This is a genomic window from Deltaproteobacteria bacterium HGW-Deltaproteobacteria-18 (assembly GCA_002841885.1).
Taxonomy (GTDB): domain Bacteria; phylum Desulfobacterota; class Desulfovibrionia; order Desulfovibrionales; family Desulfomicrobiaceae; genus Desulfomicrobium.
Genome location: PHBE01000007.1, coordinates 1 through 57,396, shown reverse-complemented (window position 1 = coordinate 57,396; position 57,396 = coordinate 1). Strand labels below are relative to the sequence as shown.

Here is a 57,396-nt window from a genome sequence, read left to right as displayed (position 1 = left end):
CCAGGCGGCGCGCTCTTCCTCAGTCAGAGTAATGATTTCGCTGCGTTTGGAATCGACAATCCTCTGCCTGTCGTTCATGTCCTTCCTCGCGGCAGCTTCATTGCCGACGGCGATGGATTCTTTCAGGCACTCTTCAAGCACGGGCTTCACATCAGCCGGCAGCCCATCCCAAAACTCCGTTGAACTGATGACGAGGTAGTCCAGGATGCCGTGGTTGGTCTCGGTGATATAGGGCTGCACTTCGTAAAACTTCTGGGAATAAATATTGGACCAGGAATTTTCCTGCCCGTCTATGGCGCGGGTCTGAAGCAGGGTGAAGACTTCGGCGAAGGGCTTCTTGAGCGGCATGGCGCCGACAGCTTCAAACTGGGCGGCCAGAACGTCGGAGGTCATGATCCGGAACTTCTTGTTCTTGGCGTCGCCGGGACCATGAATGGGATCGTTGGCGGAAATCTGCTTCATTCCATTGTGCAGATAATCCAGCCCGACGATGCCCTTGTCCTTCATGGAAGCAAGTAGAGCGCGACCGTTGGGCCCCTGCTGGAACCTGTCGATGGCGTCCATGTCCTTGAACAGGAAGGGCAGGTCGTAAATCTGCAGCAAGGGCGTGTACTTCTGGAATTTGGACAGTGCCGGGGCCAGCAGGTGCACGTCGCCCAGAAGAAGGGCTTCGAGTTCCTTGCCGTCACCGAAGAGTTGGGAGTTGGGATAGACTTCGACCACAACCTTGTCGCCGAGGCGTTCGGCTACAAGATCGCGAAATTTGTTGGCCATGATCCCCTTGGGAGTATCTTCGGCAACAACGTGAGAAAATTTGATGACGATGGGAGCAGCGATGGCGGACGCAGCACAAAGTAAAACCGCACCCACCGCAAACGCAAGAATGGTCTTCAGTTTCAACATTCCAAGTACCCTCCAACGGTTAAATTAGTTTGGATCGGAGTACTCTTAGAGACGCTTTACTGCAAGAATTTATAAAAAAAACAGTCTTTTTTTTCATAAATGAACAAAAAAAACAGTTCACCAAACTGTTCACACAACCAATTTTATTCGTGATAAGTTTATCAGAACGTATAGTTATTACGATTATAAGATATTCAAGTATAAATTATAAAAATTATGTTAAAAAAAATGATAAACATACCATTTTAAATAAAATACGTATGCGTAATACTGTGAAAAGGTCAATATCGCATAAAAAAGAGACTTTTATCTGCCACCGTTTATGTCCTATTTTTCAGACACGAACCATTCCAAAAACAAAATATTATCTTTCAAATGAACATTAATCGCCAGTGCACTGTATTTTTCAAATAAAAGTGAAAATAATTCGGCTCCGAGACCCTTCGTTTGCCGCCTGCGGCGAGAGGACACCGTCCCATTCCCAAGAAAGAGCTCTCAGCTTGAAGAAAGACCCACAACGCCACAATGCAGCGAAGCCGGAGAAGGAGTTTTAGCGCGGGATGAGGGGCGGGAATTGAAAAAGAACTGCCCCCGGCGGGCATCCACAAAGCGAAAACAATCGCCGTGGCACCTGCCGGGGGCAGTTCTTCGATACTTAAAGGACCGTCTTCCTAAAGCATGAAAGTCTACCAGCCCCAGGTCAGATATTCGTGGATCGAGTCCGCGGCCTTCCTTCCCGCGCCCATGGCCAGGATGACGGTTGCCGCTCCGGTGACGATGTCACCCCCGGCCCAGACCGCCTTCTTGCCGGTCTTGCCGGTGTCGGGGTTGGCCAGGATGTATCCTGATCTACCCAGGGGCAGATCAGGGGTCGAGCGGGTCAGCAGCGGATTAGCCCCGGAACCGATGGCCACGATGGCCAGGTCGCACTCGATGACGAACTCCGAGCCGGCCACGGCCACCGGACGTCTGCGTCCCGACGAATCAGGCTCGCCCAGCTCCATGCGCACGCATTCGATGCCCTTCAGACGTCCTTTCTCATCTCCCAGATAGCGCACCGGATTGGACAGCAGCTCAAAATTGAGGCCTTCCTCCTCGGCGTGGTGAATCTCGGCGCTCCGGGCCGGCATCTCCGCCCTTGAGCGGCGATAGACGATACTGACCTTCTCCGCACCCAGACGCATGGCCGTACGGGCGCTGTCCATGGCCACGTTGCCGGCGCCCAGCACCACCACGTGGCGCCCCGGCGGGATGGGTGTGTCCACTTTCGGAAAGAGGTAGGCCTTCATCAGGTTGGCCCGGGTCAGGTATTCATTGGCCGAAAGCACCCCGACCAGATTCTCGCCGGGGATATCCATGAACCGGGGCAGGCCCGCACCCACGCCCAGATACACGGCGTCAAAACCCAGCTCGAAGAGTTCGTCCACCGTCTCGGTACGCCCCACGACCACGTCGCACTCGATTTTCACGCCCTGGGCCTGAAGGCAGGACACCTCCGAGGCGACGATGTCCTTGGGCAGCCGGAACTCGGGGATGCCGTAAACCAGCACTCCGCCGGGCTTGTGGAAAGCCTCGAAAATGGTGACTTCATGACCTTTGAGGATCAGGTCCCCGGCCACGGTCAGCCCGGAAGGGCCGGAGCCGACCACGGCAACCTTCTTGCCCGTGGCCTTTTCGCGGGACGGCAGCTCGCATACCTGCTGGGCCCGTTCCCAGTCAGCAGCAAAACGTTCCAGGTTGCCAATGGCCACGGCCTCGCCCTTGCGGCCAAGGATGCAGTTGCCCTCGCACTGGATTTCCTGCGGACAGACCCGGCCGCAGACTGCCGGGAGGCTGTTGCGTTCCCAGATCTTGCCGATGGCCAGATCGAATTTCCCGTCAGCGACGTGTTTTATGAAAGCGGGAATGTCGACACCCACGGGGCATCCCTGCACACAGAGCGGATTCTTGCACTGCAGGCAGCGGCCCGCTTCGGCGATGGCCATTTCAGGGGTGTAGCCCTGAGGCACTTCCTCAAAATTTCTGGCCCGGACCTTGGGGTCCTGCTCCGGCATGGCCTGGCGTGATTTCTTGTTCGTCCCCTCCATCTACCGGCCTCCTTCGCATTTGCACTGGTGCCGACTGAACTGCTCCTGTTCCGAGTAGGCCTGCAGTCGCAGAATCAGTTGATCGAAATCCACCTTGTGCCCGTCGAACTCGGGCCCGTCCACGCAACCGAATTTTGTCTCGCCGCCAACGGAAACCCGGCATCCGCCGCACATGCCCGTCCCGTCGACCATGATCGGGTTGAGGCTGACCAGAGTCGGAACATCAAATTCCTTGGTCAGCAGCGACACGAACTTCATCATCGGCACGGGCCCGATGGCCACAACCTGATCGATCCCGCCCTGATCCAGAAGTTCCCGCAGCACCTCGGTCACAAAACCCTTGCGGCCGTGGCTGCCGTCGTCGGTGCAGACATGCAGTTCATGGGAGGCCAGGCGCATCTTGTCTTCCAGGATAAGCAGATCCTTGTTGCGAGCCCCGATGATGGAGGTCACCTTGCAGCCTGCGTCCTTCATGCCGCGCGCAATGGGATGCAGCACCGCCACCCCAGTCCCGCCGCCAACGCAGACGACGTTCTTGCCGCCCTCGATGTGAGTCGGCTGCCCAAGGGGGCCGATGACGTTCTGGTAGGCATCCCCGACCTGCAGCCGCGAAAACAGCTCGGTGCTCTTGCCGACCACCATGTAGATGACCGTAACGGTGCCCTTGACCGGATCGGTCTCGGCCATGGTCAGCGGAATTCGCTCGCCGTCCTCGTTGGCCTTCAGTATGAGAAACTGGCCCGGTCGAGCCTTGGCGGCGATGCGCGGCGCGTCTATCTCATTGAGGATGACCGTGCCCCCGGCCATTTCCTCGCGCTTGACTATTTTGAACATACCATTCTCCCGTTACATACGTGATAATGCGGACCGGGACGATGGATACGTCACAGTCGCCTCGATCATCGGATGGATCAACCTTCCGGCTGGCAAGCCCTTGCCTGAATATGCGTCAGAGTTGCACCATACCCGGTTGCGCCCGTCATGAGAAGTCCAATTTGAGTGCGCGGGAACCCTGGATTCTTAAGGGGTTGCATCTTTGGAATGGGGCCATGATGGCTCAAATCGACACACGGTGGTCACTAAAAAACCCTCCGTCTCAAAAGAGAGGGAGGGTTCATGTTCAATGTTCAAATTGAAAGCCAGGCGCGCATGCCCGCCCTTCATTGCCGTTGCGCGACCCCTGCTTCATCCGCCGAGATAGGCCTGGATAACGCGCTCGTCAGTGAGCAGTTCCTCGCCGGGCCCCTGCAGGACGATGGTCCCGGTTTCGAGAACATAGGCGTAATGGGCCACCTTGAGGGCCGCAAAAGCGTTCTGCTCGACCAGAACGACGGTCTTGCCCTGGGCGTTGATGACCTTGATGATCTCGAAGACATCCTTGACCAGCAGCGGAGCCAGGCCCAGGGATGGCTCATCGAGCATGACCACGTCGGGAGCGCTCATCAGCGCCCTGCCCACGGCCAGCATCTGCTGCTCTCCGCCGGACAGGGTGCCGCCTTTCTGGTTCTGGCGCTCGCGCATGCGCGGGAAGAGATCGAAGACCCATTCCTTGTCCCGCTCGATGCCTTCCTTGTCACTGCGGCTGAAAGCCCCCAGATACAGGTTCTCGGTCACCGAAAGGTGCGGAAATATGCGCCGGCCCTCGGGCGACATGACGATCCCGCCCTTGACGATCTCCACCGGATCAAGAGTGGTGATGTCGCGATCGTTGTAGGTAATGGTGCCCTTCTTGTTCTTGATCAGACCCGATATGGCCCGAAGCGTGCTGCTCTTGCCCGCGCCGTTGGCTCCGATGAGGGTCACGATCTTGCCCGTGGGCACATCAAGCGAGATCCCCTTGAGGGCGTGAATGCCCCCATAATATACATGCAGGTCGGTAATCTTAAGCATATTTCACGTACTCCTCACCCAGATAGGCTTCAATGACCTTGGGATTGGACTGGATGGATTCCGGGCCGCCCTCGGCGATGGTCACACCGTAATCCAGAACCCACATGTGCTCGCACACGCCCATGACCACTTTCATGTCGTGTTCGATGAGCAGGATGGTCAGATCGAAGCGGGTCCGGATGGTGCGGATAAAATCCATGAGTTCCATGGACTCCTGAGGGTTCATGCCCGCAGCTGGCTCGTCGAGCAGCAGGAAGCGGGGGCCGGTGGCCAGGGCGCGGGCGATCTCAAGACGCCGCTGCGCACCGTAAGGAAGACTGTTGGCCTTCTCCCCGGCAATATCCCCCAGACCGACGACTTCGAGGAGTTCCATGGATTTTTTGCGGATCTCCTTCTCTTCCCGCAGGGACGCAGGAGTCATGAGCACGGACTGAATCCAGCCTGTGCGCTGGCGCACGAAGCTGCCGATCATGACGTTTTCCAGAGCCGTCTCGTTGCCGAAAAGGCGGATGTTCTGAAAGGTGCGGGCGATGCCCGCCCGGCAGACCTGATGCGGATTCTTACCGGTGAGCTCCTTGCCTTCGAAGAACACCTGGCCCTCGGAGGGACGGTAAAAACCGGTGACCATGTTAAAGCAAGTCGTCTTACCGGCGCCGTTCGGGCCGATCAGACCCGTGATGCTGCCCTGGGGCACGCTCGCGGAGAAATCGGAGACGGCGACCAGGCCACCGAAGCGCATGGTCAGATTTCTTGTTTCGAGAATCATGCTCATGCCTTACCTCGCTTCATGTACCGGGCCACGCCGTCCCAGGTGATTTCACGCATGCCCATGATGCCCTCGCGCCTGAAGAGGATGACCAGGATAAGCACCAGGGAAAAGACCACCATGCGCATGCCGGGGATGCCGTCCATGCTCCAATCGCCGATGGTGATGGGATTTTCCACGAACCTGAGCCATTCAAGCACCACGGTGATGCCCACTCCGGCGATGATGGAACCGGTGATGGAGCCGAGTCCGCCGGTGACAACGATCATGAGCACGTTGAAGGTCAGGGTGAAAAGAAACATCTTGGGATCGATGGTGGTCAGCAGGCTGCCCAGGAGCGCTCCGCCGACACCTGCGAAGAATGCGCCAAAGACAAAGGACAGGAGCTTCACCCGAAAGACATCGACGCCCATGGCCTTGGCTGCCGTCTCGTCGTCGCGGATGGCCTTGAAGACGTTGCCGGTGTTGCTGCCCAGAATGCGGATAACGAAATAGAGGGTCAGCAGGCACCAGCCATAGTTCCACCACAGGTTTGCGTGATCCGGGATGCCCTTGAAGCCCAGGGCTCCGTTGGTCACGCGGGGGATGTTGTTGGCGATGACGCGCACGATCTCCGCGAAACCGAGCGTGGCGATGCCCAGATAGTCATCACCCAGGCGCAGGAGAGGTGTGCCTATGACGAGACCGAAGAGGGCCGCCACCAGACCGCCCGCGATCACGGCCACCAGGAATGGCGCATGCGAATTCTGCACCCAGGGATACGCTTCCTCCAGGATGAAAAGCGTGATCTTCTGATCGGGAGTCATGATCAGAATGGAGCAGACATAGGCGCCGATGGCCATGAAGCCCGCGTGTCCAAGGCTGAACATGCCGGTGAAACCGTAGATGAGGTTGAGCGACAGGGCCAGGATGATGTTCACGGCGATGAGGTTCAGGATCTGAATCTTGTAACCATCGAGGTTGGCTTCGGCCCACCACAGGAAAAGGCCCAGACAGGCCACCAGAACGAAATTGAGAAAAATGGTTGTGCTGCGGTTCATCAGACCTTGTCCTCCGTCTTGACGCCCATGATACCGGTCGGTTTGACCAGCAGGATGCCGATCAACAGAATGAAGGCGAATGCATCGCGGTATCCTGCCAGATCCGGAAAAAATGCCACGGTCATGATTTCAATGAAACCCAGGGCCAGGCCGCCGATGACGGCGCCCTGGATGGAGCCGATGCCGCCGAAAACGGCCGCGATGAAGGCCTTGAAGCCGGGAATGGTGCCCATGATGGGCTGCAGCTGTGGATAGCGCAGGGCCCACATGATGCCGCTGGCCGCAGCCAGGGCCGAACCGATGCCGAACGTCAGCGCAATGACCTTGTTTACGGGCACGCCCATTAGATAACTGGTTTCGATATCCTTGCTGATGGCCCGCATGCCGAGGCCGGCCTTGGTGTGATAGACGATGTAGACCAGGCCCATCATGAGAAAGAACGACAGCACCGGCACAAAGAGAGTCAGGGGCAGAACGCGCACGTCACCCCAGAGCATGGGGGTTTCCAGCCACAGCGGGCGGTACACCTGGCGCGGGATGGCCTGAAAGAAGACGATGGCCACGTTCTGCAGGAAAAAGGAGACGCCGATGGCGCTGATCAGAGCCGAAATGCGGGGCGCGTCTCGCAGGGGGCGGTAGGCGATGCGGTCGACCAGAATGCCTATGCCTGCGACGAAAATTATGGACGCAACCATGGCCACGCCCCAGGGCATGTGAAAAAGCGTGATGCCCCAGAAAACAAAGTAGGCGCCGAGCATGAAAATTTCGCTGTGCGCGAAGTTGATCAAACGCAAAATGCCGTAGACCATGGTATAGCCGATGGCGATAAGCGCGTAGAGGCTGCCCAGGGTCAGGCTGTTCAGGAAGTGCTGGATGAATGTTGCCAGATTCATGGACGATCCTTGTCTGAATACGGCGGCAGGGGTTCCCCCCTGCCGCTCACGCCAAAAAAGCGCTCATTCAGAGAATTAGAGTTCGGGAGTGATGGCACCGATGTATGTCTTCTTGCCGTCCTTGATCATGACCAGGCCAACGGGCTTTTCAGCGTCGTGGGTCTCGTTGATGGTCGTGGTGCCCGTCACGCCGACAAAGCCCTTTGTAGCGGCCAGAGCGTCGGTGATGGCCTGGGGTTCGGCGGAACCGGCGCGGGTGATGGCGTCCATGATGATCATGTAGGCGTCATAGCCCAGGGCGGCGTTGACGTTGGGGTCACTGTCGGGATTGATCTTCTTCCACTCGTCGGTGAACTTCTGAGCCACGGGATTCATGTCGGGCATGGAAGGATCGTAGGGGAAGGTGGTGTGCATGAAACCTTCCACGGCAGAGCCGCCGATGGCGGTGATCTCCGGGTTGTCCATGGCGTCGCCGCCCATGATCTTGAAGGTTCCGCCCAGTTCCTGGACCTGCTTCATGATGATGGCGCCTTCGGAAAAGTAGGAAGGAATGAACAGGACGTCAGGCTGCTTGCTCATGATTTCCTGCAGCTGCGCAGTGAAATCCTGGTCGCCGGACTGGTAGTTCAGGGTGGCGACAACTTCGCCGCCAAGCTTGGTGAAGGACTTTTTGAAGAAACTTGCCAGGCCGACGGAATAGTCGTTGGCCACGTCGATCAAGAGAGCGGCCTTTTTCAGGCCCAGATCGCGGTAGGCGTAGGTGGCCGCACCGGCGCCCTGGAAGGGATCGATGAAGCACACGCGGAAGATGTACTTCTTGCCCTGGGTGACGAGCGGATTGGTGCAGCTGGTGCCGACCTGCGGGATACCGGCCTTTTCGGAAACTTCACCACCGGCCATGGCCAGGGAAGAACCGTAGGTGCCGATGATGGCCTGGACTTTTTCCTTTTCGATCAAGCGCTTGACCGCGTTGGCGGACTCGACCTTGTCGGACTTGTTGTCAACCACGAACAGCTCGACTTTCTTGCCGAGAACCTCGCCCATTTCCTTGTGGGCCATCTGCACGCCTTCCAATTCCAGTTGGCCACCAAAGGCATTCTGGCCGGTCAGGGGCAGAAACACGCCAACGCGTACGGTGTCGTCGGCTGCCACGGACATGCCGGCGAAGCCGCAAACCATGGCCAAAACCATGCACAGGACTCCTAGTCGTTTCATCAAAAACTCCTCCAAGGTGAACGTTGAATTCCGGAGACGACGACGCGCGAAGCGCCCCGTATCACCGGCTGCCGTTTGGCTTCGCGTAAACACGTCAAAGCCTGCCATGAACCCGGAAACCCAACGTTTCCGGCTTCCCTTTTCTCCTCGTCCAGGGTGGAGCCAGCAAAGGCTCCGGGCAGCGATGTTCCCGGATTTACCAGGACACCACCGCGGAAATTTTCTTGGCCAGCTCCACCAGATAACCGGCAAAGCGACTTTCAAACTCCTCCATGGAAAAGCGGTCCGTGGAGGAATCAAAACTCACCCCGCCAATGACCTTGCCCGTGCGCAGGCTGTACAGCGGCGCACCGATGGCGATGAGCCCGGGTACGAATTCCTCGCGATTGCGGGTATAGCCGCGCTCCACGGACTGGCGCAGGTCCGCCAGCAATTCAGGTCCGGAAATGATGGTCTTGTCGGTTTTGGGAGTCAAGTCCAGGCGCGAGACAAAGGCTTCAAGCTCTTCATCACCCATGAAGGCCATGGCCGCCTTGCCGGCGGCCAGGTAATACGGCTCGGAGCCATAGCTGAACGAACGGAAGGCCTTGGTGTCCTGGGACTCGCGGCGATAAATCAGGTAGATGGAGTCCCCGGACAAGAGGCCGACGTCGACATGCACGTCGTGGCGCTCGTGGGCTGCGTCAACCTGAGTCTTGACGGCGCGCTCCAGTTCACTTTTTTCGAGCATGGCGTGGGCCAGGGCCAGCATGCGCACCCCCAGCCTGTACAGGCCGGTGCGATCGTCACGCTTCAAAAAGCCGAGATCGCAAAAGGTGTTGACGTATCTGTATATGGAGGTCTTGTTGATGCCTGTGCGGCGGGAAATCTGGGCGAGAGTGTAACCGACGTCGTCGTCGCCGAAAATATCAAGAATCCAGAGGCCTTTGGCCAATGTTTCGGAACTGTTGTCCTTGCCTGCCATGGATGATTCCGGTTGACGATGAAAATTCGCTGATCGATTGGAAATGCTGAAATAATGAACAACTCGTTCCGCTGAGAGAACCTATTCGTGAAGCTGCGAAACGGCTATGCGAAAAGACCGCTGATTGTCAATACAACGCAGACCCACTGGAGCGCCATTTCACAAACAAGTGACGTGGAGAATCGGAAGCGGCGGGAATATATTCAAAAACCGATCTGAAAAAAAACGGCAAATCTTCAAGGACAGGTCCACGAAGCGACCCCCTCAAGGTGGGTAGCACGGGACTTTTTCACGCTTCGGGCAAAGCTGCCCGGATATCGTTGACCAGACATCATCCGCCCGCTTCGACCCCTGTGCCAGCCGCCAAGGACCTGGATGCGGCCGAATCGGCCCTGCTCGCACGCAGCCTTGCCTCTGCCGTTTTCGCCTCGATGCTGGCCTGGTTGGCTTTAATCAGACCCAGACGGGCATCCCGGCCGAAATGCAGCACTCCCTGGAACAGGGTAATGGCTGCGGCGCTGCCTCCCGCGACCACGGCCGAAGTGATCAGCACTCCGATCTCGGTCGCGGGGGAAGCGCCCGGCGCCGGGGAAAACAAACGAGCCAGGATGTCAAACTGGATATGCTGGCAGGTGAACCAGGACGCCAGCAGCGCCATGGGAGTCTTGAGTCCGGGGACCCTGGCGGAAAGCCTTCGAAACCAGTGGTACTCAAAGACAAGGGCCAGGGCCCGCTCCAGCAGCATGGCCAGCACGGCCAGCAGGAGCAGGGCCCCCAGAACATCAAGCAATCGCTCATAAGCGGCGTCGGGACTCGGTATCATCCGTGCTCACCTCACGGTTGAAGTACATGTCACATCACCACGCCATAGGCTTCGGTAAACGCCGCCTCGGCGTAGGCGTTTCGGGCATGGGCGAACCCGGCATCGCCCCACTCTTCCCCCCAGCTGTTGCGCACGATGAAGCCGGCATTGTCGTATCCCACCAATGCTACCGCATGGCCTCCTCTTGCGCTCTCCTTGTTGTAGGATTCAAGCACGCCTGCGTTGACCGAGGCCTGATACCACGTGTCATCGACGTCAAGACGCGTGAGAATGGGGCCGTTAAACGCCAGCCATTCCCGCCACCGGGCCAAATCGACGCCCAGGGAAAAATACCCTGATATCTTGAACCGGGCGGCCAGGGCATAAAAGGAATTGGGCCTGCCGGAATACATGCCGCCATGACGGAACGGCAATACGGACTCCGGCACCACGCCAAATTTCCTGGCGACATCAAGAGCCACCTTGATGCTGGTCCCTGCGTTCTCGATGAAGGTCGTGGGATAGGAGGTGAACATGTCCGTCTCCTTGGAAGCCATCCAGACATACCTTGCCGACAGCCTCTCAAACGCCGGCAGCAGTCCCGACTTGACGTAATGCCACCGCAGCACCGAATTGGCCGCGGCCCATCCCACGCAGGAACCCGTCTCTCCCTGATCATCGATTTCCCACCAAAGCTCCCGCAGATCCTTTGCTTTCGGAACAGTGGGAGCCGTATCGAGAAGGGCCGCGTCCGTCGCGTCTTCGAACGTCCAGTCGGACCCGGTATTCCGGGATGGAATACAGTTGAGAATCCGCGTCGTGAAATCCATCATCACATCCTCCTCGGGTCTGATTTTAATTTCAGCATATGAGAAGGAGTCCGAGCATTAAATACACTGAGAAGTTTAAATTTATTTAATGAAAGATAGGTATTTTAAGGGGACAATGGTCTCCAATATCTACTAACTTCACAGGCCGGAGATGGACCGTCCACACGCAGCGACCCAGGCAAGACCTTCGTGGCGACAGCCGGGAGAGAAGTCGTGTGTCGAGGCCCTGCGGCTCCCGGTGAGCCTCGCCGCCGCCCGCCCGAACCCTGCGCTGGCTTTACGGACAGGACCCTGCTAGCAATGGGCAGCGCCAAAACGAACCACTTTTCCGGGAGCACTCATGGAACTTCAATATTGGCACTGGCTTGTATTCGGCATGATCCTCATCATCGCCGAGGTGTTCATTCCAAGTTTCACCATTTTCTGGTTCGGTCTGGGTGCACTGGCCGTGGGTGGTCTGATCTGGATCGTCCCGGCCATGAGCCTGACCTTGCAACTGTTGCTTTGGGCCGTATTCTCGGCACTTTTGACCGCCTTCTGGTTTCTGGTCATGAAACCGCGAATGGTGGACAAGACCCGCGCAGGCATGTCCCGCGAGGCACTCCTGGGCGAAACCGGCCAGGTCATCAGCACGCCCGAAGGCGACAGGCGCGGCGTCGTGCGCTTCTCCAAACCCCTGCTCGGCTCCGACGAGTGGTCCTTCATCTGTGACGAACCCGTGCAACTGGGCGACCGGGTCCAGATCCGCGACGTATCGGGCAACACGCTTGTGGTTGCCCCGAAAAACAACCAACAAGCCCCTTAGGAGATCATCATGCCCAATCCAGGACTTATCGTAGTCGCTTTCCTACTTCTCTTGGTCATCATCACCATCAGCATGGGCGTGCGCATCGTGCCGCAGGGCTTCAAGTTCGTGATCCAGCGTCTGGGCAAGTACCACAGCACGCTGGGCCCGGGCCTGAACATCATCATCCCGTACATGGACACCGTGGCCTACAAGGTGACGACAAAGGACATCGTCATGGACATCCCCTCCCAGGAGGTCATCACCCGCGACAACGCGGTGATCATCACCAATGCCGTGGCCTACATCAACATCGTTTCCCCGGAAAAGGCCGTATACGGTGTCGAGGACTACCGCATGGCCATCCAGACCCTGGTCCAGACCTCGCTCAGATCCATTGTCGGCGAAATGGACCTTGACGACGCCCTGTCCTCCCGGGACAGGATCAAGGCCAGACTCAAGGAGACCATCTCCGATGACATTTCGGACTGGGGCATCATGCTCAAGACCGTGGAAATCCAGGACATCAACCCCTCCGACACCATGCAGCACGCCATGGAAGAACAGGCTGCGGCAGAGCGCGCCAGACGCGCCACCGTCACCAGGGCTGAGGGCGACAAATCGGCGGCCATCCTGCAGGCCGACGGACGCCTGGAAGCATCCCGCCGCGACGCCGAAGCCAAGGTCGTATTGGCCGAAGCGGACCGGGAGGCCATCGCCAAGGTCGCCGAGGCGACCAAGGGAGGTGAGCTGCCGCTGGTCTTCCTGCTGGGCCAACGCTACGTGGACGCCATGCGCAAGATGGCCGAAAACAACAATTCCAAGGTCGTCGTTCTGCCTGCCGACCTGCCTGCTGCAGTGCGCGGCATCATGGGCACGCTTGGAAAGTAGCGCAGGCAGCGCTCCCGCCCCTGACGGACTGGCACGGCTGGAAGGAATGGAACGGGAATTGTCCGAAATCCGGGAACTCCTGCGCAGGGGCGTCCCCCTGCCAAGCATCTTCTGAGCTGGCCAGGGGGAGGTGACAACTCTTTCTCTCCTCGCTATGGCAAATTCGGCCTCAGACACGTGGCCTCCCAATAACCCTCAACCCCGGAGTCTGGATGTTCAGCGCATCATTGGATTTTGTCGGCACGCTCCGCAGGGGCGACGCCCGGTGAGCTAGCCGGGTCCGTGGCCCCTGCCCCGTCCTCAATTGATTCATCACGAGGAGGAGCATCATGGGCTACACCAACGCCACGGAAGTCTTGCCGAAAACCGTTCTGGAGGCAGTGCAGAAGTATGTCGATGGCGATTATCTGTACATCCCGCGCCGGGATGACCGCAGAAAAGCCTGGGGGGAGCGCACGCAGACGCGCGCGAACATAAGGGCCAGAAACCGCGAGATCCATGCCCGGCACGCCCGGGGCACGGGAGTGCGGGAACTGGCGGACCAATTCTACCTTTCCCCCAAGACCATCGCCAAAATTCTCCGCGCACCAACCGCCGGAAGGTAAACACAGCGCCACGGGCCCGTCCCGTGGCGCTTTTTTGTTTCATAGCCGTCCAGGGGCGGGACGAATGCCGCGAATCGGTGTATTTCCGCTCAAACAAAACACGGAGAAACAGATATGACCTTTGACTCGACCACACTCTTTTCCCGCGAATACCAGCTTCAGACCATGATGGGACCAAACTGCCTGCGCATCCTGGACGAACTGCTCTCCCGCATCGACCTGCCAGCCAATGCCCGCGTGCTCGACCTTGGCTGCGGCATGGGCCTGACCTCCATGGCTCTGGCCAAGGGTTACGGGTGCACAGTGACCGCCGCCGACCTGTGGATACCAGCCGAGGAAAACGCCCGGCGCTTTTCCGAGGCAGGCCTCCCGGACCGCATCACGGCCGTGCACTGCGAGGCCCGCGCCCTGCCCTTCGAGCCGGAGTCCTTCGATGCCGTGATCAGCGTCGACGCCTGGCACTACTTCGCTGCGGACTCGGCCTATCTGAGCACGCACCTGCTCCCGACAATAAAGCCGGGCGGCCTGCTCGCAGTCGGCATTCCCGGCCTTCAAAGGCCGCTTGACCGCATTCCCGACGACCTGCGCCCCTACTGGGTGGACGGCATGAACTTCTGTACCCTGTCCTGGTGGCGGGAGATGTGGCTGCAATGCACGGATCTGACCATCCGGCACGCCTTCGACATGCGGCGCCACAACCAGGCCTGGGACGAATGGCTGCAAAGCGACAACGAATACGCCAAAACCGACGTAACCATGATGGAAATGGAGGGCGGCAGGTATTTCGCCACCCATGGGCTGGTCGGAGAAAAACGAAGCTGGTGAGACCGGCCACGACCTTGCGCCATATCGATTTCGCCCTTTGAATATCGGCCCGGCCCTCGCGCACGCGGCCCAGACCGCCATTCAGCAGCACTGCGACCAGCACGGAAAAGATCATGCCGATCACGTCAACGCTCGGGAAGGACGCGGTATTTTTTAGAAGGCCTGGCGATACATCATGCGCAGCATGTTTTCTGGCAAATTCTGATGCCACAGGCCTTGGGAGTCAGCCAGGAGCCAGACCGCGAGCAGCAGGAGCACGCATCCCAAACCAATGCTCCAGAACGGCAAGCTTCTGCCCCCGACGCGCAGGGTCACGCACTCGGGCACCGGGCAGACGGATTGACAGCGCATGCAGCCCACGCATTCCGGGCTGCGCACGTCGTCCTTGAGGTGCACCGGAATGCCGCCGGGGCATGACGCGCTGCAGCGGGCGCACTGCACGCAAACGTCCTTGTCGCGGCGGATGCGAACGGGACCGGCCCAGCTCAAGAGGCCGAGCAGCGCTCCGTAGGGGCAGAGATAGCGACACCACGCGCTGCGAAGAAGAACTCCGAACACGGCCAGTCCGGGCAGGACCATCAGGGTCAACGCCGAAGGATCCAGGAAAAAAGCCAACATGCGTGCATCGGCCGCAAAATTGTACGGATTGGAGGAGAACCGCTCCACGGCTCGCAAATCCATACCCACGAAGACCGTGTACAGGAAAAAGGCCAGCAACGCATATTTGGGGGCGTGCAACAGGATATCGACGCGCGGGCCGGGAACCCTGGAAAGATTCAGCTTCCGGCCCAGATGGTTGAGCAGCCCGGATGCAAGGCCCACCGGGCAAACGTAGCCGCAAAAACCTTTGCGCAGGAGCAGGGCCATGCTCAGCGCGGCCAGAAAAATGGCCAGTCCCGCCGGATGCACCACGTCCCATACCCCGATTTCAAGTAAGCGACGCAGACCCATCAACGCCGCAATGGGCAGAAAAGCCTCGACGGACGGGGGCCTGGGCACCGGGATTTCGCTCTGGCCCGTCATCCACAGTACGAAGTGGTAGAATTTCAAGCCCGAATACAGGCAAAAAATTAGAAAAGCCGATTGGATCAGACGGTGGAACACGGCAGGGGACGGCAGGGTGAAACGCACGGGATTCCTCGCAAACATCATGAACTGTTGAGACTCGCCCTTGGACCAAAAAAGACCGCGCACTCCAGAGCATTGCATCTGAGCACTTGTGCAGAGCCAGCTGTGCAAAAAAAAGTCGAAATGTCTTGAAAATCAAAGCCTGAGCTGATCGACGGAGTAGCTCAGCATAATGAATGCCACATTAAGAGCCTCAAAACCAGGTGGCACCGTTTCATTTGTAGCGCGGCAACATCTTAGAAACACTCCCCAAAAAAATGAAAAGGCCGGAATCTCTTCCAGCCTTTGGCTGCCCTTTCCACGCCGGGGCCTATTCTTTTCCCGGCAGCTTCAGATGATCGAGCACCTTCTGGTGCGCCAGTTTCGATTTCTCCGTTTCCAGAGCCGGTATCTCATCGCGGTCCACATAGCGGATGGCCGCGCACGGACACATCTCCACGCAGGCCGGGCCCATGCCGACCTGACGACGCTGGGCGCACATGTCGCACTTGGCGACCATGACCCCGCGATCGGTCTCGAACATGGCGCTGTGCGGACAGGCCAGGATGCAGTTTTTGGTCTGGCAGCCACGGCAGAGCATGGATTGCAGGATGAGCGCGCCATCCTTGTCCCGTTTCAGCGCTCCGCGCGGACAGGCGTTGGCGCACTTGGGGTTTTCGCAGTGCTGGCAATACAGCGGCACCATGACCCCGTCGATGGTCCGGGTCATGTGGATGCGCGAGGTGTCGTTGGTGAAGCGGCAAACGTATTCGCAGGTTTCGCAGCCGATGCACAGGCTGTAGTCGATATAAAGTGTCTTTTGCCCGCCCATGTCAGCTCCTGAATCCCGCTTCGTTGGTCACGAGATCGTTGTAGTCGTATGCGTCAAGCCTGTCCTGAGCCTTCAGATCCAGCCAGTTGGCCAGGGACCGGGCCGCGCGCAGGCCGCTGTAGACCGCCTTGCCGATCTTGCTCGGACCGCTCAAGGCGTCGCCGGCCACGAACACGTTCTCGATGGCCGTCATGTGCAGCCAGCGTACCTCGCCCTTGCGCACGTTCTCAAGGCCCAGCTCCTTGGCGAACGGCGGAGTCGCAGTCTCGCCGATGGCGGTGACCACCAGATCAACGGGCAGGACCGAGACTTCCGCCTCGCCCGCTCCGGGCCGGGAAATCTCCAGACCCTCGACCTTGCCGCCGCCGAGGATCTGGAGCGGTGTAGTGCGATCCAGCCACTCAACACCCATCTGGCGCAGCTGCTCGATCTCGAAGGCTCCGCATGGCGCTTCACGGCTCGTGCGCCGGTAAATGTGATACACCTTGGCCGCGCCGAGATGGACCGCACTGTGGACCACATCCACGGCCGAATGACCGGCCCCGATGACGGCCACGATCCTGCCCGCCACGTCGGGCAGCTTCACGTTGGGCGCGCTGTATTTGACGGCGCGGATGGGAAACAGGAATTCGAGGCCCGAAAAGACCCCGGGCAGGCTCTCTCCGGGGATGCCCAGCTTGCGCGACCTCCAGGAACCGGTACAGATCATGATGGCGTCGTGCTTCTTGACCATGTCGCCAAAACCCAGAATCTCCCGGCAGAAATGATCCCCCTCCTCGTCATGCAGGGGGCCGCTGCAACAGATCTTGGTGTGGGTATGAAAAATGACTCCCGCCTTTCTCTCCAGGTTGCGCGCGCCCAGATCGATGCGTTCCTTGGGAATGCGATGTCCCGGGATGCCGAAAAGCATGAGCCCGCCGGGCTTTGGCAGCTTGTCGTAGACTTCGACCTGGTAGCCAAGACAGGAAAGGTAGCCCGTGGCGGCAAGACCCGAGGGGCCCGCACCGATGATCCCGACGCTGCGACCAATGGGCGCGGCCGGTTCGGAACACAGGAAGTTGAAATTCATCGGGTCCATGGGCACTCCATTATCGTTTATTTGCCGTATTGGCATGAAATCCTCCGGCGTGGCGTCTTTGTCAAGATAGAGCAATCGTTCACAAAGACCACTGTCGCCTTGCTCTCATAAGTCGCGTTTTTTGATCTGGATCAAAGCTTGCGCGCCAGCTTCCCCGTAAACCCCTTCTCAACGGAAACGACAACAACACCCAACAATGGAGGCTACCCTCATGTTTTGCAATCAGTGTGAACAGACCGCCCAAGGAACCGGATGCACCAAGGTCGGCGTTTGCGGCAAGCAGCCCGACGTTGCAGCCCTTCAGGATCTTCTCATTTACGTTCTACAGGGGCTCTCCCAGATCACCGAGCAGGCCCGGACCAAGGGCGTGTCCGATGCGGCCGTGAACCGCTTCATCAACGAAGGCGTTTTCTCGACGCTGACCAACGTGGATTTCGATCCGGCCCGTTTTCAGACGCTCATAGGCGAAGCCGTCGCTCACCGCGAAGCTCTCAAAGTTAGAACCGGTGTCAGCGTGGACAGCCCCGCCGCCACCTTCACCCCGGCCGCGACCCTGGAAGGCCTTGTCGCCCAGGGCGAACAGCACGGCATCTCAGAGGCGCTGGAAGCGCACGAAGACCTGCGCTCCCTCAAGCAGATCCTCATCTACGGGCTCAAGGGCGTGGCCGCCTACGCCGATCACGCCGCCATTCTCGGCCATGAGGACGAGAGCGTGTACGAATTCGTGCAGCGCGCCCTGGTCAAGAGCCTCGAAAACCTGGGCGTGGACGAACTGGTCGGGCTGTGCATGGAATGCGGGCAGATCAACCTCAAGGCCATGGAGCTTCTCGACGGCGGAAACACCGGCACTTACGGCCACCCGGTGCCCACGGAAGTTCCGCTCGGAGCCAGGAAAGGCAAGGCCATCCTGGTTTCCGGCCATGACTTGAAAGACCTGGCCCTACTGCTGGAACAGACCGCGGGCAAAGGCATCAACATCTACACCCACGGCGAAATGCTGCCCTGCCACGGGTATCCGGAACTGAAAAAACACCCGCACTTCCACGGCCACTACGGCACGGCCTGGCAGAACCAGCAGAAGGAATTCTCCGAATTTCCCGGTGCGATCCTGATGACCACCAACTGCATCCAGAAGCCGGTCGAGTCCTACAAGGGCAACATCTTCACCACCGGCCTGGTCGGTTGGCCCGGCGTTACCCACGTCGGCAAGGACTTCTCCGAGGTTATCGGCAAGGCTCTTGAAATGCCCGGTTTCACGGCCGACGAGGACAAGGGCTCCGTACTGACCGGGTTCGCCCGCAACGCGGTGCTGGGTGTTGCCGACAAGGTCATCGCGGCGGTCAAGAGCGGAGACATCCGCCACTTCTTCCTGGTCGCGGGCTGCGATGGCGCCAAGCCCGGTCGCAACTACTACACCGAGTTCGTGGAAAAGGTCCCCTCCGACTGCATCGTGCTGACCCTGGCCTGCGGCAAGTTCCGCTTCTTCGACAAGAAGCTCGGAGACATCGGCGGCATCCCGCGCCTCCTGGACATCGGGCAGTGCAACGATGCCTACTCGGCCATCCAGATCGCCTCGGCCCTGGCCGGCGCCTTCAACTGCGGAGTGAACGACTTGCCCCTGTCCATGGTGCTGTCCTGGTACGAGCAAAAGGCCGTGGCCATCCTGCTGACGCTCCTGTCCCTCGGCATCAAGGGCATCCGCCTCGGGCCCACCCTGCCTGCCTTCATCACGCCGACGGTGCTGAATGTGCTGGTCGAAAACTTCGACATAAAGCCCCTGAGCACCCCGGACGAAGACTTGAAAGCCATCCTCGGCTGATTTTGCTTCTCAATGACAATGCCCCGCACCGCGCGGGGCATTGTCATTTATTATCCGCATAAGCCTCTGGAGAAGCCACTTTTCTTACGCCTCCCGGTTGACACCTTGCCCCGAACGTGGCCACTGGATTGAAAAAAATCCCTGACAAGCTCAACCACTACGGATTCCAGCATGGAAGAAAGCGGCACACCAACAGATCGTCTGGTCCAATTCCTCACCCAGCCCCACCGGCATGCCCGGCACGAGGGCTCTGCCATCTCGTGGTTTCTGGTCCGCCTCGGCAGAACCATCGTCCTTGCGGTGCTGGGCTTCAACCGCCGTCAGGGCTCATCTCATGCATCGGCGCTGACCTTCTACACCCTCCTCTCACTGGTCCCTCTGGCGGCAATGGCGTTCGGCGTGGCCAAAGGCTTCGGGTTCGAACAGCTGCTTGAAAAAGAGCTCCTCAAGCATTTCACGGCCCAGCAGGAAGTGATCCAGCAGGTCATCGAATTCGCACGCAACATGCTCGAAAACACCAAGGGAGGGCTCATCGCCGGGATCGGCGTGATCGTCCTCTTCTGGTCCGTGGTCAAGGTTCTCGGCCAGATCGAGGACAACTTCAACCAGATCTGGTCAGTGTCCTCGCGCTCCATCGTGCGCAAATTCACCGACTATCTCTCCATGATGGTCATCGCGCCTGTGCTGCTCATCATGTCCAGCAGCGTCACCGTCTTCATCGTCTCCAAGGTGTCCGCCCTTACTTCCCAAGTCGGTCTGGAAGAGGTCGCGACTCCGGCCATTTCCCTGGGCCTCAGCCTGGCCCCCTACATACTGTTATGGGTGCTTTTCTGCGTGGTCTACCTGATCATGCCCAACACCCGCGTCCAACTCGGCAGCGCTTTCCTGGCCGCCATTCTTGCGGGCTCGGCCTACCAATTCCTCCAGATCGGCTACGTTAAATTCCAGATCTATGTGACCAGCTACAACGCCATCTACGGCAGCTTCGCGGCCTTGCCCCTCTTCCTGATCTGGTTGCAACTGAGCTGGAGCATTGTTCTCTTCGGTGCCGAGATCGCTCATGCCTTTCCTCAATCGAATGTCGTCGATCCCAAATCGGGCCTTCATTCCAGGAGCACGGCGCAAACCAGACTTCTGGCACTTGGAATCTGCCACGCCGTGGTGCAACGCTTTCACCAGGACAAACCAGCCCTGACCGAAGAGGACATCGCCCACAGGCTCGCCATCTCCCCGCGCGAAACGCGGGAAATGGTCGACTTGCTGATACGGGCGCACCTCTTGAGCCGCGTTCAGGATGAAAACCAAAACACGTTCCGACTCCTGCCCGCCCGCGACAGCGCACACATCAGCCTGCGAAATGTCGTCGCCGCCATCGACACCATCGATGAGAATCCGCGTTTTACCGAGCAGCACCCAAGCCTCGCCAACCTTTCCGCCTGCCTTGACGCGTTCGAGTCCCGAAAGGACCTCGGCATGGCCGATACGCTGCTGCGCGACATAGAACCAACCAAGTGCGCGGAAAGCGCCCCTAACGAATCATCATGAATTGATCAATTTTGTCTAAAGTTTTCCATTTTAGTGACGTTAGCGAAAACCTATATTACGTAAATGTAAATAAATTCCTTTAGGTGCTTCGCGGAAATACTATACTCCGAACAAACTCCTCCGTCTCCCAGCCTGGGCAGCAACGCCCAACAAACTGATTTTTTTGAGCTTTATTGCCAACAAGCCCTGCGTACACGCAGCAGGACATGCACATTGCAATCTTTGATTCAAGCGGCACCCTTGTTGCTTTGTACACAACATGAGTACCTCAACCTGTTCCACCGAATTGCGCGTCCTGCTGGCCATCAGCAAGGTCATCGATCAGGCCCTGGACCTGGAAAGCGCTCTGGAATCAATTCTGAAGATTCTGTCCGACACCATGAACATGCGCAGGGCCACGGTCACTCTGTACGATCCCCTCTCTGGCCGCTTGGCCATATCCACCTCCTACGGCCTCTCGGCGCTTGAAAAACAGCGCGGAGTATATCGCATGGACGAAGGGATCACGGGAATCATTTTCCGCACGGCAAAACCATATGTGGTCCCGGACATTTCCCTGGAACCTCTCTTTCTGGACAAAACGGGCACGCGCCGAATCAGCCGGGAACGCATATCGTTTGTAGGCGTGCCCATTCTGCTGCACGGAACCCCCATCGGGGTCATGAACGTGGACCGCGTCTTCACGGGCCAGGAACAACTTGATGCCGACACGGAATTTCTGACCGTGGTGGCCACGCTCATTTCTCAATTCCTGAGTCTTAACGAAAAAGTAAAAAAAAGAGAGGCCGCCCTCCAGCAGGAAAACACCTCGCTCAAGTACCAAATCGCCAGGGAGAATCATGGCCCCTACATCGTGGGCAAGAGCCAGGCCATGCTCGAAGTCGAGCAATACGTGGCCAAGGTCGCCATCACCAAGGCCACGGTGCTGCTCCTCGGGGAATCGGGGACGGGCAAGACCCTCATCGGACGCATCATCCACGAACTGTCGGACCGCAAAACCCATCCATTCATCAAGGTCAACTGCGCCGCCATTCCCGAAAACCTGCTGGAGGCGGAACTTTTCGGCTACGAGAAAGGGGCTTTTACAGGCGCCAACAGCGCCAAGCCCGGCCGTTTCGAGGATGCGCACCTGGGTACGATCTTCCTGGATGAAATCGGCGAACTACCCCTCACCCTGCAATCCAAGCTGCTGCGAGTGCTGCAGGAACGCGAATTCGAACGCATAGGCAGCAACAAGACGCGCAAGGTCGATGTACGCATCATCAGCGCCACCAACCGCGAACTTGAAGTCCTCGTAGGCCGAGGACTCTTTCGCGAAGACCTCTACTACCGACTGAACGTCTTCCCGGTGCACGTGCCGGCGGTGCGGGAACGCAAGGAAGATATCCCGCGGCTTCTGAATCACTTTCAAAAGGAAATGGAACGCGAATATGGGCGCAGTCTGACCCTGACCACGGGCACTCTCGATCTGCTGCTGGCTTACGATTGGCCCGGCAACGTGCGCGAGCTTGAAAATCTGGTCGAGCGCCTGGCCATTCTGACCGACGACAAACCGGTGGAAGCGGAACTGGTACGAGGCTTCCTCACTCACGAAGCGCACCGCCCCGGAACGGTCAGGCAGGCTCCCCAGCCTTTCATCCCCTCCGAGCAGGAAAATCTTTGCCAACCCCTCAAGGAAACCGAGCGCAGAGAGGTTCTGGCGGCGCTCAAACGAAATGCCTGGATTCAGTACAAGGCAGCCCGGGAACTTAACCTGACACCTCGCCAGATGGGGTACCGGGTACGAAAATTCAACCTCGAGGAACTCATCGCCAAAGGGCGAGTCGAGCACCGCAAAGAGCAATCCTAAAACCCCTCGGTCCGGCCGGAAGCAATCCCTCCGAAACGTTTACGGCCGGACCACTCTCACCGATTTCATCCCCTACGGCCCAAGACGGCCCGCCTTGATGAAAAGCCTGCGAAACGAATGGCGCAAGCCCCGAACAGCATGGGCTGCCGAGGCATTTCTTAGCTCTTGACGAGCGCCAGCGAAAAGCACAAGTGGAAATACCAAAATGTGCCCCATCCCATCCGGGGCAACATGTCCCTGTAGGAGAACCAAGCATGTTCAGTCATAACGGATTGTGCGGTCTTGTGGCCGGACTTTTCCTCTTTTTATCCACCGTCCCGCTCCAGGCTCAGCCACAGAGCCAGGCCCAGACCGCCAGCTTCGGCCTGCAGGACGTCGCGGCCATGGCACGAGAGCTCTCGGCCAAACCTTACGAAGACAACGCAGGGCTGGTACCGCAGGTCCTGAAGACCATCTCGTATGACCAGTGGCGGGACATTCGCTTTGTCCCGGAAAAAAGCCTGTGGCGAAATGAAAAGCTGCCCTTTGAGCTGCAATTTTTTCATCCGGGGCTGTTTTACGACCGCACGGTAGCCATCAACGTGGTGGAAAAGAACGTTCCCACCCGCCTGGCCTTCGACACTGAAGCCTTCAATTACGGAAAGAACGATTTTGCCGCCCAGATTCCGGCCGAAATGGGCTACGCGGGATTTCGCATCCACACCGCCATCAACACCAAGAACTATCTTGATGAATTCCTGGTCTTTCTCGGGGCCAGCTATTTCAGGGCCGTGGGCAAAGGGCAGAACTACGGTCTGTCCGCCCGTGGCCTCGCCATCGACACGGCGGAGCCCTCGGGCGAGGAATTTCCTTTTTTCAAGGAATTCTGGATCGTAAAACCCGGCAAAAAAGACAAGTCCATCATCATCTACGCCCTGCTGGATTCACGCAGCGTTACCGGAGCCTATCGCTTCGAAGTCACTACGGGGGCGGAAACCGTGCTCGACGTCGAGTCCATTCTTTTTGTGCGCGAATCGGTGGTCAAGCTGGGTATCGCGCCACTGACCAGCATGTTCATCTTCGGGGAAAATTCCAATCCACGCGTGAGCGACGATTTCAGGCCCGAAGTACACGACTCAGACGGCCTGATGGCAGCCCTTGAAAACGGAGAATGGATCTGGAGGCCGCTGCAGAATCCCAAATCCCTGTCCGTCAATGTCTTCAGCGCGCCCAATATCCGGGGCATGGGCCTCATGCAGCGCGACACCGAGTATGCCAGCTACCTCGACCTTGAAGCAAAATACGAGGCCAGGCCCAGCGCCTGGATCGAACCCAAGGGCGACTGGGGCCCCGGGAAGCTTCATCTGGTTCAGATTCCCTCCCCGGAAGAGATTCATGACAACATCGTCACCTTCTGGACTCCGGACATCAATCCGCAGCCGGGGCAAGCCGTCACCTTTGACTACAGGATGCGCTGGTCTCCGCCCAAGCGCGTGGCCTCTCCAGAGGGCCAGGTCATCTTCACGCGCACCGGAAAAGGCAAAAAGCCCAATTCCAGGCTGTTCGTGCTCGAATTCATGGGCGGCAAGCTTGAAGATTTGCCGGATGACGCAGCCCTTGATGCCAACGTCTGGGTCGGAATGGGTGGCAAACTCCTGGAAAAACGCGTCCACAAAAACCCTGTCACAGGCGGCTGGCGTCTGGTATTCGAAATCGAACCCGACTCGACTTCGGCTCTCTCCATGGTCCTTCCGGACAAGAGACCAAGCATCGAAATGCGGGCAATCCTGCAACACGGCGTAACTCCGCTGACCGAAACGTGGACCTACGCCATAAAGCTCTGATGAAAAGCAAACACCTGGAGCCTCCCTTGCCACTCGATGCCTGCATTCCAGGCGTCTCCCACCCTCCGGTGGAGACGGCGGCCACGATTCTCGAAACCCGGCTGGAAGCAGCAGGAAGACGGGTCGCGGCCTATCTGAGGCACCTGCCGCTGCCGGAGAGAAGCCGCCACGAACTGGCCCTGAAGACGCTGACAACCCTGGCCGAAGATCCCGGCAACAGTCCGTCGCAGGCTGAAGCCAGAGCCATGACCATCCTGCGGGAGCTTCTCTGCGAGCAGCCGATCCCGCTTTTCGTGGTGCCAGGGCCGCCTCTGCAGCGTGTGCACATGAAGCCCGAAGAGATGGACAGACGCCCCTGGGTACGCATGTTTTTGCGCCTCGGGCGGCCTCTTTGGAACATGATCGCGTCCTTTTTCAATTCACGCTTGATCGATATTCTGCTGTACGCACTCCTGCTCGCGGGGCTCTATTTTCTCGACGCAGACCTGCCGTAACGCCAGGTCAGGCAAACAGGGTCTTGAAGAAAACGCGCCAGACGAATCGCCCGGACTTTCACACTGCCGCCCAGGGCTCGCATAGCCAGGGCTCGGCCTCCTCATGAAGGACGTTAATGAAAAGAGAATTCTTGAACGAACCCTGGCGCAAGATCGCCAGCCGCCGCAGACTCCTGCTCCTGATCCTGGTCCTGACCCCGGCTCTGATCGCCGCCAGCGTCATGGGATCGCTGCTCCCGCATCGTGGGACCACCTACCTCGAAGCGAGCATCATTTTCGTCTACTGCGTGCTCTTCATCTGGATCTCGCTCGGATTCTGGACCGCCCTGGCCGGATTTTGGACACTGCTCAAAAAAGACGACCGCTTTGCCGTGACACGCTCACGCGGAGAGCTCGATGCACCCATCCGCGCCCACGTCAAGACCGCCATCCTCTTTCCCGTCTGCAACGAGGACCCGGAGCGGATCATGGCCGGAATCCAGGCCGTCTGGCGCTCGCTGGTCAGACTTGGCGCGGCGGACAGATTCGACATTCACATCCTCAGCGACTCAAGCGACCCCGACCGCTGGGTGCAGGAAGAGACAGCCTGGAACAGGCTGTGCGAAAACCTCAGTGCGCATGGTCACATCTTCTACCGTCGCCGACGCATCAATCTTAAGCGCAAAAGCGGCAACGTAGCCGATTTTTGCCGCCGCCACGGCGCCCATTACACTTACATGATCGTCTTTGACGCTGACTCCGTCATGTCCGGCGAAACGCTGATCCGCATGGTGCGCATCATGGAACGCAGACGGAACGTCGGCATCCTGCAAACCGCCCCGGCCTGCACGGGGCGCGAGACACTCATCGCCCGCGCCCAGCAGTTCGCCAACAGGGCCTATGGCCCAATGTACGCGGCAGGGCTGCATCACTGGTTCCTGGGAGATGCGCAGTTCTGGGGACACAACGCCATCATCCGGGTCAAGCCCTTCATCAAGCATTGTGCACTGACGCGCTTGCCAGGCAAGCCTCCGCTGGGCGGCGACATCCTCTCCCACGACTTTGTGGAATCCGCCCTCATGCGCCGCGCGGGATACGCCGTCTGGCTGGCCTATGACCTTGAGGGCAGCTACGAAGAGGTACCCCCCAACCTGCTCAACGAGCTCAAACGTGACCGACGCTGGTGTCAGGGCAACCTGCAGCATCTTCGCCTTGTTTTCACGCGCGGGATCTTTCCCGGACACCGCGCCCTGTTTCTAAACGGAGTCATGGCCTATGGCTCTGCGCTGCTCTGGTTCCTGTTCCTGGCCCTGGCCACTGCCGCAGCGATCACCGAGGCCGTAGTCCAGCCCGACTATTTCGCTCCAGCCAAATCCCTCTTTCCCATATGGCCCGTCTGGGATCCCACACCGGCCCTGTTCCTGCTGGCCGGAACCGCCGTCATCCTCTTTCTGCCCAAGGTCTGCGCCTTGCTCCTGGCTCTGATCAAGGGCCGTCGAAAACAGTTCGGAGGTTTCTTCGCATTGTGCGGCAGCATCATGACGGAGGTCGTGCTGTCGACCCTGCTGGCCCCCGTGCGCATGCTCTTTCACAGCAAGTACGTCTTCTTGACTCTCATGGGCATGGGTATCGGCTGGGGCACCCAGCAGCGCGACGACGAAGGCACGCGCTTCTGGGACGCCCTGCGCTTTCACGGCGGCGGGACGCTGCTGGGCCTTGTCTGGGGAGTTGCGATGTTTCAAATCAACCGGGTCTTCTTCTGGTGGAGTTCGCCGCTGGTGGTATCCCTCTTGCTCTCCATCCCGGTGTCCATGCTCACCAGCCGGGCCGAACTGGGCCGACTTTTTCGTGGCATGCGGATTTTCACGACGCCGGAAGAAATCCGTCTGCCTCGCGAATACGAGGACATTGACAGCTATCTGCAAAAAATCGCCGAAGACAGATCCAGCTTCGGCATCCCACCCGAGGAAGGCTTTCTCAGAGCTGCCGTCATCCCGGGAGTCAACACCCTGCACCGCACCATGCTGCGCGGACCTCGCACCCTGGCCCCGGAAATTGAAAAGCGCCGCGACGCCATCCTGGAAAAAACCATGGACAACGGCCCGGAATCTCTCTCCAAAAAAGAAAAGAAGGAACTCCTGTATGACGCACAGCGCATGAAAAGGCTGCACGAGCACATCTGGTCACTGCCTCAGGATGATCTTGAAAAGCGCTGGAAAGTCAGGCTGGACTAAAAAAACAAATAGGACCCATGGAGCATATGAGCCCCATGGGTCCTAGAGAATAGCCGGAAGACATGCGGGCACTCACGCCCCAACGTGGACAAACCCCTTCTCCCAAGCCCAAGCCGCACAAAAAGTAAAGACTCCTGCACATCTGTCGCAGATCAGGCACCTCCGTGAAGGAAGCGGATGGCGGATGTCTGAGCGCTTGCGTTGGTGCATTTTCCTCCACTACCTCCACCGGCTTCCTCCGGGGATGGCGGGATGTCTGAGCGCTTGCGTTGGTGCATTCTCTCCATGCATCCCATAGCTCCTTCAAGTCCCACAAGTCCCATTCTCCAAGCGCCTTCCCGGGCACAGCACCAACAAAAAAAAGCCCCGGCGAACCGGGGCTTAAAAAAGGGTGGGATTTCCCCCGCCTTTTGAAATCATTTTTTGAACTAGTTTGCGCTGGCCTTGAATTCTGCGCGTCTGTTCTTGGACCAGGCTTCCTCGTTGGAACCCTGAACCGCGGGGTATTCTTCGCCGTAGCTGATAATCTGCAGCTTGGACGAATCAATTCCCAAAAGAACGAGAAACTCATAGGTAGCACGGGCTCTGCGTTCGCCAAGAGCCAAGTTGTACTCGTTGGTTCCGCGTTCGTCGCAATGTCCTTCAACAAGCAGGGACAATGCAGGATTGGCCTTCAACAGCTCGGCCTTCTCCGTCAAAACCTGGCGGGATTCCTGAGTCAATTCATTGGAATCAAAAGCAAAATAAATCTTGTCTGCACCGATCTTTTCGATAGCCTGACGCTGCAGTTCAGCAAGGCGCTGCGCTTCGAGCTGCTCTGCCGTCAAACCACCCTGAGCACCGGAGCCGTCTCCAGCACCAGCAGCAGTCGCGCCAGCAGGGGTGGAGCTCACTTTTTTGGAGCAACCGCCAGCCATGGCCAAACAAAAAACCAAAACGATCAATCCAAAAACGCCTAACTTCTTCATAACTTCCTCCATTAACACAAAAAAAAACACGCCTCTGCCATTATAATTTCCCCCAGGCCGGAGAAGTCGCTTCTCCTGGTCCGGTTGGAATCAAGATTGGTTCGTCTCCGTGTTTGGTGGTCAGATAGATTTTGCTCGGACCGGATCTGGTTGATGCAAAAGCTATGAAATAACCATCGGGAGACCAAGTGGGATCTTCATCACTACCGGGCCCAAATGTCAACTGGCGCTCACGCCCGGAAGCCAAATCCACCAGAAATAACTTATGTTTTCCGTTCACCATCTGGGCAAAAACAACCTGGGAACCATCGGGGCTGATGCTTGGACCGGTGTTGTATTTTCCGGTCAGGGAGATGCGTTTGCTCGTCCCTGTCACCAGGTTTTTGAGGAACACATGCGGATTTCCCAACCTATTGGAAACAAAAACCATTTTTTCACCGGACCGATCAAAATCCGGCCCGATGTCTATGCCCCAGTTTTCCTCCAGGGCCCGCACGACCTTGTATTCAGAATTGAGCTCATAAATATCTGGATTTCCTCTCATATCGAGACTGATCGCCACATTCCCGCCCTTGGTGAAGGCTGGGGCGATGAGGGTATTCCCGGGGAGTCTCTTCTTCTGCAGCGCTCTGGTCTGCCGATCCCAGACGCACAGATTGTGAAACTTCTTGTCCAGAAAGACAAAAACCAGTTTTTGCCCGTCGTGCGACCAGGCAGGACTGACGGCAATCCCGTCGAGATTGGTGATTTTCTGCAGATTGAGACCCTGCGCCGTGGCCATGTAGACCTGCTTGCGCTGCCCTTCTTTCTTGATGAAAGCGATGTTCGAGCGGAAAAAATCCCCCTGCCCGGTCAACGCTTCCATAAGGTCCGCGCAGAAGCGCGCCGCTACCTCGGGAATCTGCTGTTTATTGGCCACGCCGTAGCCCTTGCCCACGACCAGACGGCCAGTGTAGACCTCGTATGCTCGAAGTTCCACCTCGCCGACTCCGCCGGGACGAGGGGCCCATGCAGCTGTGACCAGCACGTCCGTGCGCGAGAGTTGAAACTTGTTGAAGTCGATGCTCTGCGCAACATAGCCGCCCGGATTGGGGCCGCCGACGATATCTTTGCCCGAGAGCATGTTAAAAAAAGGCAAAAAGGCACAGTTGTCATGAATGCGCTGCTGCAACTCCGCCGGAGCATTGTCGGGGATGCCGCCCATGGGTCCCGAGCCGTCCTTGGATAGGGCCTCGGCCACAAAAAGATTGACCCTGGACTGACCCGGGCCATAGATGTCGATATTCAGCACTCCGGCCGCCAGGACAGGCCCGGAGAAAGCCAGCAGCGCAAACAGCATGAGAAGGATTTTTTTGATCAAGGCAGACTCCTGCTCAATTTTCCGTATTATAAAAAGTTATGACCAGAGTCGCGTCCAGTGTTTCAGGCAAGGGGGGCAATTTCTTGGTATCCTCGATGGCACGCATGACCGACGCGTCAAAATCGGATCGCCCGGACCCGTTCAACATACGCGAACCCAGTATTTCTCCTGCCTTATTCACTTTGAGCTCCACCGTCGTGGCCAGCACAATATTCGATAAGCGGGGGAATCTCCAATTCTGGCGAATGGCCCGCACGACCTGCGTGGCATAAAATTGGTCCAGACTGCCGGAGGACACCCCTTCGCCGTCTCCATCCTCGGCCGTCCCGTCCCCGCGGGTACCCCGTCCCGAGACTTCACGCCCCAGATCAGCCAGTGCGTCGGCCAGGGCATCCTTTGATCCGCTCTTGGAGGTCCCTTTTGCCGAGCCGTCCGTGCCGCCCGTGGAGGAAGACTTGGCGACCTTGGTCGCCTCACCCAGCGCCTGCGCCAGAACTTCTTCCTTGGTAGGCTTCTTTTCGACCTTGGGTTCGCTTTTAGGCTCTTCCTTGGCGGTCTTCTTGGGCTCTTCCTTCTTGGGCTCTTCCTTTTTGGGCGCTTCCTTCTTGGGCTCCGGCTTCTTTGGCTCCTCGGGCTTGGCCTCGGCCACCTTGGTGGCGTTCACCGAATCCGACGGAATCGCCTTGGCAGTTTCGCTAGGCGCAACTTTCTTGTCCGGCTTTTTCGGCTCATCCGGAGCCTTCACCGTCTTGGCATCCTTGGGCGCGGGCTTTTGTGGGGGCGCTTCCTTTTCCGAGGCCTTCTTGGGTGCACTTTTGGCGCCGGGCTTGCCCTTGTTCGGAGGGCCGACCAGGTCGACCTCGTACATTCTTTTGTTCAGATTTAGTTTTATATGGGTGTCCGTGGAAACATAGGCTCCGCCGAGCAGCACAATCAAATGCAGCACAATGGAGAAAACCCAACTCAAATGACGCAGCGAATGAAACACTTATACGCCTTATCCTAGGGGTTCTCTTCCTCAGGTTCAGCCACGACTCCAAGCTTTTGCACGCCTGCAGCCCTGACTTCCGCCATCACCTTGACGACCACGCCGTATGCGACATCCTTGTCGGCCTGCAGATAGAGCAGTTTTCCTTTCTCAAACTCCATCCTCTTGAGATAGTTACCCAGCTCATCGACCTTGACCTCGTATTTGTCGAGCTTGATGGTCCCATCCTTGAGCACGTGCAACACCACTGTGTCACTGTCCTCGGGCAGGGTCTCAACCGCCTTTGTTTCAGGCAGGTCGACCTCGACGCCCTGGGTCAACATGGGCGCAGTCACCATGAAAATTATGAGCAGCACCAACATGACGTCCACAAAGGGCGTGACATTGATCTCCGCCAAAAAGCCTTTTCCCGAATTTACCTGCATGATTTATTCACTCCGCTTGTTCATCCATGGGAGTTCAAGCTGGGCGCGATTCAAAAATTCGCTGGCGAAGCACTCCATCTCCGTATGCACGGTCGTGATCATGCCGAGAAACGTATTGTAGGCGATGGTCGCCGGGATGGCCACGGCCAGGCCGATGGCGGTGGCCACCAGAGCCTCGGAGATGCCGGGCGCTACCGCAGCCAGCGCCGCCGTCTTCATCTGACCGATGGCATGAAACGAATTCATGATGCCCCAGACGGTTCCGAAAAGCCCGATAAACGGGGCCGCATTGGCGCATGTCGCCAAAAACGACAAGGATCTGGACATTTCCCCAAGCCCCTCGCTCACTCCCTGTTCGAGCACCCGACGCAGGTTGTCCCCAGCAACGCGGAACTTCAGGTTGGGATGAATCACGGATTGTTCAAGGCGACGAAACTCCTGCAGGCCCCGCTTGGCAATGGGATACAGGGCCGAATTGCCCTGCTCGCGCAAGGTCTGCACTCCGTCGGCCAGATTAGTGGCGTTCTGAAACATCGCGCGCTCGCGGAGGGCCTTGCGTCGTCCGACATTGATCTGAATGATCTTGAAAAAAATGATCGACCAACTGATGAGCGACATAATGGCCAGCAGGCTCATGACACCCTGCACAACCACGGTCGCGTTGGAAATCATGTCCCAGAAACCCATTTGCGACATTCCGCCAAGCTGCGTGGCAGCTCCCAGGGATTGCATGGAATCGATCGGCTGCGTAACATTCATCTGCTCAACAACGCCTGTCTGAGCTACTACGTCCATATCTGTCACCTTTTACACTACGAGATTATAGAGGGCACAACAAATTTTTGGTTCACTACAGGTAAAGACTCCGGGACACAAGCGCCCAGGCATCCCCGTCCGCCTGCCGGTATTCTTCGGAGGTCATGCCGCACCCAAGGGCGATCTTGCGACGCAGCTCTGCGCAGACCAGGTCACGAGGAGCATGGGCGTCGTTGTTGACCACCACCCTGGCGCCATGCGCACGGGCCAGGGCCAGGACATGCCCATTGGTGTATCCGTGTCCGGCCCGGGTCGTGATTTCGAGCAGCACGCCTTTTTTCGCCGCCAGCCGGACCTCTTCCGACGTGATCAGTCCGGGATGGGCCAGCACATCAACCCCGGCCTCGATTGCCGCGAGATTCGTGCCCGTCTCCACCGGTTCGACGATGGTCTCGCCATGGGCCACGACTATTCCGGCTCCAAGGGCACGGGCTCGCAGCACCTCCTGCTCCATGAGGGCGGGCGGAACGTGCGTCAGCTCGACCCCGGCCACGATGACGAGATCCATGTAAATGGAATACTCCTTCGCCATGGCGGCCACGCGAGGCAGCACGAAGTCCATGTTGGAGGCGTCGGCGTGGTCGGTGATGGCGATGGCCCGGTATCCGGCCACCTTGGCCCGGCGAGCCAGTTCGGCCGGGATCAGCTCCCCGTCGCTGAAGCTCGAATGGGTGTGCAGATCGATCACGGCCGCGTCACATCTTGTACTTGAGATCGTCCAGGCTGTATTTGGAGAGGATGTCCGTCCACTTGTCGCTGTCCTCGCCCGTGACAACCTCCTGAAAAGCGCCTTTCTGCAAGGTCTTGTTGAGAGCGATGACTTCCTCCGAAACACGGATCGGCACCTGGGCCCTGAGTGCCAGAGCGATGGAGTCCGAGGGGCGGCAATCGACGCGGCGCTCGCCGGTCTCGCTCTGCAGCACAAGTTCGGCGTAATAGGTGCCTTCGTGGATGGAAATGATCTCGACCGCGACAAGCCGCGCTTCCATCTTGTCCAGTATGGTCAGAATCAAATCGTGCGTCATGGGCCGGGGCACCGCGACCTTGTTCAGGGCCATTGAAATGGACATGGCCTCCATGGCTCCGATCCAGATGGGAAAAATGATATCTTCCGACGTGTCCTTTAAAATAAGGATGGGCATCTGCGAATCCTCATCCAGTGCCAATCCGAAAACCATCATGTCTACCACGGTTCACCTCGAATCTCTCCCACGAGGGAGTGTTTCTTCGCGTCCACGATGCGCACGCGAACCATTCTGCCTGTCAGGCAAGGTATGGGCGATGAGAAATTGACAATCCGTCCGCCCCCGTCACGGCCTCTCCAAAAAAATTGCTCGCCGTCCTGCATCTTGCTCGGTCCCTCGACCAGCACCTCCGCATCCCGGCCCACCTGCGCGGCCAACTCCTCGACGGTGATCCGGTCCTGCAGTTCCTGCAAGACCGCCAGACGCCGCGCCTTCTCCTCTTCGGGGACCTTGAAGTCCATCTTCTCGGCCCGCACTCCCGGCCGGTCCGAGTACTTGAAGGAGAAGCTGGATTCGTAACGCACCTGGCGCATAAGTTCCAGGGTATCTTCAAAATCCTGAAGAGTCTCCCCTGGGAAACCGACAATGATGTCCGTAGTCAGCGCAATTTGCGGACAAACCCTGCGCAGCTCCCCGATAGTGTCCAGATAGCGCGCCCTGGTGTATTTACGCCCCATGGCCTTCAGGACGGCATCCGAGCCGGACTGCACGGGCAGGTGCAGCTGCGGGCAAAGATTGGGCAATTTGCCGAACGCGGTCACGACCTCAGGGGCGATATCCTTTGGGTGCGATGTCGTAAATTTAAGGCGCATGAGGCCCGGAATGACGGAAATCCGTTCCAGCAGGGAAGCAAAGGATGTTCCATCACCATGACTGTCCTGCCCGTAGCTGTTCACGTTCTGTCCCAGCAGGGTCAACTCGCGGGCGCCACGCCGCACCAGGGATTCACATTCGGCCACGACGGCATCGGAGCCGCGCGATTTCTGCCGCCCTCTGGTGAAGGGCACGATGCAATAGGTGCAGAAATTATCGCACCCCTGCATGATGTTCACGAAGGCCTGAGCCTGGACATTGCCGCCTTCGGGCTGCTCGCGCTCGGGGTAGTGGTCCAGAAAATCGAGCAGACTTATCCGCAGCGCGGGATCCGCGGTCAGCCGCTCCAAAGACTGGGGCACCATGGCCGTTCCGTCGGTGCCGAAAACAAGACGGACGAAAGGAAACCGGTTCCAGAATTCCTCTCCGATCTGCTGGGCGACGCAACCGCCAACGGCCACGAAAGCATCCGGGTTTTGGTCAATGTAGCTCTTCAAACGACCGAGCAGGGAATACACCTTCTGCTCGGGCTTTTCCCGCACGCTGCACGTTGTGACCACGAAAATCTGGGCGTCCGCCTCGCACGCCTCGGTCCAGCCTCTGGAGACCAGGGATTGGGTCAACCAGTCGGCATCCGCCACATTCATCTGGCAACCAAAAGTCAGTATGTGAAACCTCACGAAAAGGGGTAGCCTCCTCAATTATGCGTTGCGCATTGCTATGAACGTTTTTTTAACCCAGTCAACTGATTTTGGGGTCATTTCTGCGAACGGTCACGGGTCTGCTCGTCAATCCATCGTAAAAAGGGCTCATGGCCCTGATCCAGGGCCAGTGACACGATACAAGGAACTTCATAAGGATGCAGGCCGAGAACGCAAGCCTTGAGCCCCTCGAACAGGTCCGAGACGGTTTTGGCCAGCATGACGACCTCGGTCTCCTGCTGAATTTCGTCTGCCCACCAGTACATGGATTTCGCCTGTGGCATGATGTTGACGCAGGCGACCAGACGCTGTTCGAGCAAGGCCCGCCCAATCCGTAGAGCCGTCTCTTCATCCGGAAACGTCATGTAGACCAGAATCTGTCCCATTTTTACCTCCATGCAAAAAACTTGAGGTTGCGAAAAAAAACTGTCAGGCAAGGCACGGCGTCTTCAGACCCGTCCGCACGTGGAGCATCGCATGAAAGTTTCATCCATCACCGCACGCGCCCGAGCCGTTCGCGAACGGCTGGCCCGGCGCTATCCCACGCCACGGACCGAACTGTTCTGGTCCACCCCGTGGGAACTCCTTGTGGCCACGATCCTTTCGGCCCAGTGTACGGACGCGCGGGTCAACATGGTCACGCCTGGCCTGTTTGCCACCTGGAAAACCGTGGAAGAGATGGCCAAGGCCGACCCGGCGCAGATCGAGAGCGTCATCCGCTCCACCGGGTTTTTCCGCAACAAGGCCAAAAACCTGCATGCATCTGCAGTGCGCATCGTGGCGGAATTCGACGGCCAAGTGCCGCGCACCATGCAAGAGATGCTGACCCTGCCCGGTGTGGCCCGCAAGACGGCCAACGTCGTCCTGTCCAATGCCTTCGGCGTGCACGCGGGCATCGCCGTGGACACCCATGTCAAGCGCATCAGCTTTCGCCTCGGGTTGACCCGCCAGACCAGCCCGGACAAGGTCGAACAGGATCTGCTCAAACTTTTCCCCCAGGAAAGCTGGGGTGCGGTCAACCACTATCTTGTCCTGTTCGGCCGGGAGGTCTGTACCGCGCGCAAGCCGGATTGCGACGCCTGCGAACTCGCGGACCTCTGTCCGCGGACCGGGGTTACCTCCCGCTCCGCCTCACCCACAACGAAAAACAAAGCGTAAACATGCATATCGGAAAATTCAACATACACAGCACGGACGGAAAGGCCCGCGCAGGGGAATTGCACACCGCCCACGGCGTCATCCCCACCCCCATCTTCATGCCCGTGGGCACCCAGGGCACGGTCAAGGCCGTCTGCCCCCAGGATCTGAAAGATCTCGGTGCGCGCATCATCCTCGGCAACACCTATCACCTGTGCATGCGGCCCGGCGACGAGATGATCGCCCGGCGCGGCGGACTGCACAAGTTCATGAACTGGGACCGGCCCATCCTGACCGATTCCGGCGGCTTCCAGGTCTTCAGCCTCTCAGTGCTGCGCAAGCTCTCCGAAGACGGTGTGGCCTTTTCCTCCCACATCGACGGCTCCAAGCATTTTTTCTCGCCCGAAAAGGCCATCTCCATCCAGAAAAACCTGGGCTCGGACATCATGATGGTCCTCGATGAATGCGTACCTTACGGCGCGGACCACGAATACACCAAAAAATCATTGGGGCTGACCACGCGCTGGGCCGCCCGTTGCCGCGCCGCGTACCCCGAGGGCAGCGGCGACCAGCTCCTCTTCGGCATCGGTCAGGGCGGATTCTTCAAGGACCTGCGGGAAGAAAGCATCCGCCAGCTCCTGGACATCCCTTTCGACGGCTACGCCCTGGGGGGCCTCAGTGTCGGAGAATCCAAACCCGAGATGATGGACATCCTCTACCACAGCGCCCCGCTACTGCCAGCGGACAAACCCCGCTACCTGATGGGCGTTGGCACTCCGCTCGATATCGTACGCGGCATCGACGCCGGCATCGACATGTTCGACTGCGTCATGCCCACCCGAAACGCCCGCAACGGCACCCTTTTCACTTCCCAGGGCAAGGTCAACATCAAACGGGCCCAATACACCGAAGACGACAGCCCCCTCGACCCCGAATGTTCCTGCTACACCTGCCGCAACTTCAGCAGGGCCTATCTGCGCCACCTTTATCAGGCACAGGAGATTCTGTCATATCGTCTCAACACCATCCACAACCTGGCATTTTTCCTGACCGTGGTCACGGATGCCAGAAAGGCCATCGAGGATGGCACGTTTCAAGCTTATAAAGCCCGCTTTGAGGGTATCTACGATACATAGTCCGCACTCATAAAATCATCGGCATTTAAGGAGGCCCCCATGCTCAAAAATCTTGCCCTCAAAAACCGCAGCTACCGCAGATTCGACAACTCCGCCGCCATCTCCATGGCGACCCTGGAAGAGCTTGTGGATCTCGCCGGGATATGTCCCTCAGCAGCGAACAAGCAGCCCTTGCGCTTCATTTTGAGCACCGCGCCACAAGACAACCAAGCCATCTTCGACTGCCTGAAATGGGCCGCCTACCTGAAGGATTGGGATGGCCCCGCGCCAACGGAACGGCCCTCAGCCTATATCATAATGCTCAACACGGCCAAGGATTGGGATTTCGCCAAATTCGATCTGGGGATCATGGCCCAGACAATGCTGCTTGGAGCGGTTGAGAAAGGGCTGGGCGGATGCATGGTCGGGGCAATTGACCGCGACAAGCTGCGCATGCACTTTGCCCTGCCGCCGGAGATCGAGATTGGTCTGGTGCTGGCCCTTGGCAAACCCGTCGAAGACGTGCGCATCGTGGAGATGCCTGCGGACGGCTCGGTCAAGTATTACCGGGACGAAGCCGGTGTGCACTACGTGCCCAAGCGCAGCCGAAGCGAGCTTGTCCTGCAAAAAACAGGAAAATGACAAAAAGCCGCAAGCCGTTCCATATGGACGGCTTGCGGCCTTGAACGCTGTGAAAAGACGCTTTTTAACCCTTGCGGGCAATCAACTCCCCAAGACGGTAGGAATCAAGAGTCTGCATGAGTACGTTGCTGGCTTCTATCCAGACAAACTGCGTCACGCACTCGCCCGCCAGGGAACATTCTCCGCAAATGGGTTCCCCCTCGGCGCACTGGGTCAGGGCCACTTTCTCTTCCAGGGCGCGGACCACGTCGCCGACCGTGACATCCATGGCTGGCTTGGCCAGCTTGTGACCGCCGAAAGGACCTCTCTTGCTCTCGATGAGCCCCCCGCGTCGAAGCCCAGTGATCAATTTTTCAATATATTTCTGTGAAATATTCTGCCGTCTGGCGATGTCTGTCGTGTTGACCCAACCCTTGGCCTGATTCAGGGCAATATCGAGCAGCAGTCGAGTTCCATACCGGCTTCGCGTGGTCAAGCGCATGTGGTCCTCCAAATTTTCAAGATCTAGCCGTTGCCATCGGATTTTCCGGACTCGTTCTGGCCGCCATTTGCCCCATTTTCCACTCGCACATACTTTCTGGGCAAATCCACCCGAAATTCAGTTCCTTCACCAGGCGTCGAATCGACGTGAATCTCTCCACCGTGCTGATGAACGACATCACTTGCGATATAAAGCCCAAGCCCCGTCCCCTTGCTGCCCTTGGAAGAGAAAAACATGGAAAACATTTTTTCCTGTGTGGAACGGTCAATTCCAGGCCCGTTGTCTCGAATGATGAACGAAACCTTGTCTTTGCTTCCTTCAATCAGAAAAGAAACAATATGCCGCTCCTTGGATTCATCCTCTATGCACGCGTCCACTGCGTTTTCGAGAATGTTGACCAGACCGGCGGAGATGACCTCGGGATCGATCTCAAAACGCCCAAGCTCACCATGAAATTCCTTTTGGAACCTGACATCGTCTTTGGTGGCCTTGGGCTCGACAAAGTTGGCCACCCCGTCACCGAAACTCCGCACATCGATGAGCTGGATATTGAGGCCCCTGTCCTTGGAGTAGTAAAGCATCTCCAGAACGGAATTGCGAATCCGGGATATCATCAGCTTGACGCGCTCGGCGCCGTTGGCAACAAGCTCCATGTCATTGTTCATGATGCCCTTTTCCAGGCGGTACAGACCGCCGTCGAGGGCGGTAAGCATGCCGCGTACGCCGTGCGAAATGGAACCTATGAAAAGTCCAAGCGAGGTCAGGCGGTCCTGCAACTCGCGGATCTGGGTAATGTCCGTGGCAAGTTCCATGACTTCATGGATCTCGCCCTTCTCGTTACGCAAGGGTGCGGTCAGGGTCAGCACGATCTTCTGCTGACCGCTGCGCGTGGTGACCACCTCTTCGGTCTGGTGCACCATGCCGTCGCGAAAAGTCTCCTCCACGGGACACTGCGGACAGGGATGGGTGCGGTGCTTGTAGATTTCATAGCAGCGCTCACCCAGGCAGGAGCCGAAATCCAGTTTGAACTGCCTGTTCGCCCTCACGATGCGGCGGTCCCTGTTCTGCACCGAGATGTAGCACGGCACTTCATCGAAGAGCTGGCGGCAAAGCTGATGACTTGATTCGAGTATCTTGCCTTTTTCTCTGAGGACCCCGTTCTCCTGCTGCAGGTCGAGAAAAGTCAGGGCCCGGTCGAGTGTCACGCGCAAGGCACGCTCCGACACCGGTTTGTAAAGAAAATCCGAAGCTCCGTCGGCCAGAAAATCCAGACCCAACTCGTATTCGCCTTGCGGAACCAGGACAATGAAACGCACTTCAGGATAGCCGGCACGAAGCTGCCGCAGCAATGCCTGGCCAAGCTTGCAATCACAGATCCCCATGACCGCAAGACGCGGTCGCACCACGCCAACGGTGACAAGAGCGTCGTCATAATCGCAATTGGAGGGCTGATAGCCATATTCGTTCAGAATATGCGCCAGGACCCTCCCGTGCTCAGGATCCTGGGTTATGATCACGATGGATTCGGAAATTACGATGTCATGCATATGTTTTGCCACAAAAAACCCTTGCTCGCTTCACCTAGGCGGCCGAGCAAGGGTTTTTCAAGTTTGAGTTGCGGCTAACCAATTGTTTCCTTGATGACTTTGAGGAGTTCTTCGCGATCGAAAGGCTTGGTGAAGGAAGCCACGGCTTTCTGTATTGCGTACTTGTTGCCGGACAGGCCGCTGATGACAATTACCGGAATGTTGCTGCATTCATCGTCCTGGCTCAACTCCCGGTAAAAACGAGGACCCCATTCCTTTGGCATCTCCAGATCCAAAGTAATCAAATCGGGCTTCTCTTCCTTGACCACGGCCAGTGCGTCGGCTCCATCGGAAGCCTTGCAGGTCGCGTAGCCTGCGTCCTGAAAAATGTCTTCCAGATACGTGACGATATTGGGATCGTCATCAATGATCAGAATCTTCTTGCCCATCTTACACCCCCAATCACGATTACACGTTATACAGTTTGAATTTTATCCGGACGATTGACCGAAGCCACGGGACAGGTTGCGCGCAGCAGCACCTGCTCCAGAGTATGGCCAAAGGCGGAGGCCTCATCGCTGACGTCCTTGGAATGGTGCGCCATGATGATCAGGTCGGCCTGCTTCTCACGGGCGTACTTGACGATTTCGACATACGGGATGCCTTCCCAGATATCGGCCGTGACATTCTTGAAATCGCCGGTCTGGATGAGATATTTGCGGCGCATCCGGTCCCTGGCCTCGATCATCTGGTCGTCGAGGTCCTTCTGGGAAATGAGGCTGTGGGTAGAGCCGATATCGATGGCATGGAAAACATGCAGCTTGGCATCCAGTTCCTTGGCCGTGTTGAGCGCGAACTTGAAGGCATGCTCGGATGCCTTGGAAAAATCCGCACCGAAGACAATATTTGTGAACCCGCCCCAAAAAGAGGCCACCGGACGGTTGACCACCAGGACCGGGGCCTTGGAGGCCTTGGCTACGCGCTGCAGCGTGGAACCTGCGAAATGACGCTGATATGCATCGGCATCGGCCTCGCAGCCGGTGGTGCTGGCACCCATGACAATCAGATCCACATCTTCCTGGCGTGCCTTGCGCAGCACTTCGCGGTGAGGAATGCCTACTGCGGTCTCGATCTCGCAATCGACTCCGCTCTTCATTTGACGGTCATAGGTGTTTTTGAGTTCATCCTTGACCCACAATGTGTAATCCTCGTCCAACTCCACCTTTTCGCCAGTTCTCACGTCAACAACGACCTGACTGAAGCCACGGCTTGGAACACCCAGCACATGATAGACAAAAAGTTTGGCATTATAACGCGCTGCCAAATCGAACGCGACACGCGCTGCGGCATCACAACAGGGAGAGCCGGAGGTGGCGAACAGAATCTTTGTAAACATATGTCAACTCCCGTTCTGTTTGCGGCATGCCGCCATAAAAGCGGCATGCCGTTGTCTGGACAGACTTATTCCTGCGGCAAGAGATGTTCCGGAACAACCAGCATCTTGATCAGAATCGGCTTCAGGAAGCTCCAACGGATACCGATCTCGAACTCCTCTTCCAGATCGCGGATGGCATCCCAGCAGTTGTGGCAGGGGGCAATGACGAACTTCGCACCTGTAGCCAGAATCTGCTCACGCTTCATCTTCAGCGCGACGTTGCGCTGTTTACGATAACGTCCGATACCATTAAATCCGCCACCACCGCCACAACAATAGTTGTGTTCCTTGTTGGGAGCCATCTCACGGAAGTCTTCCGCAATATGTTTCATGATGATTCGACCGCAGTCACGCAGCCCGGCATTACGCACATAGTTGCAGGAATCCTGCAGCGTGACCGGTTCCTTGATTCTCTTGGCCGGATCAATCTTCAGTTTGCCTGTTTCCAGGGCTTCGGCCACCCATTCCACGTAGTGCAGACATTCCACAGGAGGCTGTCCATCGGGCCGACCGGCCCAGTACGGACCTTCGATGACCGTGGCACGGTAGGCGTGACCGCATTCCGTGGCGACCATGCGTTTGGGGCGCAGACGCTCCATGGCTCCGTACACGGTTTCAACCTGCATCTTGCAGGCTTCCCAGTCACCGGCGAACATGGAGAGACTGGTCATTTCCCAGCCTTCGGAGGGCATGGTCCAGTTCTCACCGGCGACGTGGAACAGGATGGCCGCCTCGACGATGTCTTCAGGGTAATGCTTGGCCTCGCGGGCGTTGATCATATAGACAATGTCGGCATCTTCCTTGTCCACCGGAATTTCCAGGCAAGGCCATTCCTCCAGCGCTTCGTCAACCATCCATTCGCAGGTGTCCACGAACTCCTCAACGGTGACGTCCATCTGCGCGCGGAAGAGACGGTGCATGCCGGAACCAATCTTGAGTTCCCACGGCACGAAACCCTGGGAATGCAGCAATCCGCGCAGATAGCCGAACATGACGCCCATGTCGATGCCGTAGGGACAAAAGGATCCGCAACGGTTGCAGCAGGTGCACTTGGACCAGGCCGTATCCATGCACATGCGCATGAATTCGTTGGTCACATTGCCCTTCTTCTTGACGATTTCACCAAGCGTGGACTGGATCTTGTACGAGGGAACCTGCTTGGGATCGCGGCCGTTTACGCTGTACAGAAAGCAGCTGTCGGCACAGAGTCCGCAATGGGCGCAGATATCAAGCCAGGTCTTGGTTCTTGATTTCATTGTTTTCTGGATGGTTGCCCAGAGCTTCTCGGCATCTACATCCAGTTCTTCCATTTCCGCGTAGTATTTCTTTCCGTTGCTGTCGGCCAAGAGGGCATCGAGGTCCTCCCGGGTGGCAACGGGTCTCTTATTACAAATTGTACCTTCGGGCATATCGTGTTCCTCTTGGCTTACCAGTCAAAATTGGACTTCATTCCGCCGCGCTTGATCCCGAAATCCATGCCGATCTGAATGCGCGTGCAGAAAAACAGCGCAATATGAGACAGCTTGGTGAAAGGGGCTGCGAGCAGCACAATCACGCCGCACAGTACGTGCAGGGTGATCCAGAACGAATAGTTGGCGGTATGATAGGTGGCGATGATGCCGGAGCCCAGCAGGGTCAGAATCAGCACCAGCAGCATGACATCCTTGATGTCGGTCAGGATGCGCACTTCAGGCAGAAGCAGACGGCGAACCGCAATGCCAAGGCCGGCCAGAAAGGCTGCTATGGCCAGAACGTCAGCGAGCAGCTGCGGCATGGCCGGCCAATCGATTCCAAGACCGCTCCTGATCATGACCGCGTGCCCTTCCAGGAACAGGGGCACGATCACGAGCCCGATGTGAAATGCGAAAAACATGACCGTGAAAATGGGCTTGGCCCGCCAGCTGTAAGTCCCGAAGGGCAGCAGCCAGCGATAAACGGACCTGAAGGCACCCTTCAGGCCGTAGCCCATGTGCGGCTTGTAGGCCACACGGTCCAGTCTCCAGTCGAGACCCATGAAATACATCACCACCCGGGCGGCCAGGCCGAAAAAGAATACCGCAAAGGCAAGCCAGAGCAGCGGGCCAGTCAATATCTCATACATAGATTACTCCTTCATTGGTCGGATAAGGACCGAGCCTATTCTTCTTCCGTGTCAGCGAACTTGTCCACGTCCCTTTCGGACACGAACAGCCAGAAGGCCACGAATGCCACCAGACCAATGCCCATGCCGACATAGGCCATGCCCTTGGTCCAGAACATGAAGTCATGATAGGTCATGAATTCCATCTTTCAGCCTCCTTTAGTGCGCGCCCTTGAATTCAGGGTGTTCATGCAGGATCGGCAGCTTGTTCAGGCAGATCCGCAACACGGTGATTTCAAGGGTGACGATGAATACGGTGATCATGATCTCTTCCCAGGAAGGAAAATAACGGACTTCGGCCGGGAGTTGCCAGTTGAAGGCCACCAGCGAGATATTGAGCCTGTTGAGCACGATTCCCAGCACGGTGACGATGGATGCATAAAAGGCCAGCTTCTGATTTTTTTCGCGGGCAGCCATTGCATACATCAGGCAAGGCACGAGCACGAAACCGAGCATTTCAACCAGAAACCAGGCGCCCCAGCCCGTCGTGAGATGGTGCCAGTTATTGTCCAGAGCCACGCCGATCCACTTCAGATTGAAATAGGTAAAAAGAACCACTGCCGCAGCCTTGGAGAAACCCAGAGTCACGCCGGGAGCTTCCTGTATGTGAGTCTCATCCATCTTGTGATGCAGAAACTTGTGCGACAGGCCCCCTTCGAAAATGACCATTGAAAGACCAGCTGGAATGCTTGAAATGAAAAAGAAGAGCGCCAGATAGGGCGAGTACCACAGCGGGTGCAGCTTCGAAGGCGCGAGCATGTACAGGCCGCCCAGCGAAGACTGGTGCAGGGTGGACAGGACAACGCCGAAGATGGTCAGCACCAGGGTCAGGCTATGCGCCCAGAACCGAAGCTTCTTCCAGCGCAGGGTTTCCCACAGCGCGGGCGAGAATTCGATGGCGAGAACGGTCAGATACAGGGCCACACACAAACCTACTTCGAAAAGAAAGGAGGTGGGGCCGGGATAGATAGTCAGCGGATAGGGCAGCCGGTAATAGCGGCCCAGGTCGTAGAGCAGGGCAAAGACGACGAATGCGTAGCCCAGAAATGCGGTGGTAATTGCCGGACGCACCGCAGAATGATATTTTTTCATGCCGAACAGGTACACGGCTGCGGAGGTCGTGTATCCGCCGGCGGCCAGGGCGACGCCGCAGAGCAGGTCGAAGCCGATCCAGATACCCCAGGGATTGTCGTCGCTCAGGTTGGTCACCGACCCGATGCCCATGGTGAATCGCTTCACGGTCAAAACCAGCCCGATGACCAGGATGACGGCAGTCAGAATATTCGCCGGAGTCCAGAATGTCTTGCTTGGTGTGGTGTGGTGAGACATCAACACTCCTCCTTATTGCTCACTCGGATCAGCGGGAGTTTCGGCCTTTAGCCGGGCTTCTTCCGCTTCCTTGAGCGCTTTTTTCACTTCTCGATCAATGGCAGCCTGCTTATCGCGTTCCGCCTTGTCCATGGCCGCTTTCGTCTTCTTCGCCGCTTCGGCCTGCGCGTCAGCCACGGCCTCGGCCACGGCATGGTGCTGCTCTTCCTCGGCAATCTTCTCCCGGCGTTTGGTCAGGGCGTAAGCTCCGGTCAAAAACATGGGCCACAGGCCCACGATGGCCGGAACGACGGACAATGCGCCGGAAGTGAATTCCGGGGCAGGAGTGATGCCCAGATCCTCACGCATGCCGATTTTCTCGAACGGCACGGCGGAGATATACATCCAGCTTGTTCCGCCCATTTCACGTTCACCGTAGATGTGATCAATGTAAATGTTCGGATGCTTGCGGATACGTTCCCGGGCGATGTTCAGCAGATCCTCGCGACGCCCGAAGACCAGGGCTCCCTTGGGGCAGTCTTCGACGCAACCCGGAAGCTTTCCCTCTTCAATCCGGGGCTGGCACATGGTGCACTTGCGCACACGGGGGGTGATCGGATCGTGGTATTCGTAGGTCGGAACCTCGAAGGGACAGGCGATCATGCAGTAACGACAACCCACACACTTGGATTCGTCGTGACGCACCGCGCCGGTCTTGTCCTTGACGAAGGCGCCGACAAAACAGGCCGAGGCGCAGGCAGGCTCAAGACAATGATTGCACTGCTGCTTGCGATATACCGGCTTGTTGCCGATTTCGTACTTGTTGACCACGGTGAAGGTGTCGTGGTGCGTACGCCGTTTCTTGTCCATTACAGTCAAATCGTCGAAGGGGACCGGCTGTGCGGGCAGTTCGTTGACCTTGTTGCATGCGGCTTCGCATTTTCTGCAGCCGATGCACTTGGTGCTGTCGAACAGCACCCCGAAGCTTTCGGGATATCCCTTAAAATGATGTGTTCCACCGGCTGTGGCCGAAGACGCCGCCAAACAGGCTCCTGCGCCAGCCAGCATGCCAATGAATTTTCTGCGTTTCATAGTAGCTCCTCGTTATTGCGACCTTCCGGGCAGGTTATTGCTTTACGGCATGACATTCCGCGCAGGCAGTGGCCGCCGGCTTCTGGATGCCCATTTCGCTATGACAACCGATGCATTGCTGATGGTAAGCGGTCTTCAGGTCAGGCTTGGCGCCATCCTTCCAATCCGCGACCTTGCCGTGACAGCTGGCACACTTGGGAGGATTTGCGGACGCAGGGCTGTTGTGGTGACAACCGGAACAGACCGCGTTGGGGCTGGAATGGAAATAAGCCGCCATGGAGCTATCCTTCATGCCGTCCATGATCTTCTGCACGATCTTGCGATGCGGAAACTTGCCGGGCTGGTATTCATTGGCGAGCACGCCGATCTCCACGATCTCGGGAATCTCGTTCACCTTGATTTCAGGATCGGTCTTGACGCGGGAGTTCATGAGCATCGCAGCGGTGTTGTTCCGGGCAGTCTTGCTCTCGAGCAGTTCCGCTCCGGCATTGATCTCGACATGACACTTGGCGCAGCTGGCCTCGGTGCCCTGACCGGTTCTACCCATGAAAGTATGGCATCCGGAGCACTCCGGCTTGGCCTGGGCCTGGGTATGACAACCCACGCAACTGGCCTGCGCGGTCACGCGATGCATGGCCTGATCGGTAGTTATGAATCCGCCCTCTTCCTTGCCCAGCGAAGTATGGCACTGCGAACAGGGGATCACACCCTTGGAGGAAGCGTTGTGGTGACAGACCGAGCAGTTCTCGTTCTTTTCTTCGTGCAACTTGTGATTGAAGGGCACGGTACTGACCAGTTTGGGCTCGGTTCCGGCCTTGGCCGTGGCGGCCATGAGCAGCGCGTAGTCGGATTGGCCGGCTTCAAGCCTTGGCACATCCGCGACCTTCTTGAATCCGGCACGAACACCGGCGTCATGACAGCCGGCGCACTCCACAGGCCCGGTAGGCTGCTGAGCCTTGCCGATTTCCATATGGCAGGACAGGCATTTTTCATGGGCCTGATCCTTGTTCTCGGCAAAAGCGAGATTACGCTCTTCGGGCTTGTCCTGGGAATGGCATTTGGAGCAGTTCTCCTTCTGCCCCGGGGCAGGAAGAACCATCTTTGAGGACGAGTGGCGGTAATGAAGGGATTTATCAAACGAGATCAAAGTCCGTGGCGACTCCGCAGGCCCTGCGTGGCAGGTCCGGCACTGTTCGCTGCCTGGACCGCTTTTCTTGCCGGCCTTGGTCGTGTCCTCATGACACTTGATGCAGTTGTCGTGATAAATGGCCTTGATTTCCGCGGCATTCGTATCTTCCTGACGCTTGAACTTGGCCGTGACCGTGTTGCCGGTCACTGTATGGCAGGATTCGCACTTACCCTCCACAGCCTTGGTGTGCTTGTCGTGCTCAAACCGGACCACAGGATAATCGATATCGCCGAACTTCTTGAGCGTGTCGATGGAAATCAGATCCGCGCCCATTAATTTCGTTTCGACCGATTCCTGTTTTCCCCCAAGAGCGTTCAGACCGAATCCAGCCACAGCCATGCTTACGCACAGGATTCCAACCCATCGCAGCATTGGTCTTCCCTTCTCCATGTGAAAATTCCTTTGTTGAAATCCGCTCCGGAAAATTCCGGAAACCTCCAAAGCCCGGAGGCCGTCCCCCCAGCACCTTCCTTGAAACGGAAAAAAATCAGACCGTGTGCGCCCGTTCCTAAACTCCCCCAAAAAAATTGAGATTAAGCAGACTATTCCGGTATGATTTATTCCGACCTAGGAGGTATAGAATTACGGCAATGTCGTCAATAGCTAATCCCTTTTTTCACAATCACTTGGAATTACGAAAACCCAAAATTTCACGGCCCGGAGCAAAGAGATAGCACTACGCAACAATCTGTTTTTTATATAAATATTAAAGAATATTTGATTTGCTGCAAAATGTTGTGAGCCCAACAGCGCAAGGCGGATAAGCCAAAAAAAATGAAATTTTCTCAAAAAAAACCGGCCTTCAAGCGAAGGCCGGTACAGGCAATTAAATATAGAACCTGTTATTTTTTTACATGACATTCGCCACAAGCGACTGGACCCTTTTTGGATTCGATATGACAGCTCTTACACTGTTTGTGGTAGGCCATCATGAGTCCTGGCTGGCTGCCTTGCGCCTTGAGCGTATGGCAGTCGGCGCAACCCTGGTCCTCGGAACTCTCGCCCTCGACGAGTTTTCCATCTTCGTAAACATGATGGCACACTGAACAATCTTCCAGAGCAGCCTTGTCATTGTGGTCATCATGATCAAATGCGCTGACCGGACGTTCCATTTTTCCAAAGGCGTCGACCTTCAAGTAGGTGTCGTCCTGAGAAAAAGCCGAAATACTGCAAAACGTGACGCAGAGCACGACAGAGCAGAAAATGAAGTATCTGTATAGTATATGTCTCATTGCTCACCCCTAGACAGCATTTGGTTTTTCCATGCAATCATAGATAATTTCCCCTAGGAACTTGAGCTCCATGCCGAGCTTGTATTTATGGATAATGTCTTCAAGTCCGCCGTGACAGTTGTGGCATGGAGCTATGCAAAGTCGGACCCCAGTGGCTTTGAGCTGCTCAGCCTTGATACTGTTGCTTTCGACGCGAGAGTTCTTGAAAGGCGGACCACAATTGATAACTCCTCCGCCAGCCGCGCAGCAGATATTGTGTTCTCTGTTGGGGTGCATCTCTACCAGGTTTGGACAGAAAGCGCGTACAACTTCCCTGGCTTTTTCATGAAGACCTCGCCCACGCACCACGTTGCACGGATCATGAAACGTCACCGGCTCTTCTATCTGCCTGGCAACCTTGATTTTGCCTGCATTAAGCAAATCCCAATAAAACTCAAGGGCATGGACAACCGGGATGGGCGGCATCTGCCATCCCAGAACACGGTTGCCTGTATCGTAAACCGACCGGAATGCATGACCGCATTCTCCCATGACGATCTTTTTGACCCTGAGTCGCGCCGCAGTCTCGAAATGCGTCCTTTTCAGACGAGCCATCATTTCCGAGTCTCCGGTAAACATGGCCATATCCGAGTTGTCCCAGCCAGGAGTGGCTGGCATGGTCCAATCGCACCCCGATTCGTTCAGAATAGCCGCAGCCTGGTAGATAAGCTGGGTGCGGAACTTGGGTTCCGGTCCGATGACGGAGTACATGATCTCGGCGCCTTCCTTTTCCAGCGGGATGCGGGCGCTCGGCAATTCCTCCCGCAATTCGTCTTCCTGCCAGATCAGGGCGTCGATCCACTCGTCATCCTTGACCCACATCTGATTCATGGTCGCGGAGTGAGAATGTGCAGTATCTTGGATATATAAAGGAGTAAGTTCCAGCTTGTGCACAATACGACGCACCATAGTCATCATATAGCCAATATCTATTCCAAAAGGACAATACTGCACGCATCTTCTGCACAAATTGCATTCAGTCTGCGCTATCTGAGTGGCCTGCTTCATGAATTCAACGGAAACCTTGCCCTTCTTGTCAAGCATTTCCCAGATGGTCTGTTTGACCTTGCCCACGGGGGAAAAGCGCGGGTCGCGGTCGCGGGAAAGAAAGAAATGGCAGGCCTCGGAACAGAGCCCGCAGTGCGCGCATGTCTCGACATATGCTTTCATTCGCGCACCGGCTTCGTTCCCAAGCACCGCGTTGATCGTCTTCTCGATCTTCTCCGGGGTCAGCTTCTCAGCCCCCCGTTCAACACCTTCGTCTTTTATCCAGACGCGTTCTTTCATAGCGTTCTCCTCTTTTTACCAATCCTTGACGTGGCGCACCATGCCGAATTCAGACCCGATATACGCTCTGGTCAAAGGAGCCAGCAGCATATGACTGAGACGCGTGAAGGGAATGGCCACAAGCAGAAGCTCTGCCGAAACCATGTGCAGCACGACCATGAGCATGTAATTACCAAGCTGATGGTAGGCCAAAAATCCCGTCACAAAGGGCGCCGCCACAAGGGCGAGCAGGGCAAAGTCCGTCCAATCGGTGACATAGCTCACTTCGGGACGAATGACCCGACGCACGGCAAAGAAGATGCACGCGCCAATGACCGCAAAGGCCAGAATGTCGGCCACAAAATCAGGAATGGTGAACCAGCCGATACCGAATCCTTCCTCGATCATGATTTGATGCGCGGAAACAAATATGAGCAACACAAAAAAAGCAATGTGGAAGAAAAATGCCACTCCGGTAAAAATGGGGTTCAACCTCATATTGACCGTATTGAAAGGAATTGACCAGTTGATGATGGATCTCAATCCGTATTTGAATGAGATATAGTTAAGTAAAACCTGATCTTTCTTTTTCGCTGTATTCAGTGTCGACCAGATTTTGTATATTGATCCAAGAACAAAAATAATCCAGGCAGCCCAAGCCAGGGGGCCAGATACCAATAAATAGACATCCTGCATGTCTAGCCTCCTTATCCGATAATTTTTGCTACGGACTCGACAATTCTTTGGTACTTTCCGTCCACGATGGCGCGAATGAGAATCCTGCTTCCATCGGGGCTGAACGTCGGGTCAAAGCATTGATCGAAACCCTGGCCATAATCCTTGCCATCCACCGAAATGGTGAAACGGCCATTTTTTTCCACTCTGGCGGCGACATGCTTGCTGTCCGGAGAAAAAACAGGAGCATAACACATATCGTAGTGGCTGCTCCAAGCCCTGTCGTCGGAGAATACGGTCCATTTGCCATCCTGCTTGCCAAGGGCGGCCAGACGTTTACCGTCGGGGCTGAAGGTCATGTCCATGACCATGTCGCCAAAAGTCGTGTTCCAGGGGGTGCCGTCCACGGCCAGTGTCCAGCGTCCGTATTTGGGACAGACTATGGCGGCGAGCCTGTCACCGGAAGGGCTGAACTGCTGCTGCCAGACCTGGAAGAAAGTAGGCTGCCAGATGATCTTGCCATCCAGCGCCATTCCCCATTTGCCTGCCAGGCGTACTGGCGCGACCACAGAGTTCTTGACCGGGTGAAAGAGTGGTTCCCAGACCTGATTGAAATTCTCCGCCCAGGGCTTGCCATCAACGACAATGGTGTAATCGAAGAGCGTGTGTCGAATCTGGGCCGCGACCGAAGTATTGTCGGCATTGAAGCGAGGCGTCCAGACGTTCACGAAGTTCACGTCCCAAGGCGTGCCGTCAATCGCAACGGAATAGGCACCTTCCTTGAACTTGAACACGTCGGCTTGTCCCAGAGGCACGGTCTGAACCACGGCTGCACTGCGCTTGCCGTTGGAACTGAGCACAAAATTGTTGGCGTTCGGAAAGAGCGTTTCCCAGGGCACTCCTTCGACCACCATTCCGTAGGTCATGGAATCGGCTACGCAACAGGCGATGACCGAGCCATCCTTGGAAAACAGCGTGTTGAAGAGAAAACTGTAGGTATCTTCCCAAGGCTCACCATCCACGCACAAGGTCCAATCCCCGTCGCAGGCCAATCCGGCCAAGCGTCCATCGGGAGAATAGCGCAAATACCAGATGCGCTCATACCTCGGCTCCCAACATGTGCCGTTGACACAGACGCTGAATTCCATCTCGCCGGTCTTGACCACGGCCGCCACCTTTTCGCCATCGGGACTGACCTGGTTTTCCTCGCGCCATTCAACGTCGCAATCACATTCGGATAGGTCGGCCACGGTTCTGGAGCCTATGCCCCAATCCCAGGCAGAATACTCAATCATACACGCCCTCCTTACCAACTAGGTTACGCCAAAAGCCAATCTTACACATGATGTCGGAATGAATTCAGATGAGCATTTATAACACTCAAACCTGCTAAATCATGCCAAAGACTCACTTTACTTGCTAAATTTTCTTGCAATCCGGCTAGCCTAGAAATGACAATGTGTAAATATCATTTTGATTTCAGACCCAATAAGTCGACAAATTATTTCGGACTGTTTTCATACACATTATCCCAAGAGCAGGTAAACATTCACTACTTTGCATTCATGCATACACGACACGTCTGTAAGCGAATGCTACAAAAATTGGATTTTCAAGCGAATTAATCCCGTCGGCCAAGGTCATCAAACTGGCCTGCAAGATACAAGACGCAAAAAAACCCGGAAAAACCGGGCTGTTATGCAAGGAATTACTCCCTTTTGGACGGCAATCAAAGACTCTTCAGCGGCAATCCGGCTTCTCGGAAACCGTGGATTCCGACGTCGCGGGCGGCAACACGTCCTGTCCGGCGGCGGAGATCTCGATATTGCGCGGCCCGACCACCTGCCCCTGGCTGTCGATCATAGTGCGTTCGTCCAGGATTGCGATGCCCAGGCGGTCCATGACCTCCCGCTTGTAATCGTATTCCATGTTCTTTTTGCGCAATTTGTAGTTGAGAATCATGCGCACGATCCCGAATATGGTCCCGGCCACAAGCACGCAGCCAAGCCCGATCAGAATGACTCTGGCCGCAGCCTCGCCGAAACGGCCCAGATAATCCATGATCGAGCCCAAATTATAGACGATGCCCATGAATACGCCCAGCAACAGAAGAGTCAGCAAAAAGGGGAGTTGAAAACAGAAATTGGCAGCCTTGGCCAACCTGCTCGTAGCACCTCCGGCCGAGGTTTCCTTGAACACAGTCCCTTTTTTCTGTCCGTAAAGAAAGGAGTTGAAGGCCACTACCACTATGCCGACCAGAAACGTCAAGGCCACAGGAGCCGAGAAAGAGACCAGAAAATAAGCCTTCCAGGGAAAAGGCACATCCACGGGCTTTCCGGTCACCGCCACCTCGTCAATGCCCAACTGGTAAACCCAGCAGACCAGAAAGATCAGCACTTCGACAACTATCAAGAGCTGGATGTATCTGCGAAAAAGGTCCTTGATTTCGTAATCGTCAAAAAGCGAAGCGACTCCCTTTCGCTTTGCCCCGCTCTGACTTTTCAAATTCTCCTGCATCGTATCTCCATATCCTCTCCGCCATGACGAAGAGGCAAGCGACTTGTAAATCCGAGTATTTTGGTATTGGAATCCCCGCCAACCCGCCCTGCCAAACAAAAAGGCCGGACACCTGTCCAGCTCTGGTTACGGCCGAAGCGCACAGGTTGCGCCAAGGGTTGAGTTCCTCCCTGCTTCCGATTAGGATTTCGCGCTTCAGCTTGAATGCCCATCAATTAAGCCACACGGGAATCCACATGAGCCATTTTGACATCATTGTCATAGGAGCAGGTCCGGGCGGTTATGCCGCAGCTCTGCTCGCCAGTCAAAGAGGAAAAAACGTCGCCCTCATCGAGAAGCAAAACCTCGGCGGGACATGCCTCAACTGGGGATGCATCCCCACCAAGATCTATCTTGGAGCCACAGCCCACCTGGAGGGACTGAGCGCCCAGTCGCGCCTGCGCCTGTGCAGCGGCTCCGTGCAGATGGACATGGGGGCGCTCAAAAAACGAAAGAACGCCTTTGTCGCGGCGACCCACAAGGCCATGTCCTGCTGCCTCACTACAAATGGGGTCGCCCTGTTCCAAGGTCAAGCCTCCCTGCTGAATAAAAACACGCTGCGCATCACCGGCGAGACCGAACAGACCCTGGGCTTCGACACGCTGATCATCGCCGCAGGCTCCACCACGAACTGGTTTCCCGGACTTGAACCCGACCACGCGCGGATTCTCGATTCCACCGATCTTCTTGATCTCGACGAAGCGCCCGCAAGCCTAGCGGTCATCGGGGCGGGGGCCATCGGCCTTGAAATGGCCGACTTCTGGCACCGTCTGGGGACTTCAATCCATGTCATCGAAGCCGCACCCCGCATCGCCCCTGCCGAAGACGAAGAAATCGCGCAAACCCTCCACGGCATGCTCAAGCGCAAAAAATGGAACATCGTCACGGGCAAACGCGTGGCCGGGCTCGTCAATGAAGGCGAATCGGTCATGGTCCGGCTGGAGGACGGCACGGAAATCCGAGTCGAGAAAGCCCTGGTTGCCGTCGGACGAAAGCCGAACACTCCCGGCCTAGGGCTCGAAAACGCAAACATTGCCCTGACCGGCGGCGGCTGGGTCACCACCGACGACTTCCTGCGGGCAGCGCCAAACATCTACGCCATCGGCGACGTCAATGGCCGCACCCTGCTGGCCCACGCCGCCGAGCATCAGGGACGCCACGCCGTGCTGCACGCCCTGGGCGAAACCAACGCGCCATACAATCCCGGCCCCATCCCGGGCTGCATCTATGGATCCATTGAAGTCATGCGCGCCGGCCACACCGCCGCCGAACTGGCGGCCAAGGGCAAGGCCGTGAAAGTTTCCCGCGCCAATCTCGGCGCCAACCCGATCTCCCAGGCCCACGGCCAGGCCCAGGGTCTGGTCAAGATCGCCTGGGTGGATGGGGTCGTGCATGGCGTGACCGCCGTCGGCCATGGCGCATCCCATCTTGTCACGCTGGCGGAGATCATGGTCCGCGATCGCTGGACCGCTCACACGGCGCACGAACACATCTTCGCCCACCCCACCCTGGACGAAGCCCTGCGCGACGCGCTCATCGCCCCGCCGGAGGACAAATGAGCAAAGGCCCACTGAGCCAGGGACCCTTTCGTGTCCGCAGGCCCCTGCTCCTGGCCTCGGCCTCGCCCCGGCGGCAAGCGCTCCTGGCCGGGCAGGGCCTCGGATTCGAGGTCGTGCCCAGCGCCCTGAAAGAACCGGCCCCCGAACCGGGAGAGGCCCCGGCGGACTACGCGGCCCGCATGGCCCGCATCAAGGGCCAGGACATCGCGGCCAGACATCCGGACAAGGTGGTCGTGAGCGCCGATACCATCGTGGTCGAGGGCACGAACATCCTGGGCAAGCCGCGAAATCCCGATGACGCGCTGGCCATGCTCTCTTCGCTCTCAGGGCGCTGGCACCAGGTCATGACCGGCTTTTGCGTGCTTCATCACGGCGACGGGATCTCACTTTGCCAAACGGTGACCACACGGGTCCACATGGCCGATAATTCCCGGGCCATGCTCCAGGCCTACATCGGCACGGGCGAACCCATGGACAAGGCCGGGGCCTATGGGATCCAGGGTATCGGCGCTTTTCTGGTCGACGAGGTGCAGGGCTCCTACACTAACGTGGTCGGCCTGCCGCTACGCTCGGTTCTCAATTGCCTGCTCGAAATCGGCGCCATCGGAGTAGCTGATGCCTGAAAAAACAAAGGACAAAGGGAACTGGCTCGAAACGCTGCCGCTGAACCTGGCCACCCTCGGTGCGGCCGGACGCATGCCCAAGGCCCCCGGTACATGGGGCTCCCTGGTCGCGGCGTTCCTCGCGCCTTTTCTCTTTCTGCCGCTGCCGATCTGGGGCCGCATTGCCATCCTGCTGCTACTCTTCCCGCTGGGTAGCTGGTGCGCTGGCCGGGCCGAAAAGAGCCTGTGCTGCAAGGACCCTTCCTGCGTGGTACTGGATGAGCTTTGGGGACAGTGGATCACGCTGCTGCCGCTGGCCGCGTCGGACACACTTTGGATCATTCCGGCCTTTGTGTTCTTCCGGCTTTTCGACATCATCAAACCCTGGCCGGTACGGGCCTCGGAACGCTGGCTGCCCGGCGGCTGGGGAATCATGATCGACGACGGGCTGGCTGGACTTTACGCAATGATGGCGTTGCTCGCATGCCGCGCCCTGTTCTGAGCCATGTCCGCTTCCCGATATGATCCGGCGGCAATGCCCCCTCTCCCCATCGACGCGATCCTGCCCGAACTTGCACGCACCCTGACCTCAAAAACCGCCTGCCTGGTTCATGCCTCTCCGGGCAGCGGCAAAACAACGCGCTTCCCTCTGGCACTGCTCGGCGCTCCCTGGCTGGGCCGAAACAAGATTCTCATGCTCGAACCCAGACGCCTGGCCGCCAGGGCTGCGGCCCGTCACATGGCCGGCCTGCTGGGAGAGAAGGCCGGCGAGCGCGTGGGCTATCGCACCCGCCTCGATATCCGGGTTTCAGGCGCCACGCGGATCGAAGTGGTGACAGAGGGCATCCTGACCCGCATGCTGCAGCACGATCCAGAGCTCTCGGGATACGGTTGCGTCATTTTCGACGAATATCACGAGCGCAGTCTGCAGGCCGACTTGGGCCTGGCCCTGTGCCTGGAGGTCCGCTCCGCCCTGCGGCCGGACCTGCGCCTGGTGGTCATGTCCGCCACCCTGGACGTGACAGCCGTAGCCGAGCTTCTCGCGCCGTGCAGGATCCTTGACTGCCCTGGACAGCCGCATGAAGTTCAGACCCGCTATCTGCGCCCGTCCGGACGCTTCCTTGAAGAGCGCATGTCCCGCGCCATCCAACATGCCCTGGCCACGGAACCGGGCAGCATTCTGGCTTTCCTGCCCGGAGCCCGCGAAATCAGGCGCACGGCGGAGCTGCTCGAAAACCCCGGAGCCGGAGTCGAAATTCACCCCCTGCTCGGGGCCCTGACCGCCACCGAGCAGGACAAGGCCATCGCCCCGCCCGCTCCCGGCACGCGCAAGATCGTTCTGGCCACAGCCATTGCCGAGACATCCCTGACCATCGAAGGCGTGCGCATCGTCATCGACAGCGGACTCTCACGGCTGCCGCGCTTCGACCCCAAAAGTTCCATGACGATGCTGGTCACGGAACCGGCCTCCCTGGCCACCGTGACGCAGCGCCGGGGCCGGGCCGGACGCACCGGGCCCGGCGTCTGCTTCCGGATCTGGGACCCGTCCGACGAGATCAGCCGCAAGCCCTTCCCCGCTCCGGAGATGCTCGAAGCCGATCTGGCTCCGCTGGCGCTTGACCTGGCCCTGTGGGGCACGCCCGATCCAGGCTCCCTCGCCTGGCTCACGCCGCCCCCGCACGGACATTACAAAAGCGCGCTGCATCTGCTGCGAAGCCTCAATGCCGTAGACGACAAAGGACGCATCACCCCCCACGGCCGAGAACTGGCGCTTCTGCCCCTGCATCCGCGCCTGGGACACATGGTGCTCACGGCCAGAAAACACGGCCTCGCCCCCACCGCCGCCTATCTGGCCGCAATCCTGGGTGAACCGGGCCGAAGCATGCGCGGCTCCTCGGACCTGCGCGACACGCTCCGTATTCATCCCCATTCCCTTTCACGCAAAGACACCCTGCGTGCCAGCATGGAACAGATCGCACGGCTCGCCTCCGTCGTCCTGGAGCAGCCCGATCCCGAAGCCGCCGGAATCCTTACCGCCCTGGCCTACCCGGACCGCATCGCCCGCCGCCAGGACGATGGTTCCTACCGCCTGACCAGCGGCCGCAAAGCCGTATGGCCCGGACCGAGCGCCCTGGCCGGAAACGAATTTCTGGCCATCGCCGATCTGGACGGAGACGCGGCTGGAGCAAAAATCTGGCAGTCAGCCCCGCTTTCGTGGACCCAGCTTCAGGCGCACTTCGGAAAGCAGTTCCGGGAAGAAGACGACGTACGCTTCGACCCACTCAAGGACCGGGTCGTCAGCCTGCGTAAAATCATGCTTGATACGCTCTGCGTGCGGGAAAAAAAGCTGCTTCCCGATTCCGAAACCGTGACCAGGGTTCTTCTGCAGGGACAAAAAGACCTCTCGAGCCTGAACTGGAGCGAGGACTGCAAAAACCTCCGGGACCGGATCCGGTTCCTGCGCGGCCTGGACCCGGAGAGCTGGCCAGACGTGTCGGACGAAGCCTTGCTCCATGGCCTCGATGACTGGCTCGGTCCATTTGCGAACGGAGCACGCTCAAGCGCGGATCTGGGTAAAATCGACCTGCTGCAGGCGATCAAGGCCATGATAGGCTGGAACAAATCGCGGGAACTGGACCGCCTGGCACCGGAATTCATGACCGTACCCACCGGAGCAAAACGAAAGATCGACTACAGCCCCGAGTCCGGCCCCGTACTTCCGGTCAAATTGCAGGAAATGTTCGGCTGCGCCACCACCCCCACCCTGGCAGACGGACGCCACGCCCTGGTCCTGCACCTGCTCTCCCCGGCCGGACGCCCCCTGCAGGTCACCCGCGACCTGCCCTCGTTCTGGAAAAACGCCTACCCCCTCGTGCGCGCCGAAATGCGCGGACGCTACCCCAAACACCCCTGGCCCGAAGACCCGACCACAGCCATACCCACAGCCAAGACCAAGAAGGCCACGACGCCACGGTAAAGGCATGCCTCCGGCGGGCAGGGGGCTCACCCCCTGCACCCCTTGCAGTTCTTCACTCACCCCACGCACCACCT

General features: G+C 57.7%; 56 protein-coding genes (1 of these 56 only partly in view). 18 read left to right on the top strand and 38 right to left on the bottom strand.

The annotated features are described in order from the left end of the window. From CVU60_07260 to CVU60_07210, 11 genes are all read right to left on the bottom strand, one after another. Positions 1-903: the 5' portion of a C4-dicarboxylate ABC transporter gene (locus CVU60_07260; GenBank protein ID PKN42010.1), read on the bottom strand. 87 nt of this gene lie to the left of the window's left edge; the window shows 903 of its 990 coding nt (coding positions 1-903); its start codon is at positions 901-903; its stop codon lies beyond the left edge, outside the window. Positions 904-1,589: 686 nt separating this feature from the next. Then, entirely contained in the window at positions 1,590-2,990 is a 1,401-nt protein-coding gene (gltA, locus tag CVU60_07255) for a glutamate synthase (NADPH), homotetrameric (GenBank protein ID PKN42009.1), read from the bottom strand. Continuing rightward, entirely contained in the window at positions 2,991-3,824 is an 834-nt protein-coding gene (locus CVU60_07250) for a ferredoxin-NADP reductase (GenBank protein ID PKN42008.1), read from the bottom strand. A 351-nt stretch (positions 3,825-4,175) separates the two neighbouring features. Next, entirely contained in the window at positions 4,176-4,880 is a 705-nt protein-coding gene (locus CVU60_07245; protein PKN42007.1) for an ABC transporter ATP-binding protein, read from the bottom strand. Beyond that, entirely contained in the window at positions 4,873-5,652 is a 780-nt protein-coding gene (livG, locus tag CVU60_07240) for a high-affinity branched-chain amino acid ABC transporter ATP-binding protein LivG (GenBank protein PKN42006.1), read from the bottom strand. Before livG ends, CVU60_07245 begins: the two co-directional genes overlap by 8 nt. Then, positions 5,649-6,686, bottom strand: coding sequence for a branched-chain amino acid ABC transporter permease (locus CVU60_07235; GenBank protein PKN42005.1), 1,038 nt, complete (start codon positions 6,684-6,686; stop codon positions 5,649-5,651). Before CVU60_07235 ends, livG begins: the two co-directional genes overlap by 4 nt. Next, positions 6,686-7,579 carry a branched-chain amino acid ABC transporter permease gene (locus tag CVU60_07230; GenBank protein PKN42004.1) on the bottom strand — a complete coding sequence of 298 codons (894 nt, stop codon included), beginning with the start codon at positions 7,577-7,579 and terminating at the stop codon, positions 6,686-6,688. Before CVU60_07230 ends, CVU60_07235 begins: the two co-directional genes overlap by 1 nt. A 75-nt stretch (positions 7,580-7,654) precedes the next feature. Then, entirely contained in the window at positions 7,655-8,794 is a 1,140-nt protein-coding gene (locus CVU60_07225; GenBank protein ID PKN42003.1) for a branched-chain amino acid ABC transporter substrate-binding protein, read from the bottom strand. A 196-nt stretch (positions 8,795-8,990) separates the two neighbouring features. Further along, positions 8,991-9,758 (bottom strand): IclR family transcriptional regulator, encoded by a 768-nt coding sequence (locus tag CVU60_07220; protein PKN42002.1) that lies wholly within the window; start codon positions 9,756-9,758, stop codon positions 8,991-8,993. 331 nt (positions 9,759-10,089) lie between these two features. Further along, the gene (locus CVU60_07215) at positions 10,090-10,548 is read right to left on the bottom strand and encodes a hypothetical protein (GenBank protein ID PKN42001.1); all 459 of its coding nucleotides are present in this window, start codon (positions 10,546-10,548) and stop codon (positions 10,090-10,092) included. Positions 10,549-10,610: 62 nt separating this feature from the next. Continuing rightward, entirely contained in the window at positions 10,611-11,390 is a 780-nt protein-coding gene (locus CVU60_07210) for a hypothetical protein (protein PKN42277.1), read from the bottom strand. 340 nt (positions 11,391-11,730) lie between these two features. On the opposite strand from CVU60_07210, the gene CVU60_07205 reads away from it, so the two are divergent. From CVU60_07205 to CVU60_07185, 5 genes are all read left to right on the top strand, one after another. Continuing rightward, a complete protein-coding gene (locus CVU60_07205; GenBank protein ID PKN42000.1) occupies positions 11,731-12,195 on the top strand; it encodes a hypothetical protein in 465 nt (154 codons plus the stop codon). A 9-nt stretch (positions 12,196-12,204) separates the two neighbouring features. Next, positions 12,205-13,065 carry a hypothetical protein gene (locus CVU60_07200; protein ID PKN41999.1) on the top strand — a complete coding sequence of 287 codons (861 nt, stop codon included), beginning with the start codon at positions 12,205-12,207 and terminating at the stop codon, positions 13,063-13,065. A gap of 329 nt (positions 13,066-13,394) precedes the next feature. Beyond that, positions 13,395-13,670 (top strand): hypothetical protein, encoded by a 276-nt coding sequence (locus CVU60_07195; protein PKN41998.1) that lies wholly within the window; start codon positions 13,395-13,397, stop codon positions 13,668-13,670. Between the two features lie 114 nt (positions 13,671-13,784). Continuing rightward, a complete protein-coding gene (locus CVU60_07190) occupies positions 13,785-14,495 on the top strand; it encodes an SAM-dependent methyltransferase (GenBank protein PKN41997.1) in 711 nt (236 codons plus the stop codon). Then, entirely contained in the window at positions 14,464-14,652 is a 189-nt protein-coding gene (locus CVU60_07185) for a hypothetical protein (protein PKN41996.1), read from the top strand. Before CVU60_07190 ends, CVU60_07185 begins: the two co-directional genes overlap by 32 nt. Here the strand turns inward: CVU60_07185 and CVU60_07180 are convergent. From CVU60_07180 to CVU60_07170, 3 genes are all read right to left on the bottom strand, one after another. Continuing rightward, positions 14,649-15,626, bottom strand: a complete 978-nt coding sequence (locus CVU60_07180; protein ID PKN41995.1) for a 4Fe-4S ferredoxin — start codon at positions 15,624-15,626, stop codon at positions 14,649-14,651. The two genes, CVU60_07185 and CVU60_07180, sit on opposite strands and share 4 nt — an antisense overlap. Positions 15,627-15,933: 307 nt before the next feature. Continuing rightward, positions 15,934-16,434, bottom strand: coding sequence for a (Fe-S)-binding protein (locus tag CVU60_07175; protein ID PKN41994.1), 501 nt, complete (start codon positions 16,432-16,434; stop codon positions 15,934-15,936). A 1-nt stretch (position 16,435) separates the two neighbouring features. After that, on the bottom strand, positions 16,436-17,512 hold the full coding sequence (locus CVU60_07170) for a glutamate synthase (protein ID PKN41993.1): 1,077 nt from the start codon (positions 17,510-17,512) through the stop codon (positions 16,436-16,438). A gap of 211 nt (positions 17,513-17,723) precedes the next feature. On the opposite strand from CVU60_07170, the gene CVU60_07165 reads away from it, so the two are divergent. The 6 genes from CVU60_07165 (at position 17,724) to CVU60_07140 (ending at position 27,255) form a co-directional block, all read left to right on the top strand. Beyond that, positions 17,724-19,331 carry a hydroxylamine reductase gene (locus tag CVU60_07165; GenBank protein PKN41992.1) on the top strand — a complete coding sequence of 536 codons (1,608 nt, stop codon included), beginning with the start codon at positions 17,724-17,726 and terminating at the stop codon, positions 19,329-19,331. 171 nt (positions 19,332-19,502) lie between these two features. After that, complete coding sequence (locus CVU60_07160; GenBank protein PKN41991.1) at positions 19,503-20,876, top strand: YihY/virulence factor BrkB family protein; 1,374 nt, start codon at positions 19,503-19,505, stop codon at positions 20,874-20,876. A 259-nt stretch (positions 20,877-21,135) separates the two neighbouring features. Beyond that, a complete protein-coding gene (locus CVU60_07155; protein PKN41990.1) occupies positions 21,136-22,725 on the top strand; it encodes a sigma-54-dependent Fis family transcriptional regulator in 1,590 nt (529 codons plus the stop codon). A gap of 254 nt (positions 22,726-22,979) precedes the next feature. After that, positions 22,980-24,548 carry a glucan biosynthesis protein D gene (locus CVU60_07150; protein ID PKN41989.1) on the top strand — a complete coding sequence of 523 codons (1,569 nt, stop codon included), beginning with the start codon at positions 22,980-22,982 and terminating at the stop codon, positions 24,546-24,548. After that, a complete protein-coding gene (locus CVU60_07145) occupies positions 24,548-25,042 on the top strand; it encodes a hypothetical protein (protein ID PKN41988.1) in 495 nt (164 codons plus the stop codon). The genes CVU60_07150 and CVU60_07145 overlap by 1 nt, the downstream gene beginning before the upstream one ends. A 116-nt stretch (positions 25,043-25,158) precedes the next feature. Further along, on the top strand, positions 25,159-27,255 hold the full coding sequence (locus tag CVU60_07140) for a glucans biosynthesis glucosyltransferase MdoH (GenBank protein PKN41987.1): 2,097 nt from the start codon (positions 25,159-25,161) through the stop codon (positions 27,253-27,255). A gap of 428 nt (positions 27,256-27,683) precedes the next feature. On the opposite strand, the gene pal is transcribed toward CVU60_07140, so the two are convergent. The 9 genes from pal to CVU60_07095 form a co-directional block, all read right to left on the bottom strand. Next, complete coding sequence (gene pal, locus CVU60_07135; GenBank protein PKN41986.1) at positions 27,684-28,223, bottom strand: peptidoglycan-associated lipoprotein; 540 nt, start codon at positions 28,221-28,223, stop codon at positions 27,684-27,686. Positions 28,224-28,263: 40 nt separating this feature from the next. After that, positions 28,264-29,583: a hypothetical protein gene (locus tag CVU60_07130; protein PKN41985.1), complete on the bottom strand. Its 1,320-nt coding sequence runs from the start codon at positions 29,581-29,583 to the stop codon at positions 28,264-28,266. A gap of 13 nt (positions 29,584-29,596) precedes the next feature. Further along, the gene (locus tag CVU60_07125) at positions 29,597-30,571 is read right to left on the bottom strand and encodes a hypothetical protein (protein PKN41984.1); all 975 of its coding nucleotides are present in this window, start codon (positions 30,569-30,571) and stop codon (positions 29,597-29,599) included. Positions 30,572-30,585: 14 nt separating this feature from the next. After that, positions 30,586-30,996 (bottom strand): protein TolR, encoded by a 411-nt coding sequence (locus tag CVU60_07120; protein ID PKN41983.1) that lies wholly within the window; start codon positions 30,994-30,996, stop codon positions 30,586-30,588. A 3-nt stretch (positions 30,997-30,999) separates the two neighbouring features. After that, entirely contained in the window at positions 31,000-31,791 is a 792-nt protein-coding gene (locus tag CVU60_07115) for a protein TolQ (protein ID PKN41982.1), read from the bottom strand. A gap of 55 nt (positions 31,792-31,846) precedes the next feature. Then, positions 31,847-32,500 (bottom strand): PHP domain-containing protein, encoded by a 654-nt coding sequence (locus tag CVU60_07110; protein ID PKN41981.1) that lies wholly within the window; start codon positions 32,498-32,500, stop codon positions 31,847-31,849. A 7-nt stretch (positions 32,501-32,507) separates the two neighbouring features. Beyond that, positions 32,508-33,002, bottom strand: coding sequence for a hypothetical protein (locus tag CVU60_07105; protein PKN41980.1), 495 nt, complete (start codon positions 33,000-33,002; stop codon positions 32,508-32,510). Beyond that, the gene (locus CVU60_07100) at positions 32,996-34,330 is read right to left on the bottom strand and encodes a tRNA (N6-isopentenyl adenosine(37)-C2)-methylthiotransferase MiaB (protein PKN41979.1); all 1,335 of its coding nucleotides are present in this window, start codon (positions 34,328-34,330) and stop codon (positions 32,996-32,998) included. The genes CVU60_07105 and CVU60_07100 overlap by 7 nt, the downstream gene beginning before the upstream one ends. A 77-nt stretch (positions 34,331-34,407) precedes the next feature. After that, positions 34,408-34,737, bottom strand: a complete 330-nt coding sequence (locus CVU60_07095) for a divalent-cation tolerance protein CutA (protein ID PKN41978.1) — start codon at positions 34,735-34,737, stop codon at positions 34,408-34,410. Between the two features lie 91 nt (positions 34,738-34,828). Between CVU60_07095 and nth the strand changes: the two genes are divergently transcribed. Genes nth through CVU60_07080 form a run of 3 tightly spaced genes read left to right on the top strand, consistent with a single transcriptional unit; the run spans position 34,829 to position 37,245 of the window. Next, positions 34,829-35,509 (top strand): endonuclease III, encoded by a 681-nt coding sequence (gene nth / locus CVU60_07090; protein ID PKN41977.1) that lies wholly within the window; start codon positions 34,829-34,831, stop codon positions 35,507-35,509. 2 nt (positions 35,510-35,511) lie between these two features. Continuing rightward, on the top strand, positions 35,512-36,624 hold the full coding sequence (locus CVU60_07085; GenBank protein ID PKN41976.1) for a tRNA guanosine(34) transglycosylase Tgt: 1,113 nt from the start codon (positions 35,512-35,514) through the stop codon (positions 36,622-36,624). 39 nt (positions 36,625-36,663) lie between these two features. After that, positions 36,664-37,245, top strand: coding sequence for a nitroreductase (locus CVU60_07080; protein PKN41975.1), 582 nt, complete (start codon positions 36,664-36,666; stop codon positions 37,243-37,245). 64 nt (positions 37,246-37,309) lie between these two features. Here the strand turns inward: CVU60_07080 and CVU60_07075 are convergent, their stop codons facing one another. The 15 genes from CVU60_07075 to CVU60_07005 form a co-directional block, all read right to left on the bottom strand. Then, positions 37,310-37,726, bottom strand: a complete 417-nt coding sequence (locus CVU60_07075) for a hypothetical protein (GenBank protein ID PKN41974.1) — start codon at positions 37,724-37,726, stop codon at positions 37,310-37,312. Positions 37,727-37,749: 23 nt separating this feature from the next. Further along, entirely contained in the window at positions 37,750-39,273 is a 1,524-nt protein-coding gene (locus tag CVU60_07070) for a histidine kinase (protein ID PKN41973.1), read from the bottom strand. 74 nt (positions 39,274-39,347) lie between these two features. Beyond that, positions 39,348-39,701: a hypothetical protein gene (locus tag CVU60_07065; protein PKN41972.1), complete on the bottom strand. Its 354-nt coding sequence runs from the start codon at positions 39,699-39,701 to the stop codon at positions 39,348-39,350. Positions 39,702-39,727: 26 nt separating this feature from the next. Next, positions 39,728-40,648, bottom strand: a complete 921-nt coding sequence (locus CVU60_07060) for a universal stress protein (GenBank protein PKN41971.1) — start codon at positions 40,646-40,648, stop codon at positions 39,728-39,730. A gap of 65 nt (positions 40,649-40,713) precedes the next feature. After that, positions 40,714-42,096 carry a hypothetical protein gene (locus CVU60_07055; protein ID PKN41970.1) on the bottom strand — a complete coding sequence of 461 codons (1,383 nt, stop codon included), beginning with the start codon at positions 42,094-42,096 and terminating at the stop codon, positions 40,714-40,716. 17 nt (positions 42,097-42,113) lie between these two features. Further along, positions 42,114-42,788, bottom strand: a complete 675-nt coding sequence (locus CVU60_07050; protein ID PKN41969.1) for a hypothetical protein — start codon at positions 42,786-42,788, stop codon at positions 42,114-42,116. Positions 42,789-42,823: 35 nt separating this feature from the next. Continuing rightward, positions 42,824-42,973: a hmc operon protein 4 gene (locus CVU60_07045; protein ID PKN41968.1), complete on the bottom strand. Its 150-nt coding sequence runs from the start codon at positions 42,971-42,973 to the stop codon at positions 42,824-42,826. A 13-nt stretch (positions 42,974-42,986) separates the two neighbouring features. Further along, on the bottom strand, positions 42,987-44,156 hold the full coding sequence (locus CVU60_07040; GenBank protein ID PKN41967.1) for a Ni/Fe-hydrogenase cytochrome b subunit: 1,170 nt from the start codon (positions 44,154-44,156) through the stop codon (positions 42,987-42,989). A 12-nt stretch (positions 44,157-44,168) separates the two neighbouring features. Beyond that, positions 44,169-45,227 (bottom strand): hypothetical protein, encoded by a 1,059-nt coding sequence (locus CVU60_07035; protein PKN41966.1) that lies wholly within the window; start codon positions 45,225-45,227, stop codon positions 44,169-44,171. A gap of 34 nt (positions 45,228-45,261) precedes the next feature. Continuing rightward, positions 45,262-46,806 carry a cytochrome C gene (locus CVU60_07030; protein ID PKN41965.1) on the bottom strand — a complete coding sequence of 515 codons (1,545 nt, stop codon included), beginning with the start codon at positions 46,804-46,806 and terminating at the stop codon, positions 45,262-45,264. 452 nt (positions 46,807-47,258) lie between these two features. Next, the gene (locus CVU60_07025; protein PKN41964.1) at positions 47,259-47,648 is read right to left on the bottom strand and encodes an acidic cytochrome c3; all 390 of its coding nucleotides are present in this window, start codon (positions 47,646-47,648) and stop codon (positions 47,259-47,261) included. Between the two features lie 9 nt (positions 47,649-47,657). Beyond that, complete coding sequence (locus CVU60_07020; protein PKN41963.1) at positions 47,658-48,974, bottom strand: (Fe-S)-binding protein; 1,317 nt, start codon at positions 48,972-48,974, stop codon at positions 47,658-47,660. Positions 48,975-48,989: 15 nt separating this feature from the next. Continuing rightward, positions 48,990-49,649, bottom strand: a complete 660-nt coding sequence (locus CVU60_07015) for a nitrate reductase (GenBank protein ID PKN41962.1) — start codon at positions 49,647-49,649, stop codon at positions 48,990-48,992. 11 nt (positions 49,650-49,660) lie between these two features. Beyond that, positions 49,661-50,923, bottom strand: a complete 1,263-nt coding sequence (locus CVU60_07010) for a hypothetical protein (protein ID PKN41961.1) — start codon at positions 50,921-50,923, stop codon at positions 49,661-49,663. A 445-nt stretch (positions 50,924-51,368) separates the two neighbouring features. Further along, positions 51,369-52,145, bottom strand: coding sequence for a hypothetical protein (locus CVU60_07005; protein ID PKN41960.1), 777 nt, complete (start codon positions 52,143-52,145; stop codon positions 51,369-51,371). 236 nt (positions 52,146-52,381) lie between these two features. Between CVU60_07005 and CVU60_07000 the strand changes: the two genes are divergently transcribed. The 4 genes from CVU60_07000 to hrpB are packed head-to-tail and all read left to right on the top strand — an operon-like array spanning position 52,382 to position 57,322. Then, the gene (locus CVU60_07000) at positions 52,382-53,743 is read left to right on the top strand and encodes a 2-oxoglutarate dehydrogenase (protein ID PKN41959.1); all 1,362 of its coding nucleotides are present in this window, start codon (positions 52,382-52,384) and stop codon (positions 53,741-53,743) included. Further along, positions 53,740-54,366 (top strand): septum formation protein Maf, encoded by a 627-nt coding sequence (maf, locus tag CVU60_06995; protein ID PKN41958.1) that lies wholly within the window; start codon positions 53,740-53,742, stop codon positions 54,364-54,366. The genes CVU60_07000 and maf overlap by 4 nt, the downstream gene beginning before the upstream one ends. After that, complete coding sequence (locus CVU60_06990) at positions 54,359-54,847, top strand: phosphatidylglycerophosphatase A (protein PKN41957.1); 489 nt, start codon at positions 54,359-54,361, stop codon at positions 54,845-54,847. Before maf ends, CVU60_06990 begins: the two co-directional genes overlap by 8 nt. Before the next feature lie 33 nt (positions 54,848-54,880). Then, the gene (gene hrpB / locus CVU60_06985; protein ID PKN42276.1) at positions 54,881-57,322 is read left to right on the top strand and encodes an ATP-dependent helicase HrpB; all 2,442 of its coding nucleotides are present in this window, start codon (positions 54,881-54,883) and stop codon (positions 57,320-57,322) included. Positions 57,323-57,396: the final 74 nt, after the last annotated feature.

Coding starts and splice junctions, on each gene's coding strand:
- gltA (PKN42009.1), bottom strand. CDS start 2,990: ATGGAGGGGACGAACAAGAAATCACGCCAGGCCATGCCGGAGCAGGAC.
- CVU60_07250 (PKN42008.1), bottom strand. CDS start 3,824: ATGTTCAAAATAGTCAAGCGCGAGGAAATGGCCGGGGGCACGGTCATC.
- CVU60_07245 (PKN42007.1), bottom strand. CDS start 4,880: ATGCTTAAGATTACCGACCTGCATGTATATTATGGGGGCATTCACGCC.
- livG (PKN42006.1), bottom strand. CDS start 5,652: ATGAGCATGATTCTCGAAACAAGAAATCTGACCATGCGCTTCGGTGGC.
- CVU60_07235 (PKN42005.1), bottom strand. CDS start 6,686: ATGAACCGCAGCACAACCATTTTTCTCAATTTCGTTCTGGTGGCCTGT.
- CVU60_07230 (PKN42004.1), bottom strand. CDS start 7,579: ATGAATCTGGCAACATTCATCCAGCACTTCCTGAACAGCCTGACCCTG.
- CVU60_07225 (PKN42003.1), bottom strand. CDS start 8,794: ATGAAACGACTAGGAGTCCTGTGCATGGTTTTGGCCATGGTTTGCGGC.
- CVU60_07220 (PKN42002.1), bottom strand. CDS start 9,758: ATGGCAGGCAAGGACAACAGTTCCGAAACATTGGCCAAAGGCCTCTGG.
- CVU60_07210 (PKN42277.1), bottom strand. CDS start 11,390: ATGGATTTCACGACGCGGATTCTCAACTGTATTCCATCCCGGAATACC.
- CVU60_07205 (PKN42000.1), top strand. CDS start 11,731: ATGGAACTTCAATATTGGCACTGGCTTGTATTCGGCATGATCCTCATC.
- CVU60_07200 (PKN41999.1), top strand. CDS start 12,205: ATGCCCAATCCAGGACTTATCGTAGTCGCTTTCCTACTTCTCTTGGTC.
- CVU60_07195 (PKN41998.1), top strand. CDS start 13,395: ATGGGCTACACCAACGCCACGGAAGTCTTGCCGAAAACCGTTCTGGAG.
- CVU60_07190 (PKN41997.1), top strand. CDS start 13,785: ATGACCTTTGACTCGACCACACTCTTTTCCCGCGAATACCAGCTTCAG.
- CVU60_07185 (PKN41996.1), top strand. CDS start 14,464: ATGGGCTGGTCGGAGAAAAACGAAGCTGGTGAGACCGGCCACGACCTT.
- CVU60_07175 (PKN41994.1), bottom strand. CDS start 16,434: ATGGGCGGGCAAAAGACACTTTATATCGACTACAGCCTGTGCATCGGC.
- CVU60_07170 (PKN41993.1), bottom strand. CDS start 17,512: ATGGACCCGATGAATTTCAACTTCCTGTGTTCCGAACCGGCCGCGCCC.
- CVU60_07165 (PKN41992.1), top strand. CDS start 17,724: ATGTTTTGCAATCAGTGTGAACAGACCGCCCAAGGAACCGGATGCACC.
- CVU60_07160 (PKN41991.1), top strand. CDS start 19,503: ATGGAAGAAAGCGGCACACCAACAGATCGTCTGGTCCAATTCCTCACC.
- CVU60_07155 (PKN41990.1), top strand. CDS start 21,136: ATGAGTACCTCAACCTGTTCCACCGAATTGCGCGTCCTGCTGGCCATC.
- CVU60_07150 (PKN41989.1), top strand. CDS start 22,980: ATGTTCAGTCATAACGGATTGTGCGGTCTTGTGGCCGGACTTTTCCTC.
- CVU60_07145 (PKN41988.1), top strand. CDS start 24,548: ATGAAAAGCAAACACCTGGAGCCTCCCTTGCCACTCGATGCCTGCATT.
- CVU60_07140 (PKN41987.1), top strand. CDS start 25,159: ATGAAAAGAGAATTCTTGAACGAACCCTGGCGCAAGATCGCCAGCCGC.
- pal (PKN41986.1), bottom strand. CDS start 28,223: ATGAAGAAGTTAGGCGTTTTTGGATTGATCGTTTTGGTTTTTTGTTTG.
- CVU60_07120 (PKN41983.1), bottom strand. CDS start 30,996: ATGCAGGTAAATTCGGGAAAAGGCTTTTTGGCGGAGATCAATGTCACG.
- CVU60_07115 (PKN41982.1), bottom strand. CDS start 31,791: ATGGACGTAGTAGCTCAGACAGGCGTTGTTGAGCAGATGAATGTTACG.
- CVU60_07095 (PKN41978.1), bottom strand. CDS start 34,737: ATGGGACAGATTCTGGTCTACATGACGTTTCCGGATGAAGAGACGGCT.
- nth (PKN41977.1), top strand. CDS start 34,829: ATGAAAGTTTCATCCATCACCGCACGCGCCCGAGCCGTTCGCGAACGG.
- CVU60_07085 (PKN41976.1), top strand. CDS start 35,512: ATGCATATCGGAAAATTCAACATACACAGCACGGACGGAAAGGCCCGC.
- CVU60_07080 (PKN41975.1), top strand. CDS start 36,664: ATGCTCAAAAATCTTGCCCTCAAAAACCGCAGCTACCGCAGATTCGAC.
- CVU60_07075 (PKN41974.1), bottom strand. CDS start 37,726: ATGCGCTTGACCACGCGAAGCCGGTATGGAACTCGACTGCTGCTCGAT.
- CVU60_07070 (PKN41973.1), bottom strand. CDS start 39,273: ATGCATGACATCGTAATTTCCGAATCCATCGTGATCATAACCCAGGAT.
- CVU60_07065 (PKN41972.1), bottom strand. CDS start 39,701: ATGGGCAAGAAGATTCTGATCATTGATGACGATCCCAATATCGTCACG.
- CVU60_07060 (PKN41971.1), bottom strand. CDS start 40,648: ATGTTTACAAAGATTCTGTTCGCCACCTCCGGCTCTCCCTGTTGTGAT.
- CVU60_07055 (PKN41970.1), bottom strand. CDS start 42,096: ATGCCCGAAGGTACAATTTGTAATAAGAGACCCGTTGCCACCCGGGAG.
- CVU60_07050 (PKN41969.1), bottom strand. CDS start 42,788: ATGTATGAGATATTGACTGGCCCGCTGCTCTGGCTTGCCTTTGCGGTA.
- CVU60_07045 (PKN41968.1), bottom strand. CDS start 42,973: ATGGAATTCATGACCTATCATGACTTCATGTTCTGGACCAAGGGCATG.
- CVU60_07040 (PKN41967.1), bottom strand. CDS start 44,156: ATGTCTCACCACACCACACCAAGCAAGACATTCTGGACTCCGGCGAAT.
- CVU60_07035 (PKN41966.1), bottom strand. CDS start 45,227: ATGAAACGCAGAAAATTCATTGGCATGCTGGCTGGCGCAGGAGCCTGT.
- CVU60_07030 (PKN41965.1), bottom strand. CDS start 46,806: ATGGAGAAGGGAAGACCAATGCTGCGATGGGTTGGAATCCTGTGCGTA.
- CVU60_07025 (PKN41964.1), bottom strand. CDS start 47,648: ATGAGACATATACTATACAGATACTTCATTTTCTGCTCTGTCGTGCTC.
- CVU60_07020 (PKN41963.1), bottom strand. CDS start 48,974: ATGAAAGAACGCGTCTGGATAAAAGACGAAGGTGTTGAACGGGGGGCT.
- CVU60_07015 (PKN41962.1), bottom strand. CDS start 49,649: ATGCAGGATGTCTATTTATTGGTATCTGGCCCCCTGGCTTGGGCTGCC.
- CVU60_07010 (PKN41961.1), bottom strand. CDS start 50,923: ATGATTGAGTATTCTGCCTGGGATTGGGGCATAGGCTCCAGAACCGTG.
- CVU60_07005 (PKN41960.1), bottom strand. CDS start 52,145: ATGCAGGAGAATTTGAAAAGTCAGAGCGGGGCAAAGCGAAAGGGAGTC.
- CVU60_07000 (PKN41959.1), top strand. CDS start 52,382: ATGAGCCATTTTGACATCATTGTCATAGGAGCAGGTCCGGGCGGTTAT.
- maf (PKN41958.1), top strand. CDS start 53,740: ATGAGCAAAGGCCCACTGAGCCAGGGACCCTTTCGTGTCCGCAGGCCC.
- CVU60_06990 (PKN41957.1), top strand. CDS start 54,359: ATGCCTGAAAAAACAAAGGACAAAGGGAACTGGCTCGAAACGCTGCCG.
- hrpB (PKN42276.1), top strand. CDS start 54,881: ATGCCCCCTCTCCCCATCGACGCGATCCTGCCCGAACTTGCACGCACC.